General features: G+C 38.3%; 49 protein-coding genes, 2 tRNA genes, 1 pseudogene and 1 riboswitch (1 of these 53 running past the window's edge). Of the genes and pseudogenes, 29 read left to right on the top strand and 23 right to left on the bottom strand.

The window, feature by feature from the left end; genetic code table 11:
- The 5 genes from I6E70_RS15230 to mdoH form a co-directional block, all read left to right on the top strand.
- Positions 1-1,607: the 3' portion of a sensor domain-containing diguanylate cyclase gene (locus I6E70_RS15230; RefSeq protein WP_197189052.1), read on the top strand. It extends 247 nt beyond the left edge of the window; only the last 1,607 of its 1,854 coding nucleotides appear in the window; its start codon lies off the left edge, out of view; the stop codon is at positions 1,605-1,607.
- A 12-nt stretch (positions 1,608-1,619) separates the two neighbouring features.
- Positions 1,620-2,630, top strand: coding sequence for a porphobilinogen synthase (hemB, locus tag I6E70_RS15225; protein WP_024609387.1), 1,011 nt, complete (start codon positions 1,620-1,622; stop codon positions 2,628-2,630).
- 128 nt (positions 2,631-2,758) lie between these two features.
- On the top strand, positions 2,759-5,488 hold the full coding sequence (locus I6E70_RS15220) for an ExeM/NucH family extracellular endonuclease (RefSeq protein ID WP_197189051.1): 2,730 nt from the start codon (positions 2,759-2,761) through the stop codon (positions 5,486-5,488).
- 324 nt (positions 5,489-5,812) lie between these two features.
- Positions 5,813-7,432, top strand: coding sequence for a glucan biosynthesis protein G (locus I6E70_RS15215; RefSeq protein WP_197189050.1), 1,620 nt, complete (start codon positions 5,813-5,815; stop codon positions 7,430-7,432).
- Positions 7,404-9,365, top strand: coding sequence for a glucans biosynthesis glucosyltransferase MdoH (gene mdoH, locus I6E70_RS15210; protein WP_197189049.1), 1,962 nt, complete (start codon positions 7,404-7,406; stop codon positions 9,363-9,365). The genes I6E70_RS15215 and mdoH overlap by 29 nt, the downstream gene beginning before the upstream one ends.
- An 854-nt stretch (positions 9,366-10,219) precedes the next feature.
- On the opposite strand, the gene fusA is transcribed toward mdoH, so the two are convergent.
- Both fusA and I6E70_RS15200 read right to left on the bottom strand, forming a co-directional pair.
- Positions 10,220-12,304: an elongation factor G gene (fusA, locus tag I6E70_RS15205; protein WP_007579829.1), complete on the bottom strand. Its 2,085-nt coding sequence runs from the start codon at positions 12,302-12,304 to the stop codon at positions 10,220-10,222.
- A 206-nt stretch (positions 12,305-12,510) separates the two neighbouring features.
- Positions 12,511-12,714, bottom strand: a pseudogene (locus I6E70_RS15200) (HTH domain-containing protein); the annotation flags it as partial.
- Between the two features lie 245 nt (positions 12,715-12,959).
- Here I6E70_RS15200 and I6E70_RS15195 point away from each other — a divergent pair.
- Positions 12,960-15,938: a DUF3857 domain-containing transglutaminase family protein gene (locus I6E70_RS15195; RefSeq protein WP_197189048.1), complete on the top strand. Its 2,979-nt coding sequence runs from the start codon at positions 12,960-12,962 to the stop codon at positions 15,936-15,938.
- A 657-nt stretch (positions 15,939-16,595) separates the two neighbouring features.
- On the opposite strand, the gene ylqF is transcribed toward I6E70_RS15195, so the two are convergent.
- A complete protein-coding gene (gene ylqF / locus I6E70_RS15190; protein WP_197189047.1) occupies positions 16,596-17,540 on the bottom strand; it encodes a ribosome biogenesis GTPase YlqF in 945 nt (314 codons plus the stop codon).
- 91 nt (positions 17,541-17,631) lie between these two features.
- On the opposite strand from ylqF, the gene I6E70_RS15185 reads away from it, so the two are divergent.
- Positions 17,632-18,168 (top strand): YaeQ family protein, encoded by a 537-nt coding sequence (locus I6E70_RS15185; protein WP_024589486.1) that lies wholly within the window; start codon positions 17,632-17,634, stop codon positions 18,166-18,168.
- Between the two features lie 183 nt (positions 18,169-18,351).
- Positions 18,352-18,957, top strand: coding sequence for an alpha/beta fold hydrolase (locus I6E70_RS15180; RefSeq protein ID WP_197184363.1), 606 nt, complete (start codon positions 18,352-18,354; stop codon positions 18,955-18,957).
- On the opposite strand, the gene I6E70_RS15175 is transcribed toward I6E70_RS15180, so the two are convergent.
- Complete coding sequence (locus I6E70_RS15175; protein WP_007579816.1) at positions 18,954-19,163, bottom strand: hypothetical protein; 210 nt, start codon at positions 19,161-19,163, stop codon at positions 18,954-18,956. The genes I6E70_RS15180 and I6E70_RS15175 overlap by 4 nt on opposite strands.
- 335 nt (positions 19,164-19,498) lie before the next feature.
- Here I6E70_RS15175 and I6E70_RS15170 point away from each other — a divergent pair, with 335 nt between their 5' ends.
- A complete protein-coding gene (locus tag I6E70_RS15170; protein WP_165726624.1) occupies positions 19,499-19,972 on the top strand; it encodes a Dps family protein in 474 nt (157 codons plus the stop codon).
- Between the two features lie 283 nt (positions 19,973-20,255).
- Here the strand turns inward: I6E70_RS15170 and I6E70_RS15165 are convergent, their stop codons facing one another.
- Positions 20,256-23,198 carry a TonB-dependent receptor domain-containing protein gene (locus I6E70_RS15165; protein ID WP_007579812.1) on the bottom strand — a complete coding sequence of 981 codons (2,943 nt, stop codon included), beginning with the start codon at positions 23,196-23,198 and terminating at the stop codon, positions 20,256-20,258.
- 238 nt (positions 23,199-23,436) lie between these two features.
- On the opposite strand from I6E70_RS15165, the gene I6E70_RS15160 reads away from it, so the two are divergent.
- On the top strand, positions 23,437-24,189 hold the full coding sequence (locus tag I6E70_RS15160; RefSeq protein WP_010554851.1) for a LytR/AlgR family response regulator transcription factor: 753 nt from the start codon (positions 23,437-23,439) through the stop codon (positions 24,187-24,189).
- A 22-nt stretch (positions 24,190-24,211) separates the two neighbouring features.
- Here the strand turns inward: I6E70_RS15160 and I6E70_RS15155 are convergent, their stop codons facing one another.
- The 4 genes from I6E70_RS15155 to I6E70_RS15140 all read right to left on the bottom strand — a co-directional run bounded on the left by I6E70_RS15155 (position 24,212) and on the right by I6E70_RS15140 (position 28,382).
- Positions 24,212-24,610: a hypothetical protein gene (locus tag I6E70_RS15155; protein WP_197189046.1), complete on the bottom strand. Its 399-nt coding sequence runs from the start codon at positions 24,608-24,610 to the stop codon at positions 24,212-24,214.
- A 60-nt stretch (positions 24,611-24,670) separates the two neighbouring features.
- On the bottom strand, positions 24,671-26,746 hold the full coding sequence (locus tag I6E70_RS15150; RefSeq protein ID WP_197189045.1) for a S9 family peptidase: 2,076 nt from the start codon (positions 26,744-26,746) through the stop codon (positions 24,671-24,673).
- Positions 26,747-26,888: 142 nt separating this feature from the next.
- Complete coding sequence (locus I6E70_RS15145; RefSeq protein ID WP_010554848.1) at positions 26,889-27,452, bottom strand: hypothetical protein; 564 nt, start codon at positions 27,450-27,452, stop codon at positions 26,889-26,891.
- Positions 27,453-27,548: 96 nt separating this feature from the next.
- Positions 27,549-27,637, bottom strand: a riboswitch (cyclic di-GMP riboswitch).
- Positions 27,638-27,725: 88 nt separating this feature from the next.
- Positions 27,726-28,382 carry a cytochrome b/b6 domain-containing protein gene (locus tag I6E70_RS15140; RefSeq protein WP_197189044.1) on the bottom strand — a complete coding sequence of 219 codons (657 nt, stop codon included), beginning with the start codon at positions 28,380-28,382 and terminating at the stop codon, positions 27,726-27,728.
- Between the two features lie 107 nt (positions 28,383-28,489).
- On the opposite strand from I6E70_RS15140, the gene I6E70_RS15135 reads away from it, so the two are divergent.
- From I6E70_RS15135 to I6E70_RS15125, 3 genes are all read left to right on the top strand, one after another.
- Positions 28,490-29,194, top strand: a complete 705-nt coding sequence (locus I6E70_RS15135; RefSeq protein WP_165726621.1) for an AzlC family ABC transporter permease — start codon at positions 28,490-28,492, stop codon at positions 29,192-29,194.
- A complete protein-coding gene (locus I6E70_RS15130; protein ID WP_004335020.1) occupies positions 29,191-29,490 on the top strand; it encodes an AzlD domain-containing protein in 300 nt (99 codons plus the stop codon). The genes I6E70_RS15135 and I6E70_RS15130 overlap by 4 nt, the downstream gene beginning before the upstream one ends.
- Before the next feature lie 73 nt (positions 29,491-29,563).
- Complete coding sequence (locus I6E70_RS15125; protein ID WP_197119981.1) at positions 29,564-30,061, top strand: glutathione peroxidase; 498 nt, start codon at positions 29,564-29,566, stop codon at positions 30,059-30,061.
- Between the two features lie 118 nt (positions 30,062-30,179).
- On the opposite strand, the gene I6E70_RS15120 is transcribed toward I6E70_RS15125, so the two are convergent.
- Positions 30,180-30,365: a PA3496 family putative envelope integrity protein gene (locus tag I6E70_RS15120; protein WP_007579801.1), complete on the bottom strand. Its 186-nt coding sequence runs from the start codon at positions 30,363-30,365 to the stop codon at positions 30,180-30,182.
- Positions 30,366-30,753: 388 nt separating this feature from the next.
- Here I6E70_RS15120 and I6E70_RS15115 point away from each other — a divergent pair, with 388 nt between their 5' ends.
- Positions 30,754-31,548: a YggN family protein gene (locus I6E70_RS15115; protein ID WP_197189043.1), complete on the top strand. Its 795-nt coding sequence runs from the start codon at positions 30,754-30,756 to the stop codon at positions 31,546-31,548.
- Between the two features lie 238 nt (positions 31,549-31,786).
- Here I6E70_RS15115 and I6E70_RS15110 read toward each other — a convergent pair whose 3' ends face one another.
- Positions 31,787-33,229 carry an aminotransferase-like domain-containing protein gene (locus I6E70_RS15110; protein ID WP_197189042.1) on the bottom strand — a complete coding sequence of 481 codons (1,443 nt, stop codon included), beginning with the start codon at positions 33,227-33,229 and terminating at the stop codon, positions 31,787-31,789.
- A gap of 102 nt (positions 33,230-33,331) precedes the next feature.
- Here I6E70_RS15110 and I6E70_RS15105 point away from each other — a divergent pair, with 102 nt between their 5' ends.
- Positions 33,332-34,261: a DMT family transporter gene (locus tag I6E70_RS15105; protein WP_197189041.1), complete on the top strand. Its 930-nt coding sequence runs from the start codon at positions 33,332-33,334 to the stop codon at positions 34,259-34,261.
- Between the two features lie 37 nt (positions 34,262-34,298).
- Here I6E70_RS15105 and I6E70_RS15100 read toward each other — a convergent pair whose 3' ends face one another.
- Positions 34,299-35,168: a diacylglycerol/lipid kinase family protein gene (locus I6E70_RS15100; RefSeq protein ID WP_101216220.1), complete on the bottom strand. Its 870-nt coding sequence runs from the start codon at positions 35,166-35,168 to the stop codon at positions 34,299-34,301.
- Positions 35,169-35,495: 327 nt separating this feature from the next.
- On the opposite strand from I6E70_RS15100, the gene I6E70_RS15095 reads away from it, so the two are divergent.
- The 4 genes from I6E70_RS15095 to I6E70_RS15080 all read left to right on the top strand — a co-directional run bounded on the left by I6E70_RS15095 (position 35,496) and on the right by I6E70_RS15080 (position 37,071).
- A complete protein-coding gene (locus I6E70_RS15095; protein ID WP_010554841.1) occupies positions 35,496-35,636 on the top strand; it encodes a hypothetical protein in 141 nt (46 codons plus the stop codon).
- Between the two features lie 219 nt (positions 35,637-35,855).
- Positions 35,856-35,946 (top strand) — tRNA-Ser (locus I6E70_RS15090).
- A 52-nt stretch (positions 35,947-35,998) separates the two neighbouring features.
- Positions 35,999-36,091 (top strand) — tRNA-Ser (locus I6E70_RS15085).
- A 491-nt stretch (positions 36,092-36,582) separates the two neighbouring features.
- The gene (locus tag I6E70_RS15080) at positions 36,583-37,071 is read left to right on the top strand and encodes a DUF4124 domain-containing protein (protein ID WP_007579794.1); all 489 of its coding nucleotides are present in this window, start codon (positions 36,583-36,585) and stop codon (positions 37,069-37,071) included.
- Here the strand turns inward: I6E70_RS15080 and I6E70_RS15075 are convergent.
- Positions 37,055-38,179: an aminotransferase class V-fold PLP-dependent enzyme gene (locus I6E70_RS15075; RefSeq protein WP_197189040.1), complete on the bottom strand. Its 1,125-nt coding sequence runs from the start codon at positions 38,177-38,179 to the stop codon at positions 37,055-37,057. The two genes, I6E70_RS15080 and I6E70_RS15075, sit on opposite strands and share 17 nt — an antisense overlap.
- Before the next feature lies 1 nt (position 38,180).
- Positions 38,181-39,350 carry a PrnB family protein gene (locus I6E70_RS15070; protein ID WP_197189039.1) on the bottom strand — a complete coding sequence of 390 codons (1,170 nt, stop codon included), beginning with the start codon at positions 39,348-39,350 and terminating at the stop codon, positions 38,181-38,183.
- A gap of 136 nt (positions 39,351-39,486) precedes the next feature.
- Between I6E70_RS15070 and I6E70_RS15065 the strand changes: the two genes are divergently transcribed.
- From I6E70_RS15065 to I6E70_RS15050, 4 genes are all read left to right on the top strand, one after another.
- A complete protein-coding gene (locus I6E70_RS15065) occupies positions 39,487-39,942 on the top strand; it encodes an Lrp/AsnC family transcriptional regulator (RefSeq protein ID WP_007579788.1) in 456 nt (151 codons plus the stop codon).
- Positions 39,943-40,014: 72 nt separating this feature from the next.
- Entirely contained in the window at positions 40,015-42,735 is a 2,721-nt protein-coding gene (locus tag I6E70_RS15060) for an ATP-binding protein (protein ID WP_197189038.1), read from the top strand.
- Positions 42,725-44,125, top strand: a complete 1,401-nt coding sequence (locus tag I6E70_RS15055; RefSeq protein ID WP_197189037.1) for an alpha/beta hydrolase — start codon at positions 42,725-42,727, stop codon at positions 44,123-44,125. Before I6E70_RS15060 ends, I6E70_RS15055 begins: the two co-directional genes overlap by 11 nt.
- A 6-nt stretch (positions 44,126-44,131) precedes the next feature.
- Complete coding sequence (locus I6E70_RS15050; RefSeq protein WP_197174370.1) at positions 44,132-45,271, top strand: GNAT family N-acetyltransferase; 1,140 nt, start codon at positions 44,132-44,134, stop codon at positions 45,269-45,271.
- On the opposite strand, the gene I6E70_RS15045 is transcribed toward I6E70_RS15050, so the two are convergent.
- Positions 45,248-45,838, bottom strand: a complete 591-nt coding sequence (locus I6E70_RS15045) for a DUF938 domain-containing protein (protein WP_169044521.1) — start codon at positions 45,836-45,838, stop codon at positions 45,248-45,250. The genes I6E70_RS15050 and I6E70_RS15045 overlap by 24 nt on opposite strands.
- Before the next feature lie 200 nt (positions 45,839-46,038).
- Here I6E70_RS15045 and I6E70_RS15040 point away from each other — a divergent pair, with 200 nt between their 5' ends.
- From I6E70_RS15040 to I6E70_RS15020, 5 genes are all read left to right on the top strand, one after another.
- Entirely contained in the window at positions 46,039-46,224 is a 186-nt protein-coding gene (locus I6E70_RS15040) for a hypothetical protein (protein ID WP_010554833.1), read from the top strand.
- A 101-nt stretch (positions 46,225-46,325) separates the two neighbouring features.
- Positions 46,326-46,691, top strand: a complete 366-nt coding sequence (locus tag I6E70_RS15035) for a hypothetical protein (RefSeq protein WP_231609258.1) — start codon at positions 46,326-46,328, stop codon at positions 46,689-46,691.
- Positions 46,692-46,702: 11 nt separating this feature from the next.
- Positions 46,703-48,079, top strand: a complete 1,377-nt coding sequence (locus I6E70_RS15030) for a class II fumarate hydratase (RefSeq protein WP_197189036.1) — start codon at positions 46,703-46,705, stop codon at positions 48,077-48,079.
- Positions 48,080-48,189: 110 nt separating this feature from the next.
- Positions 48,190-48,723 carry a hypothetical protein gene (locus I6E70_RS15025; protein WP_197189035.1) on the top strand — a complete coding sequence of 178 codons (534 nt, stop codon included), beginning with the start codon at positions 48,190-48,192 and terminating at the stop codon, positions 48,721-48,723.
- Between the two features lie 10 nt (positions 48,724-48,733).
- Positions 48,734-49,135: a hypothetical protein gene (locus I6E70_RS15020; RefSeq protein ID WP_024589501.1), complete on the top strand. Its 402-nt coding sequence runs from the start codon at positions 48,734-48,736 to the stop codon at positions 49,133-49,135.
- A 29-nt stretch (positions 49,136-49,164) separates the two neighbouring features.
- Here I6E70_RS15020 and I6E70_RS15015 read toward each other — a convergent pair whose 3' ends face one another.
- From I6E70_RS15015 to I6E70_RS14980, 8 genes are all read right to left on the bottom strand, one after another.
- Positions 49,165-49,350 (bottom strand): hypothetical protein, encoded by a 186-nt coding sequence (locus I6E70_RS15015; protein ID WP_024592231.1) that lies wholly within the window; start codon positions 49,348-49,350, stop codon positions 49,165-49,167.
- A gap of 15 nt (positions 49,351-49,365) precedes the next feature.
- Entirely contained in the window at positions 49,366-49,692 is a 327-nt protein-coding gene (locus I6E70_RS15010; protein WP_010554828.1) for a hypothetical protein, read from the bottom strand.
- A complete protein-coding gene (locus I6E70_RS15005; protein ID WP_010554827.1) occupies positions 49,689-50,327 on the bottom strand; it encodes a DUF4178 domain-containing protein in 639 nt (212 codons plus the stop codon). Before I6E70_RS15005 ends, I6E70_RS15010 begins: the two co-directional genes overlap by 4 nt.
- A 74-nt stretch (positions 50,328-50,401) precedes the next feature.
- Positions 50,402-51,094: a PspA/IM30 family protein gene (locus tag I6E70_RS15000; RefSeq protein WP_004335088.1), complete on the bottom strand. Its 693-nt coding sequence runs from the start codon at positions 51,092-51,094 to the stop codon at positions 50,402-50,404.
- Between the two features lie 24 nt (positions 51,095-51,118).
- Entirely contained in the window at positions 51,119-51,532 is a 414-nt protein-coding gene (locus I6E70_RS14995) for a YjfI family protein (protein WP_004335098.1), read from the bottom strand.
- A gap of 79 nt (positions 51,533-51,611) precedes the next feature.
- Positions 51,612-53,333 carry a polyamine aminopropyltransferase gene (locus I6E70_RS14990; protein ID WP_197189034.1) on the bottom strand — a complete coding sequence of 574 codons (1,722 nt, stop codon included), beginning with the start codon at positions 53,331-53,333 and terminating at the stop codon, positions 51,612-51,614.
- A 3-nt stretch (positions 53,334-53,336) separates the two neighbouring features.
- Positions 53,337-54,236, bottom strand: coding sequence for a DUF350 domain-containing protein (locus tag I6E70_RS14985; protein ID WP_024609365.1), 900 nt, complete (start codon positions 54,234-54,236; stop codon positions 53,337-53,339).
- A 26-nt stretch (positions 54,237-54,262) separates the two neighbouring features.
- Positions 54,263-55,195, bottom strand: coding sequence for a hypothetical protein (locus I6E70_RS14980; RefSeq protein ID WP_007579759.1), 933 nt, complete (start codon positions 55,193-55,195; stop codon positions 54,263-54,265).
- A 362-nt stretch (positions 55,196-55,557) separates the two neighbouring features.
- Between I6E70_RS14980 and I6E70_RS14975 the strand changes: the two genes are divergently transcribed.
- A complete protein-coding gene (locus I6E70_RS14975) occupies positions 55,558-57,549 on the top strand; it encodes a putative bifunctional diguanylate cyclase/phosphodiesterase (RefSeq protein WP_007579757.1) in 1,992 nt (663 codons plus the stop codon).
- Positions 57,550-57,671: the final 122 nt, after the last annotated feature.

Below are 57,671 nucleotides of genomic sequence, written 5' to 3'. Positions count from 1 at the left end.
ACACGCTTAGTTATAATACCGAACAACTGTTGTCACTAAACAACCCTCTGCTAAACGACGTTCAAGTATATCAGTTACATAACTCGCAATTAATTTCTCACACCCAAATTGGCGATGCATACCCCCTTAATAAACGTGCGATTAAGAGTGAATCTTTATTAGTTAAACTAATTAGCCCTGCAAATAGCGAAACCATTATTATTATGAGAGTGACGAATAGCTCCGGCTTGCGAGTCCCTTTAACGCTGTGGCAACCAGAAGCTTATTTGGCACATAAAGGTAAACTTAATTTACTCTATGGCTTATTGATTGGTTTTATATTTTCTTTAGGCGTGAGTTGCTTAGTTTTATATAGTTTTTCACGTAAACGTTATTTTGTTTATGCTGGATTAATTACCCTCACATTAGGTAGCTTATTAGCCTACATTTGTGGCTTTGGCCTAAAATATATTCACCCTAATTTGCCAGCGTTACAGCAAGTTATGATCCCTATATTACTTATGCTTATTGCTTTAATGTTTTTGCCTTTACAAAAGCAAATTTGCCATCCAAAGCCCTCTTTTTTACTAACGGTTCAAAAAGTGATAGTTAATGCATTAGGTGTCTCGTTATTGTTTATTTGGCTATTTCCAACCCATATAGTGACACTATTTTGCTTAACTACTATCCCAATCGTTTTAGGCTTTTATATTGCAACTACACTTATGTGCATACGTTTATCACCTTCTAAACCTAATAAAGCGCTACTGCTCGTATTAGTTTTTTTCTTGGTGGTGATGCTTTATTTTATTGTTGCAGTAATAGGGCTATACGCCTTTGACAGAAGTACATTAGCATTTGTATTTACATGCTTTTTTAGCTGCACATTTTGTCTATGCTACAGTGTAATGAAGTTATTTATTTTGCAACGTGATGAAGAAGTAATTGCTCAGCAAACCTTGATTGCTGAAAATGCAGCTCAAGATACGCTACTTAAAGAGCGCTTAAAGTTACAAGAAAAAACACGCCAAGAACTCGAATCACAAGTCGACGAACGCACCTTTGAATTGCAAGTTACACTCAGAGAACTTGAAGAAAAAAACCGCTCACTTGAGTTACTCAATACCGAAGACGCTTTAACCGGAATAAAAAACAGACGCTTTTTTGATAAAAAGCTAATAATGGAGATTCGTCGGTCTCGTCGAGAACAAACGCCGCTTAGTATTGTTATGCTTGATATAGACCGATTCAAAAGCATTAACGATACATACGGACACATAATTGGCGATCAAGTTATTAAAGCTGTATCTGACCTTATAAAAGATCATTTAAAGCGACCACTCGATGAAGTTGCTCGTTATGGCGGTGAAGAGTTTGTGGTGCTATTACCTAATACCCCCAGCGAAGGTGCAAAAGACATAGCTGAAAAAATACGAGCAGCTATCTCAGCCAGTACAGTAACGGTTGCCAATAATGATATTCAATTTACAATTAGTGCTGGTGTATACACCAGCATTGCTGATGATGTTAGCAGCCCTCAAATTTTTACTGAGTGCGCCGACAAAGCACTTTATTACGCAAAACAACATGGCCGTAATCAAGTAATCACTTTTCCATTACCACAGTAGGAGCATATTAATATGGCCCAATCAGGATTAGACCTTTTCCCGTATACTCGCATGCGCAGAATGCGCCGCAGCGACTTTTCTCGCCGCTTAATGGCCGAAAACCAACTTAGCGTAAACGATTTAATTTACCCTGTATTTGTACTAGAAGGTAAAAATCGTCGCGAAGCAATTGAATCAATGCCTGGTATTGAACGTCTATCGATAGATTTACTATTACTTGAGGCAAAAGAACTTGTTGATCTTGGCGTACCTGCCGTTGCTATTTTTCCGGTAACCCCTGCGGACAAAAAGTCACTATTTGCCGAAGAAGCATATAATGACGATGGCTTAGTGCAACGCACTGTTCGCGCTTTAAAAGAAGCCTTTCCTGAGTTGGGTGTAATTACTGATGGTGCACTTGATCCATTCACGACGCACGGTCAAGACGGCATTATTGATGACACAGGCTATGTAATAAACGACGTAACCACCGAAATTTTAGTTAAACAAGCACTCTCGCATGCAGAAGCGGGCGCTGATGTAATTGCCCCTTCGGACATGATGGATGGCCGTATTGCTGCAATTCGTGAAGCACTTGAAGCTGATGGGTTTGTGCATACCCGTATTATGGCCTACTCAGCTAAATATGCATCTAGCTACTATGGCCCATTTAGAGACGCAATAGGTTCTGCTGGGAACTTAAAAGGTGCCGATAAAAAAACCTACCAAATGGACCCAGCAAACTCTGATGAAGCAATACGTGAAGTCGCATTAGACTTACAAGAAGGCGCTGATATGGTCATGGTTAAGCCTGGCATGCCTTATTTAGATATTGTACGTCGTGTTAAAGACGAGTTTGGCGTACCTACTTTCGCATATCAGGTAAGTGGCGAGTATGCAATGCACAAAGCAGCTATTGATAACGGTTGGTTAAGTGAGGAAGCTACTATAATGGAGTCTTTACTTGCATTTAAGCGTGCAGGCGCTGATGGAATATTGACCTATTTTGCTAAGCAAGCCGCACAATACCTAGCTAAAAAGTAAGGTTTTTATAAAAAGGCGGTTAAACCGCCTTTTATTTACATTCGTTTACATTTTTGTATTATTTTCGTCATATTTATTCTCTAAACTGGTGTCCCATTTTGGGATTAATACACGGGAATAATAAAAAAATGTTTAAAACAAAAATAACACCACTCGCACTTGTTATAGCAAGTCTCAGTGCGCCAGCCTCCGCAGATCTAATCATTTCAGAATACATAGAGGGAAGCAGTAATAATAAAGCAATTGAGCTTTATAATAACTCGTCATCTCCACTAACTCTTGATCAGTACTCACTAAGTTTGTATGTAAATGGCAAAACTACAATTCAATCAACTCTTGATTTGTCTGGTACTTTGGCAGCTAACAGTACCTTTGTTGTTGTTAATTCAAGTTCAAATGATGCACTAAAAGAAAAAGCCGATTTAGAACATGGTGTTGCTAACTTTAATGGTGATGATGCGTTAGTTCTAATGCAAGGTAGCACTGTAGTCGATAGCTTTGGCCAGCGCGGTGTAGATCCCGGTTCGTTTTGGTCTGAGGGCGCAGTACAAACACAAAATAAAACACTTCGTAGAAAAGATAGTATTACCGCAGGTAGAACAACACCTGACGCAGAGTTTAACCCAAGTGAAGAATGGGTACAGTTTGACCAAGATGACTTTGATGGCTTAGGTTCACATGCAGGTAATGGTGGAACAACACCTGAACCAATTCCAGAACCAGAACCACTTGAACCACTTGTTTGTGGCGCAGAAAAAGTACTAATTAACGCTATACAAGGCGATAGCTCTGCAAGCCCGCTTGTTGATACTTTAGTAGAGTTTGAGGGTATTGTAACCGCAGACTTCCAAGATGATGATCAATTAAAAGGCTTTTTCGTTAGCTCACTTGCTGCTGACATAGATGCAAATCCTCTCACCTCTGAAGGTGTATTTGTTTATTTTGCAGATATTGACGTAAACGTAGGCGACCATGTACGTGTACAAGGTACTGTAGAAGAATATTTTGATGCAACACAAATCGGCAGTGTTAGCCAAGTTGCCGTATGTGACACTGGTTTAGCTGCAGCAGCTACAAAAATCACTTTACCTTTAGCTGATACAACTGATTTAGAAGCTTTTGAAGGTATGTTAGTTACATTAGAACAACCATTAGTAGTAACTAATAACTTTGGCCTTGGTCGATATGGTGAAGTTGAATTAGCAACAGAACGCTTGTATCAAGGTACCCAAGTTGCATTACCTGGAGATGCAGCTAATGCAGTTGAAACTGAAAATCTACTTAAAAAGATTTTACTAGATGATGGCTCTACAGTACAAAACTTAGACCCTACAGCCTACCCAACTCCAGGCTTATCAGCAGAAAATACATTACGTACTGGCGATACAGTTAATACGGTTACGGGGGCACTTGCTTATAGCTTTAGCCTTTACAGAATCCACCCAACTGTAGCACCTTCGTTTATTGCAACAAATGCACGTGAAAATGCGCCTGAACTTAATGCTGAAGCAGATTTACGTGTAGCTAGCTTTAACGTACTTAATTACTTTAATGGTGATGGCCAAGGCGGAGGGTTCCCTACAGCCCGAGGTGCAGATTCAGAAGCTGAATTTACTCGCCAAGAAGCTAAAATTGTAAGTGCCATTAGCGCTATCCAGGCCGATGTTGTTGGTTTAATGGAAATTGAAAATGATGGTTTTGGCGAATTTAGTGCAATTGCAAGCTTAGTAGATGCATTAAATGACGCTGATAGTGCTAACAACTATGCATTTGTTGATTTTAACGTAGATCAAATTGGTACCGATGCAATTACTACCGCACTTATCTATCGTGCTAACAAAGTAGAAGAAGTAGGTACTGCTGCTATTACGACTGAGGCTCCATTTGATTTTAGTAACCGTGCTCCAATTGCACAAAGCTTTAAATCATTAGAAACTGATGAAGTATTTACTGTTGCTGTGTCACACCTTAAATCTAAAAGCTGTGGTAGTGCTTCTGGAAACAATGCAGATTCAGGTGATGGACAAGGCTGTTGGAATGAAATACGCACAGAAGGTGCTAATGCATTCGCAAATTGGCTTGATAGCAAACCAACCGGTGTTGACGACGAAGATACTATTTTAGTCGGCGATATGAATGCTTACGCAATGGAAGATCCTATACGTGCATTTGCTGATAAAGGCTACAAAAATGTAGTTGCAGAAATTGATGGTGATACGCTTGGTTATTCTTACAGTTTTTCTGGTCGCGCAGGTAGTTTAGATCATGCAGTAGCTACCCAATCACTACTTAGCAAAATTGTCGCAGCAACAGATTGGCACATCAACGCAGATGAACCTATTTCTCTTGATTACAATGTAGAGTTTAAAAGTGAAGGTCAACAATCTAGTTTGTACTCTGAAAGTGCATACCGCGCATCAGATCACGACCCTGTAATTATTGATATTAAATCTGAGGTAATTTTAACTCCTGAGGAACAAACACCAGTCATTACAGCCGCTCAAGCATTCTCAATTGATGAAAGCAGCTCCGTCGGAACAGTAATTGGTCAGCTCGTATTTAGTGATCCAAATCCGGATGTATCGCCAGTGGTTGAGTTTATAGTGTCGGGTAGTGAGACAATTTCAGTCAATGAACAAGGTCAACTTATTGTAGCCGGTGAACTTGATTTTGACGCTGAAGGTACAATTACACTATCAGTGCAAGCGAAAGATAGCGTAGACAACGTATCTGAATCGGTAACGGTTACAATTAACGTCACTGAAGCGAGCTCTGATGATGACGATTCAGGTTCATTATTATGGTTATCACTTCTTTTAGCACCACTATCAATAGTGCGTCGATTTAAAAAGAAATAACTAAGTTAAATCTAAACATTTAAAAGCCGCTCTTGCGGCTTTTTTATTTTATACAAATGTAATTCAGACAAGCTTCATTAAACCCCACGTACTATGTTCATACGATCCGTAAATCTTCTAGTCATTAATCAGTAACAACTACATACATTTGAGTGAATTTTACACAAAAAACCTCAATGAGTTACATGTGATAAGTTTACCTATTGAAAAATATAAACTTTTAAAGGGTTCACTTCTTGCTTTAGTAATCTAGAAGATACTTACAAAGAAATCAATATTTACCCTAAACGTAAAAATAAGTCGTGTTTTTATAAAGGAATGAGAATGAAACAACTAACCCAAAATCTGCCTAAATGGCAAAAGAAGTCAGCACCACTACTGGGTCTACTTATTATTTTTTCAACTTGGGGCAATAGCAACCAAGCGATTGCTGCAACCGTTGATGTAGCAATCCCACAAAGTAGCTTATTTGACGTAATTAGCGCCCGCGCTAAAAAGTTAGCAAGCGAAGAATACGTGGCGCCTAAAAACATTGAGCTTGAAGCACTTAACAATATTGATTATCAAGATTACCGTTCAATTCGATTTAAAAAAGACAAAGCAGTATGGAAAGATGAAGGCCTGTACGAGCTGCAATTATTCCATCCTGGTTTTTTATATAAAACACCTGTGACAATAAATACTGTTGATAGCGACTCTAAACGCAGTCGCTTACCTTTCAGTACTGACTTTTACCAATACGATGGCACGGCTGCACCACTACAAGAAGAAATAGCTAAAAGTGTTGCGGATACTCAACTAGGCCATGCTGGATTTCGCTTACATTACCCATTAAATACTAACGAGTATAAAGACGAAGTAATGGTATTTCAGGGAGCATCGTATTTTAGAGTTGTTGGCCCCCAGCAAGTTTATGGATTATCAGCTAGAGGCCTTGCCATTGATACTGCAGAAAATTCGGGTGAAGAATTTCCAATGTTCAAAGAGTTTTGGTTAGTTAAACCAAAGGCCGACCAAACACAAATTACCATTTTTGCATTATTAGATAGCCCATCTATATCGGGTGCATACAAGTTTAGTGTTGACCCTACAACTAATATGCTAGTTGATGTTGATGTGCAGATATTTGCGCGTAAAGATATTAAAAAGCTCGGTGTAGCTCCATTAACGAGTATGTTTTACCACGGTGAAAACAGTACCAAATTTTTTGATGACTATCGCCCTGAAGTTCATGACTCGGATGGCCTATTAACTCAATCTGCTGATGATAAATGGATATGGCGCCCTCTTAACAACCCTTCACAGCTAAGTGTAACTTCGTTTTCATACAATAATCCAAAAGGTTTTGGGTTAGCTCAACGAGACAGAGATTTTAATAACTATCTGGACACAGAAGCACATTACCACAACCGCCCTAGCCTATGGATCGAACCACAAGGTGAATGGGGAAATGGTCGTGTAGAGCTTGTAGAAATACCTACTGACACAGAAACTAACGACAATATCGTCAGTTACTGGGTACCAGAAAAACCAATGAAAGCCGGTGATTCATTAAAGCTAAGCTACAAAATGACGACCTTTAATGCAGTTTTAACTCAGCACGAAAAAGCGAGAGTACTGCGCACAAGGATCGGTAGTGCTGCTTTACCTGGTGAGGACAACCCGCCACCAAAAAGCCATCGCCAATTTACTGTTGATTTTACTGGGTCAGAAATAAATCAACTCTCTGAACAGTTAAAGCTAGATGCCGACATTCAACTTACAACAGGCGAAGTAACCGACGTGAATGTACAAAAACTGCCTGATTCACGAGGATGGCGTGTAGCCTTTAAAATTGCACCACAGGACGATCAACCCGTTGATATGCGTTTATCGTTAAAACTACGTGATAAAGAAATTAGCGAGGTATGGAGTTATGTTTGGTACCCAAATGACATCAAGTAATAAAGGTGAGGGCACTCCAATGCCATTCAAAACATTAAGAGTTTGGCTATTTGCTATTGCAGCGCTTGGCACATCTGGCTACGGCATATCTATTATGTTTGAGATTTTAAGCTCAAACGGTATGACATTACTTGAGTATGCTCTTTTAGTATTATTCTCAATCACTTTTGCCTGGATTGTAACGGCATTTTGTAGTGGAACAATCGGCTTTGTATTACAGCTGTTTCGAATTGACCCACTTACGCTAAAGCGTATTAAACCAATTGAGTTCAATAGTGAAGCAATTAACGCCCAAAAAACCGCAGTTGTAATGCCTATTTACAACGAAGACACCCACCGTGTTATCGCGGGCTTTGAAGTTAGTCTGCAATCGTTAAAAGAAACAGGTCAACTTGCAAACTTTGATTTTTACTTATTAAGCGACACGCAAGACCCAGAAATAGCTAAAAACGAGCTAAGTGCATGGCATGCATTGTGTGAACGTTTAGGTGATACAGCAAAACACGTTTTTTACCGTCGTCGCGAAGATAACAAACACCGTAAAGTAGGTAACCTAACCGACTTTTGTGAGCGCTGGGGCAGCCAGTACGACCATATGATTGTGCTTGATGCAGATAGCGTAATGACCGGGAAATGTATGTTAGAGCTTACTACAAGTATGCTCAACAACCCACAAGCAGGCCTGATCCAAACTATTCCGATCCCTGTTCGTCAAGATACCTTTTTTGGCCGCTTTTTACAGTTTGCGTCAGTGCTATATAGCCCAATGCTCGCTACTGGCTCAGCTTTTTGGCAAACTGATAAAGCCAACTACTGGGGTCATAATGCAATCATTAGAGTTGAAGCATTTATAACGTGCTGTGGCTTGCCAACACTAAAAGGTAATGCACCTTTTGGCGGCGAAATTTTAAGTCATGACTTTGTAGAAGCTTCACTACTTCACAGTGCTGGTTGGGATGTATTGTTGCTATCAGATATTGAAGGTAGCTATGAAGAAGTACCAAGTAACATTCTAGACTACGCTGTACGCGATAGACGCTGGGTGCAAGGTAATATTCAGCACTTAGGTTTACTATCGTCATCCAAATTAAAATTAATGAGTAAGCTACACTTTTTACTCGGTGCCACAGCCTATATTTCATCACTAATTTGGCTCTCAATGCTAGCGCTAAGTACTATTGACGCAGTAACGCGCGCATTAAATAGTGATGTGTACTTTAACCGTGTTTATCAATTATTCCCTACATGGCAAATAGCTAAAACCGATCTGATTGATTCACTCTTGTATTTAACTATTGTTATTTTATTAATGCCTAAACTAATGGGCATAATAGTAACCTTAATACATAGAAACAAACGCTTTGGTGGTTCAATTAAGCTCATACTAGGTTCAATCATTGAAACCGTATTTGCTATTATTGTTGCCCCATTAATGATGGTATTTCATGCTTACTTTGTACTTTGTGTGTTTTTAGGTAAAAAAGTGAAGTGGGATGCACAACCGCGCGAAGGTCGTATGGTTCCGTGGAAAGAGGCGTTTGGTTATACGTTATTCTCAACTATTGTGGCTATTGCATGGGGTTGTACGGCTTACTACTTCACGCCCGTATTCTTTTGGTGGTTATCACCTATATTGCTGGGCTTAGTATTAGGCGCTCCGATTATCCGTTATACCAGTAGCATTAAACTCGGTGTACAACTAAGAAAGTTAGGTATATTTATTTGCCCTAGTGAAGTTGATAACGACTCAACTCTAGAAGCACTTAAAATACATCTAAAAGAAATTTCGGTACCAAAGGAAGGTGCTTATCCACAAACAATACCGGCACTACCACAAGAGCAGCTGGTAACAATGCCTATCCAGTCTTTTAAGAAGCCACGCAGGCTAAAGATGAAAGCGCTAAAAGCTAAGGCTATAAAAAAGTTTAATTAGCGCGTTATAAAATACAAAAACAAAAAAGGAGCGATTAATCGCTCCTTTTTGCTATCTAAATTAAAGATCAAGCATTGCATTTATCGCTAATACTTTCAATTTTGTTAGCTAACTTATTGCAGTACATTTTAGAAATAGCTGATTGCGTTTCATCATCAAGTTGCCAGTTATAAAAATGGAACGTTTTACCATTATCTAACTCCACCTTAAAAATGGTGAAAAGAAAAAACGAACTAAATGATACGCAACTAATTTCCTCGCTATTGATATAACGCTTTGTGCATAAACGCGTATAACAAATGCCTGCTTTATAACAATGTAAAAAACGAAGATGAAGAATATTAAAAGTAGTAATAATCAGTAGAGCTGGCATTACAGTGAGAAAAACAATTTTTAGGTTCACAGAAAATATAATATGAATTAAAAATATTAAGCTGAATGCTAAAACGCATTTTGTAAATTGTAGCCACCAGTTTGGTGCTAATTTAATAGACTTCATGATTGTTACGTCTTATATAGAATTAATAGCAAACGTCTCTGCTGCGGAGACTTCCTTATCTGACTTTAGAGCTCTAGTCTAAAAGTGCTAGTATTCTACATTACGTATATAGATGCATCAATAGAAGTTCTTAAAATTCATACAGTTACATTTACTTTACAATTAACCTCTTATAAACCAACCAATTAAGTAATTGAGGTAAATAAATTGCTCTCTAGTACCTTTTTATTAATTAGTAACATAGGACTAATTAATAATAAAAAGTAGTTATAAACAACTAAAAAAATAAAACCAAATTATAGGCAATAAAAAACCCGCAACATGTGCGGGTTTTTTTAAAGAGTTAAAGCGCTAATTACTTAGCAGCTTTTTTCTCTTTTTCTGCAGCGATTACTGTATCAGCAACGTTTTGCGGACATGCAGCGTAGTGTGAGAACTCCATAGAGAACTGACCACGACCAGATGTCATTGTACGTAGTGTACCGATGTAACCGAACATTTCTGATAACGGTACGTCAGCTTTAATACGGCTGCCTGTTAAACCAGCTTCTTGGTCTTTCATCATACCACGACGACGGTTAAGGTCACCGATTACGTCACCAACGTGATCTTCTGGAGTGAACACGTCAACATTCATGATTGGTTCAAGAAGTTGTGCGCCCGCTTTAGGGATCGATTGACGGAAAGCGCCTTTAGCTGCGATTTCGAACGCGATTGCAGATGAATCCACAGCATGGAAACCACCGTCGAAAAGTTCAATTTCAACGTCAAGTACAGGGAAGCCAGCTAGAACACCAGTACCCATCATTGATTTGAAGCCTTTCTCAACTGCAGGCCAGAATTCTTTAGGTACGTTACCACCAACAACTGATGATTTAAACGTGAAACCTGAAGCAACTTCGCCTGGCTTGATGCGGTAGTCGATTTTACCGAACTGACCAGAACCACCAGATTGTTTCTTATGCGTGTAGCTATCTTCAATTTCTTTAGTGATAGTTTCACGGTAAGCAACTTGTGGTTGACCAACAATAAGGTCTACGCCGTAAGTACGCTTAAGAATATCTACTTTGATATCTAAGTGAAGCTCACCCATACCTTTAAGGATAGTCTCGCCTGAATCTTCATCAGTCTCAACTTGGAAAGATGGATCTTCTGCAACCATTTTACCGATAGCAACACCCATTTTCTCATTACCGCCTTTATCTTTAGGCTGTACAGCAATCGAGATTACTGGAGTTGGGAATACCATTGGCTCAAGTGTTACTGGGTGCTTAGGATCACATAGAGTGTGACCAGTTTGCACGTTTTTCATACCTACGATAGCAATGATGTCACCAGCTTGTGCGCTAGTTAATTCGTTACGATCATCTGCTTGCATCTCAACCATACGGCCAACACGCTCAGTTTTACCAGTAAACGAGTTAAGGATAGTGTCACCCTTGTTTAGTTTACCTGAGTAAATACGTACGAATGTTAATGCACCAAAACGGTCATCCATTATTTTGAATGCTAACGCTTTGAAAGGTTCATCTGCAGAAACGATTGCAAATTCGCCATTTTCGTTACCTTCTTCATCCATAAGAGGTTGAGGATCAACTTCTGTAGGAGCTGGTAAGTAATCAACAACAGCGTCAAGAATAAGCTGCATACCTTTGTTCTTAAACGCAGAACCACAGTATGTAGGGAAGAAAGCAAGGTCACGAGTACCTTTACGGATACAACGTTTGATGTCTTCTTCAGAAGGTGCTTCACCTTCCATGTAAGCTTCAAGTAGTTCATCGTCTTGCTCAAGGGCAGTTTCAACAAGCATTTCATAATACTCGTCAGTTTTTTCTACCATGTCTGCAGGAACGTCTGTGATTTCGTAGTTTTCAGGAAGACCAGTGTCATCCCAAACGTATGCTTTTTTAGTTAAAACATCTACAACACCAACAAATTCATCTTCAATACCAATTGGTAAAGTCATGATTAGTGGTACAGCACCAAGTACTTTACGTACTTGCTCAGTTACACGGTAAAAATCAGCACCCATACGGTCTAATTTGTTAACGAAGATAATACGTGCAACTTCTGAGTCATTAGCATAACGCCAGTTAGTTTCTGATTGTGGTTCAACACCACCAGAACCACAGAACACACCAACACCGCCATCAAGTACTTTAAGCGAACGGTAAACTTCAACTGTGAAGTCAACGTGTCCAGGAGTATCGATAACGTTAAAACGGTGATCTTTCCAGAAACAGCTTACAGCCGCAGACTGAATAGTAATACCGCGCTCAGCTTCTTGTTCCATGAAGTCAGTAGTAGATTCACCATCATGAACCTCACCTGTTTTATGGATTTGACCAGTAAGCTTTAGGATACGCTCAGTAGTCGTGGTTTTACCCGCATCAACGTGCGCGAAAATACCAATGTTTCTGTACTTCGATAAATCTGCCATTAATTTTACTCTTAATAAAGTCGATAAATTATTCGGCAGGAGTATAACATCACTTAAAGCGAACATCACCATACAAGCCGCTTAAAATGCAATCAATTCAACATATTTTTTTTATCGTCAGTATCTATTAAATATCAAACATAACAAAATAAACGCAAAGCATTGAAATATATAGAATTTAAGATTTGAGCATCAGATACACAAAGTTACTTCGCTATTTTATAGCAACGTTCAGGGCGGCCAATACTGCCATAACTTTGATCCGCTGTTAACTTACCTGATTCAAGTAAATACTCTAAGTAACGGCGTGCTGTAGAGCGACTAACACCGACCAAATCGCCTATTTGCTGAGCGGTAAATTCAGTGGTTGCGTGCTTTATAAAAGCATAGTGTATTTTGCAAAGTAAAATGTGTGCCGAGCAATAAGACAAACAGCAAAGCCATTTTTAGAGATAATTAAATACCTTTATGCTTTCATTGTATTTATAACCTATGCATATAAATAATAAGCTAAATTGAGCTGAACTTATTCATTATCATAATTATAGATATAAATATGTGGATGGATTCTATTAACATCTCATTGTCAAAAAAGCCTAAATTTGGTACATTATTCCTTCAATAGTATTTATAAAAACAACTATAAGACCCTACAATGAAATGGAACTTCCTTCGACTCAGCTCTTGGCTAATTGCACTTACCTTATTAATTTTCTCTCATAGTATTTTTGCGCAGCAATATAAAATAGATAAACCAGCTAATTGGGTTAATACACATATTATTGAGCAACCCAAGCATTCCGACATAACCAAAGTACGTGACGGCACACTTTATTTGTTACTCGATAACCAATCCTATATACCGAGCAGACAAAAACAGCAACGCTATACGCGTTTGGTTATGAAAGCTTTAAATCAAAGTGGTGTTGATTATATAAGCCAGCTTAATCTTGATTTTGATCCAAGTTACGAGTCGCTAACACTAAATAGCTTAACGATTATTAGAAATAATGAGCGCATTGATAAGCTTGGTAGCGCGAGAATGACGGTTATACAGGGTGAATCTGAATTAGCTGATCGTATTTATAATGGTAGCTTATCACTCAATATTATTATTGATGATATGCGCAGTGGCGACATACTCGATTACAGCTACACAGTGACAGGTAGCAACCCTATATATGCTAATAAATTTAGTACAAGACGCACGCTTAACTGGTCGGTACCTGTAGTGCAACAAAATATGCGTGTACTTTGGGGTAAACAAACACCTCTACATATAAATACAATAAACGGCGCAGCTGATATTCAAGAAACGCTTAACAAATATGGCAAAGATTATTCTATAACTCTTTTTGAAGAACCCTTACTCGAGCAAAATTCTCAAACCCCAACGTGGTACGACCCGTATACACAAGTTTACTTTTCTGAGTTTGACGATTGGGGTCAGGTAGTTAACTGGGCATATCCACTTTATCAATCAGCCATAGAAACCCCAAACAGCATTTTGGATGTAGCTGAAGAAATAAAAGCAAAACACACAAAAACATCAGACAAAATTGCAGCAGCACTGCGCTTTAGCCAAGACGAAGTTCGATATTTAGGGCTCGAAATGGGCACTAACTCGCATCAACCAACGTCAGCTTCAGAAACGCTTTCGCTACGATATGGCGATTGCAAAGATAAAACAGTACTGCTTATCTCGTTATTAAAAGCGATGGATATAGAGGCCTTCCCTGCGCTAGTTGATACAGAGGAAACCAAACGTTTAAAAGAACTTCCACCTTCTGCAAGTGTATTTAATCACGTAATTGTTACGCTTAAACAAAACGGAAAACGCTACTGGCTCGATCCTACGGTTAGTTACCAACGAGGTACTCTCGAATATTTAGCACAGCCTGATTATGGCTATGCACTTATTATTGATAAAGATGAAACCACTTTAACTTCAATGGCGCAAAAACCTGTACATACAAATGTATCTGTAGAAGATAACTTTTTTATTGCTGAAAAAGTATCTGAGCCATCACGTTTTGAAACCCAGTACACTTATGCTGAATTTGAAGCTATTAACCGAAGAAGCAATATAGCCAGCAGTGGTCTAAATAGCGTTGCTAAATCTTATTTCGAGTATTACCAAGGCTTTTTAAATGGTCTATCAATCAATGAAGCAATGACTATTAGTGAACAAGAACAAACGGGTAAACTAATAACCAAAGAATCGTATTTAATTAGTGAATTTTGGGAAAAAACAGACGAAGGCTACGAAGCTAGTTTTTACGCGAATGAAATACAAAATAGCGTTTACGAACCAAAGCAGGTAAATCGCACCGACCCACTCTACTTTGGCTACCCCAATATAATTAACACCACAATAAAACTACATTTTGCAGAAAAAGGTTGGGGATTTGATAGCGATCAACAAGAAATTGATAACGACTACTTCAATCTAAAAACAACTACTGAATTTAATGATAACGTTTTAACACTGAGTTATGACTATTACGCAAAACAAGATCATATTAAAGCCGCTCAAATAGATGATTATTTAGCACAGCGTAAAAAGTTAATATCAGCAACCCATTACCCTATTCTAAAATACGCGGAAACGACCGAAACACCTCAAACAACAGCTGATGTGCTAGATAGCTTTGGTTATAGCTGGCTTAAATATGTGTTGGCTGGCTATATTTTAGTACTCATATTCTTTTTCGCCGATTGGCGATTAGAGTCAGCAAAAAAAGTAAAATTTGAAGACAGTCCATTTTATGCAGTATCTGTAAGTAAGTTCATTATTTACAGTATTTTAAGTTTAGGCATATTTGTTAATTATTGGAGTTATCGTAACTTTAAAGCCATTAAAGAGCGCGATAACTCAAGTATTATGCCTATTGCTCGAGGTATATTTGCGTTTTTATGGTATTACCCTTTGTATCTCGCACTTGCAGAGCACAGCCAACAACAGTTAAACAAAAATAGAGTAATGCCTAACTGGACTGCCTTAACACTCTGGCTAATAGTACTCGCCAGCGCCTTTGCTTATCAAATGGACGAATACGCAACCATAGTGATTTGTATAATGCCATTTTTATGGTTGCCTCTAGCTAGTTACATTGAACAAACCGATATAAGTAAAGAAGCCCTACATTACAACTCGTACTGGCGAATTAGACAGTATTTAATCTCGCTTGCGTTTGCACCTCTATTATTTTTAGGCGTACTTCAAGAAGTAAATATTTTACCCAATGCCGCAATTATAAAAGGCGATAGTTTATGGTCTTACCAAGTACACTTTTTAAAACGTAATCGCCTAACACCTGAAAACGAAGAAATACTTTATTTTTATAGCGATGCAGTATTTGATTACCGAGAAGACGGCAACGGAATAACCGAGAACTATATTTTTAGTTACTACAAAAACGATGACGGCAGGCTTGAATCGGATCTTAGTCACTTTAAAGACATAGAAAAAATAGAAACCACCTACGGTAAAACCAAACTTGATAACACAAGCATTAAAGTAATAAAAACTGACGGTAGTGATTTCTTGCTCATTGTAGGGCGTCTAAACAAGCAGGATAAAGTACTAGTGGAGCAGATTAATTTACGTATAACAGCAAATAAAGTGCGTTAGTGGCTAAAAATATCCAATTAAGTACGAATATTTTTAGCCACTAATTAAAGACTATTGATCTTTGGGGGCTAAGATTTTATAAGAGACTATTTGATTTGATATCAAAGCAGTCGCTGTCTTGGAAGGCGATAAAATCATTCCTAGCTTGAATTTATTTTAACTTCGAAAGATTAATACTTTTATAATAAAAATTCATATCAAATTATTCAATAAGCATTAAACATCTATTCTTAATTGTTTAACCAAGATAAGCATTTTTATGAAATGGCAGTGCTAACTAGCCGATTTATATATGAATAAAAAACAAGCGCCACAATAATAAGAATTATTTGCATTTAGGTGTTGACAGATAGTTAGATCTAACTGATAATCAATATCAACAAGACGGATTGCATACCACTTGTTAAGGAATGAATTGATTTGTTTCTCGACCCTGAAACAACGTGTGGCGCACGTAAACAGCTATGGTTACTTGTTATGAACCGCAACGCCCCTTGATGTTGATGATGAGTAACCGCCCTACTATTTTACTTGCTACATTGCTCATATCGGTGACGGTAGATATGAAACTAAAAAAGCCCTTACGGGCTTTTTTTATGTCTGTAATTTAGTAAAACTAAATCACTTTAATTAAATAACCTGAACTCTGGTTAAATATTAACGACGGTTTTTACGAGCTCGCGCTCGGCGTTGAAGCTTTTCTTCTTCTTTAGCTGCTTTTTTAGCTTCTGCAGCGGCGCGTAAACCAGCAACCATTACTTCTTCTTCCTCACGCATTTGCGGAGTTTCCATAGTAATACGGCCAATAATACCGTCGCGTAATTCGTTGATTAGTATTTCAGACATTTTATACGTGTCTATTTGGTTACCACCACGAATACAGCCGCGTTTTTTACCCGCCATTTCAACAAATTCCCAATCACTTTCTGGTAATTCGTCTATTTTATAACGCGTTTTTAAAAGCTCAGGGTATGCACGCAATAAGTACTCAGCGGTGTAACTTGCTACTTCTTCATACTCAAGCGCCGTATCACGAATGGCACCGGTAGCGCCTAAACGATAACCTGAGTTTTCATTCTCTACTTTTGGCCACAACATACCTGGCGTATCGTAAAGCATAATACCGTCTTCAAGCTTAATGCGTTGTTGTGCTTTGGTTACCGCAGGTTCATTACCTGTTTTTGCAACTATGCGTCCAGCCAGTACATTAATTAACGTAGATTTACCCACGTTAGGAATACCCATTATCATGGCTTTAATTTGCTTATCTGCACCCACTTTATGCGGCACTAACTTTTTACAAAGCTCATTTATACGACTTACTTCAGCGGCTTTATCATGTCCAAAAGAAATCGCTTTAACACCGTTTTCTTGCTCAAAATAATCTTTCCAGATTTGAGTCATTTTAGGATCAGCTAAATCAGCTTTGTTCAAAATTTTGATGACCGGCTTACCTTCACGCAAGGTTGCCACCATCGGGTTTTCACTACTGTAGGGAATGCGCGCATCAAGCACTTCAATGATCACATCCATTTGTGGCATTATTTCTTTAATTTCATTGCGGGCTTTATTCATATGCCCAGGGAACCACTGGATAGCCATTTTTAACTCCTAACGTATAATTAACTGCTATTTTAACTGGCAATTCATTTAATTGCGCTATACTGACGCAAATTTTTTCAGATTAGTTGTTATGGCTCTTAAATCCACCATTATGAAAGTGCAGTTATCGCTTAGCGATATGGACCGCCACGTTTATCAAGATTTTAATTTAACCTTGGCTCAACACCCTTCAGAAACAGATCAGCGGTTGATGATTCGCTTACTCGCTTTTGCGCTAAATAGCTGTGATGGTTTAGAATTTACTAAAGGATTAAGCGCTGATGATGAACCTGAACTTTGGCATGTAAGCTATAGTGAAGAAATAGAACTATGGATTGAACTTGGCTTACCAGATGAAAAACGCCTTAAAAAAGCCTGTAATAAATCTAAAAAAGTGGTGCTATATACTTACGGTGAAAACAATCAAGCAATTTGGTGGCAAAAACACCAACCTAAATTGTATGAATTTAAAAATCTAAGTATTTTTAGCCTTGATTATGCAGCAACACAAGCACTTGCTGCTTTGGTTGATCGTGGAATTAAGCTCGCCATTACCATTCAAGATGGTGAAGTATGGGTAAATACCGATACAACCAATATTGAAATAAAACCGCTGCAATTAATGTAATTACGGTAGTTATACCAATTGCATTAAATTAATTATCTATTATAGCGACAAATAAATAAGTCGATAACAAGGCAAAAATTATGACATATAGTTGTTCTATATAAATAATTTTTAACGCAGGTAGCGGATTATTTAATACGCTAGAATGATCATGTTTTTAATAAAATTGGTATTAGGGAGCATATGAAAGTTAAACACGTTATTGTTTTACATGGCTTGTATATGTCTGGCTTTGTTATGCGCCCACTTTGTTCACGACTTGAAGAATCGGGTATGACGGTATTAAACATTACCTATAATACGCTCGACCCTCACCGCGACACCATATTTGCACAAATTGATGAGTGTATTTCTAACGAACCTGCAGCGCTTGTATGCCACTCAATGGGAGGGCTTATTGCACGTGCTTACCTAGAGGCAAACTCTCCTGCTAGCCAGCATGTAACTAAGGTAATTACACTGGGTACTCCACATAAAGGCAGCCATATAGCGCAAAAAATGAAACAAAAAGGGTTTGAATCTTTTTTAAAAAATAGTGTTGAATTTTTGCTTACACAGAACGGTAATTGGCCATTTAAAGCTAAGCTCTACAGCATTGCAGGTGACTTACCCATTGGTTTAATGCCCCTTATAGTTAAAGGTAGTAAATCAGATGGCACTGTATTGCTTGATGAAACCAAGCTTAAAGGTATGGCCGAACATAAAGTGTTTCATTTAAGCCATACCAGTATGATTTACTCGCGCCAAGTACTCGATTACATTTTAAAGTGCTTAAACGAGAAAGATTAATCCTCAGCATTGGCTGCTATTTTATAACTAATTAAAAATACCACTGCCAATATAAGCGGAATCGGCGCTGCAATGTAGCCAAAAAAATCTGAGTTCGCAAAGCTTGCACCCGCTAAGTGCGCTACTAACCCAAGTACAAATGCGATGACTGCAATTCCTACCACTATTAACTCTGCTTTATTTTGTTTCGCTGTTTTTGCATGCATGTTATCTCTCCTAATTATTTCGACAACATTATTATGCGCCGTTAGGGTGGATGATTTTTGACCTGCATCAATAAAAAAATAGCTAAGTTATTACCTTGAATAAAGTTTGTTTTAGATCATGATTTATATACTTTTGAGGTTTATTTACTTTTGAGGGGTAGTATTTTTATTAATCAGACCCACTTCTATTAATAGTCTAAAGTGAATATAGGTATCAAAAACAGCTAATAGGTTAAAACTATTAACTAGATACATTTAAACGATTTTACTAATTTATCGAAATTAGTAATACTTATCACAAGTTCACAAATCAACGGTTATTCAAGGAGCAAGTTATGTCACATGTAAACGCAATTGGTCTAAACAGCGCAAAAAGCGAAGACATCATAAAGTCACTCAATACATTATTGAGTAGCTACCAGATTCAATACATGAACGCGCGTGGTTTTCACTGGAATATTAAAGGCCGTAACTTTTTTGAACTACACGTTAAGTTTGAAGAAATTTATAACTTACTACTTCTTAAAGTAGATGAAGTTGCAGAACGTATTTTAACGTTAGATGGCGCACCACTACATGCATTTTCTGATTACCTTGAAGTAAGTAAAATTAAAGAAGCTAAAGGTATTAGTGATGGTGTTACAGCTGTAGAGAATCTACTTGCTGGTTACAGTACATTAATTCACATGCAGCGTGATATTTTAACCCAAGCTGGTGATGCAGACGATGAAGGTACAGCCTCACTAATGAGCGATTACATCTCAGAGCAAGAAAAATTGGTTTGGATGCTAAAGGCTTACTTAGACTAAACTAGCAAAAAAAAGCCCTCAATGAAGAGGGCCACAAATAGGGATAAATCGTTAAATAATCAAGCGATTCGGTTACTATATTAGTCTCCTCCCAATACTAAACAACGCCCCTGTTACCAGTGGCGTTGTTTTTGGTTTAAGTGGGCACAATGCTCATATATTGGGATAAACAATGTATAAGCATTACTGCTCTTATTATTTTTTCCAATAAAAAAGCCCCAGCGATACTGAGGCTTTGTGAACGTAACTAATTAAGTAACTATATTAGTGTCGTTATTGTTGGTTAGAATTTACTTCTAAAACCTATGTAGAATGATTGACCAATTGGGTCGTACGTACCAGCATCAGTTTCAGTACCAGTACTTGAACCGCTCACACCCGATAAAATGCGTGGTGGCTCTTTATCAAATAAGTTACTTGCACCAGCGTAAAGCTCTGTTGAATCGCTGATATGGTAACTTGCTTGAACATCATGATACGTTACTGAACCAATCCCTACTCCACCTGGAGCAATACCAAAACCACTTAAGAATTGATCATCAAAGTCTGCAGCGCCAATGTAAGTTAAGCTCCAGTTAAAATCAAAGTCGTTAAGTTTATAACCAAAGTTCCAGTTAGCTTTATGCTCTGATGCACCAATTTCTCCAGCAAACTCATCTTTATCAGCGCCTGGAAGTGGAATGCTATAACCATCGATTAGGTAAGTATAAGCAAGGCGAGTTCTAAACGCACCAGGACCAATATCAGCAGAGTACGTTAGTGTTAAATCAACACCTTCTGTACCTAAGCCACCACTGTTAGATACACCACTGTCGATAAATTCTAGTGAACCAGCACTATTATTACCTGATGGCGCACTACGACGAGTTACAAAGTCACAAAAGCTTGTATCGCCGCCGCCATAACATTGATCAAGAATAAACTGACGAGGTGTTGATACGATTGCATCTGTAATTTCGATATCAAAGTAATCAAGCGTAATATCTAGTCCTGATATTAGGTTTTCTGGTGTAAATACTAAACCTACTGTTACAGAGTCACCAACTTCTTCTTTTAAATCTTGGTTACCACGGTTAAAGCCACTAATGCCTTGTAAGTCAGACTGGTTAAGCGTGAACTCACCATTTGAAGCGATATTAGTTGTAACACCACCATCTGTTCTACAAGCATCGCCAGCAGCACCACCACCACTATTAGTAACACCTAAACATGGATCGTTTAAACCACTTGGGAAAGTTTGTGAAGGCGGAGAAAATAGTTCATCGATATTTGGAGCCCGTGTTGAACGAGCACGAGTAGCACGTAAACGTAAGCTATCCATTACTTCCCAATCAACACCCACATTCCAACTTTCAGTGCTACCTACAGTTGAATAATCAGATAAACGAACTGCTGCATTCATCGTTACAGAATCAAGCACTGGGATATTTGCTTCTACATAATACTCAGTTACATCAAACGAGCCTTCTGTTGCTGGGATTGCATTACCCGCATTAAGACCTGCTTGCTGTAGTGCATCAAATTCACTGCGTGAAAATTCTTCGCGGTATTCAAAACCAGCTGCAATACCTACCGTACCTGCTGGTAAATCAAATAAATCACCTGAAATATTACCACCAATGATTTCTTGCTCAACCGACGTTGAAAGCGAACTAGGTGCACTTACAAAATCAATAGCACCTTGCGATAACGAATTAAAACCATAAATGTCTACTGGTGCACAATTAAAGCCACGTGCTGTCGCATCGATACAGATAGCCTCATCAGTAATACCATCACCATCTAAATCTTGGCTATCGATCACAGCTTCTAAACCTTGACGGAAGCTTTGTACATTAACTAGACCGCCTGAAACTTGTTGCTCTTTTGTTTTACCGTATACATAGTAAGTATCGTAAAACCAACCATCGGCTATTTCACCTTGAAAACCAAGTGCTAAACGGAATGTATCACGCTCTGCTCGTGCTCCACGATTACCGATATCACTTAAACGTTTTGCAAAGAAGATATCTCGTGCGCCATCACCGTCGGTATCGGTTGCTGCGTTATATATATCGTCTGGAACAAACGCGTTACGTAGAAGCTCACCGTTTACATTAAATTCAATTGGTACCTGGCCATTTGCATAAATGTCGTCAGAGGCAAAAGGAAATGGCTCTAATTCAGAAACGGTTGTTGTTGCAGCGTAAGTGCCTTCATAAAAAAAGCTATGCTTGTCGCTTAACTCGTAGCTACCATTTGAGGCAAATAAGTAACGTTCTGTAGGTATTGCTATTGTACGTACACCGCTTCGGTTAAAACCATTTGCAGCTACGCCATCGCCGCCATTAGTACTAAATGAGTTTTGTAGGTTATTTGCATCATTAAACGTAAATGTTTCATCCCCAGCGCTAAAACGACCTTGTGGTGGAAATGAAGATAAAAACGGGCTTACTGCATCAAATACAGAACCTGGATTTGCTACTGGATCATCTTCGAAGAAAATACCTGAAAATTGGTCTACCGCTGAGCGATCACGGTCACGTGAGAAAACAGCGCCTTGATCAGAGTAACCAAGGTGAAACATTGCGTGTCCTTTACCATCTGAGCTTGATAAGCCTGAGGTAAAGTTAAATTGGCGTGACTCATCATCACCTTCACTCGATTCACCGTACTGACCATCAAACTCAACGCCTTCAAAGTCATCTTTTAGTACAAAGTTAACTACACCAGCAACAGCGTCAGAGCCATAAACAGATGAAGCACCACCTGTCATAATTTCAACACGTTCAATAAATTGGCTCGGAATAGTGTTTAAATCGACAGCAGAGCTACCTGGTACACCTGATACATAACGACGACCGTTAACTAATACCAATGTACGGTTAGAACCTAAATTACGTAAATCTACAGTCGCAACACCTGCACTCGCTGTACTAAAGTTTGAGTTAGTACGACTGATTGCCGGTGAACCAAATGCTGGATTATCTAGTAGTAAATCTTGAATATTTAATGAACCAGATGCGTCGATTGCTGTGCTATCTACAACTTGAATAGGCGCTGATGACATCGCCTCAGCTGAACGAATGCGAGAGCCTGTAACTTGTACACGTTCTATTTTAGTAATTTCGTCATCTTCTGCAGCCACACCTTGAAATGAAATGCTTGCAAGTATCGCGCTGCTTAGCGCAACTGTTAACGACGATTTTTTAAATAATCGTGCGCTACCTTTGTTAGTTAATGTCATATAATTCCCCTGAATTGTTATTTTTGTAACTAAATAGTTACTTCGCGGATTACAGTAAGGGGATTTATTTAAACACTCTACGTACGTTATTTATTAGGCGTAATCTTTGGTATGAATAGCTAGTTTTATGGGACGAATTAGTACGTCACAATTATTTTATAAATATATTGTACTTTTCATAACAGTTTTTCCGCTAAGCACGGTCTTTATTATTATATACAGCAAGAGATATAAAATAATGGTCGCTTCTTTTCATGCATTAACTTTTGTTAGTAACACTAAGTTTGCAACATTTTTAACAAAGCGCGTGCAAGAGCACCGACACTTTGAATCTCAATCTTTTATTCAGGCAAACAGATTAGATCAGATAGATACAGATCAATACAACGTACTTTTTTACGAACTAACTAATCTGGCTGACCCTATGCAAATAGTGCATTTAACAGAGCTAGCTAAAAAGCTTAAGTTAGTCATTATTGCCCAGTCGGGTCATTTTGCGAGTTTTGCTTTTGAAGTTGGCGCTGTTGATTTTTTAATTGTAGATTCAACTGCACCACGTATTGATAAATGCTTTGATAAACTGATTCACCTTTGCCCGATTGCAAGCGCGGCCGAACGTCAATATCAACAAAGCACACAAACCGAAAAACCATCATCACATATCGTAGTTAAAGATGTAGGTAAGGTAAGGCTAATTGATATAAAAGATATTATTTGGATTAATGGTGCGGGCAATTATGTAGAGCTGCATTTTACCCAAGGTAGTACACCGGTATTACACCGCGAAACCATGAAAAATATTGAACGGCAGCTAGAGCCAGAAGGGTTTATTCGTATTCATCGCTCAACGCTGGTAAGAAAACAAGCTATCTGTGAACTGATGCCTACTGACAGTGGCGATTATAAAGTAAGACTTAAAAACGATATGTGCTTAAACCTTTCAAGGCGCTATAAAGGGTGTTTAGAGAGCATTATAAGCCCTCTTCAGTAGCGGTTTATAATACTCATATTAATTACCAGTTCTGTTTTATATAACTATCACTTGGATGCACTAATGAATAGCTTTCGGTATCTTTATAAAAATTAACTTCTACATCGCTATTTTTCCATACTTTTTCAAACATGTTTTTAGCTATGATATTAATGTTTATATAGTCAACTCGTTGATAGCCACGTTCTTTTACACCCGCAAAATAGGCCTCTAACGAATCAAGACTATCTAAAGTTAACAGTTCAAACTCTTTTAAGTTAACAATCACAAACTTAATTGTATTTTCAGGGTGAGTGCTCAATTCTTGAATAACACCATTAGTTAATGATGTTATTCCTTCATTGTTAAAGCTCCCCTTCAATTTTAAATACATATGAGGGGGCTGTGAACAAATCTGAAATTCGCCATGTGCTCCAAACATAAATTACCTTATATATATCAACTTCTATATATAGAGTAATACAATTTTCCGATTTTGCAGTTAATTTAACAGCGCAATAAAAAAGGCCATTTCGAGGGCTTTTTCTTCTAAGCTTTTAAAACGACCTGATGCACCGCCATGACCTGCATCCATATCGGTTTTAAATACTAAAATATTACTGTCTGTTTTAAGTTCACGCATTTTTGCAACCCACTTCATAGGCTCCCAATACTGTACTTGTGAGTCATGAAGACCGGTAGTAACGAGTATGTTCGGGTAGTTTTGTGCGCTAATATTGTCATAAGGCGAGTAAGCTTCTATCACATCATAAAATTGAGGCTCATTTGGATTACCCCATTCATCGTATTCATTTGTTGTGAGTGGAATACTTTCATCAAGCATTGTGGTTAATACGTCTAAGAATGGTACATGACAGCCAACACCGCAATATAACTCGGGTGCCTGGTTTACAACCGCCCCCATTAATAGGCCTCCGGCACTGCCACCTGAGGCAAACACCTTATTGCTATCACAATAACCTTGATCAACAAGCGCTTTTGTCACATCAATAAAGTCACTAAAGCTATTTTGTTTATGCTCTTTTTTACCTTGCTCATACCATTCGCGACCTAGCATTTCAGAGCCTCGAACATGCGCAATAACATAAATAAAGCCACGATCGAGCAAGCTCAGTGACGAACTAGAAAAACTAGGATCAATCGTATAGCCATAGGCGCCATAGCCGTATTGAAATAACGGATTTGTGCCATCTTTTTTAAAGCTGCCTTTTCGATAAACAACAGATACAGGTACTTTAACTCCGTCGCGAGCAGTTACCATTAATCGCTCCGACTGATAGTCATCGGCATTAAAACTACCGAGTACTTTTTGCTGTTTAAGTAGTGTTTTTTCGCCAGTTGCTAAATCAACATCATATAAAGAGCCTGGTGTTGTTAAACTTGAGTAATAAATACGCGCAGTGCGTGTGTCTGGCTCTGGGTTCATTGCTATTGCAGCATAATAACAAGGATCGGCAAACTCAAGTGCCATACGATCCCCTAGCCTATTAACAACTACGAATCGAGCTTGCCCTTGCTCGCGTTCACTCAATACTAAAAAGTCATTAAATAACTCTACACCTTCAAGCAGTACATTTTCTCTGTGAGCTGTATGCTCAAACCATTGTGTTTTATCAGCAATCGTTTCGTTTGTTGCTGTCATTAATCTAAAGTTTTTAGCTTGCCAGTTAGTCACAATATAAAATGTGTCACCTAGCTTATCTACGTCAAACTCGTGGCCATCTTCACGCGGCATTAATGCTTTAAATTCGTCAGTGGGCTTATTAGCATCAAGCACCCATGTATCGTTGGTCTCTGTCGATGCTAAATCAATAATAATTAAGCCTTCGTCGCGGCTTTTACCAAGCCCCATAAAAAAGCTGCTGTCTTGCTCTTCGTAAACCATTACATCTTGGCTTTGCTCGCTGCCAAGCTCATGCCTAAATACTTGGTATCCTAGTAGCGTTTTTAAATCTTTTTTTACATAAAAAACAGTTTTATTGTCGTTAGCCCAAACAACCTGCCCTTCTGTATTTTCAAGTACATCAGGTAGCATTTCACCGGTCGTTAAGCTTTTAAAGCGAACATTATAAATACGACGACCTTCAGTATCTTCAGAGTAAGCCATAAGCTGCTCGCATGGGCTTAGTGCGACTTCTCCTAGCTCAAAAAACTCAAACCCCTCAGCTAATATATTCACATCGAGTAAAAGCTCTTTATTATCAGCCCTTATGCTCGTGCTTCTATAATGGCGAGAGTACTCATCGTCACCACGAACTTCTGAGTGATACCAGTATTTCCCGTCTTTAACGGGTACCGAGTTATCGTCTTTTACAATGCGTGCTTTTAACTCTTCAAAAAGTGTATTTTGGAGTGGCTTCATTGCAGCTAACTGTTCATCGCTATATGCATTTTCAGCATGTAAATGTGCAAGTACTTGCTCATCCTGACGATCGTCATCACGCATCCAATAGTAATTATCAGTGCGTATTTTATTATGAGTACTTAATGTATGGGCTTGCTGTTTAGCAATCGGGAAATTAGGTAATAAACTTAAAGAGTAGTCAGGACGAGACACAACAAAACCAATTAAAAAAATAATGTGATTTGCAGTTTATCATAAAAATAAAAAAGCCCATCCAATAGTTGGATGGGCTAAAACGGTAAACGCTTCATTACTAAAACCGCTATACCTTTGGGAAGATAATTCACTAACAGCCTTATATTTGCTGCCAAGCCATAGCCCAGCTTTGTCCAACACCGGGCTCGAACATAAACTTTTTATCGTCACTCGCGCGGCAAAACTCATTAAATGGCCAAGGCCTACATTGATAAACATGCCCTGTTTTTGGCTGCAATACCTTTGTACCCGCATTATAGTTTTCACAATTTTCAGGGTACACGTAATCATAAGTATCAAGGTTATTAACAACACGCTCATCGCATTTTGCAATACAATGAAAATCGACATGCGCTTTACATATCCCACTGCTTTGCAAAGCAAAAATTTCATTGTTTCTATAGGCAACAATTAAACCTTGTTCGGTCATTTTACCTGCGCTAACAAGAGGTACATGCACGTTAATATGCTCGGCAACTAAACGTGGCCATGCGTGAGGCTCACCTTGTTCAAGCGAGGTGATTTTGTAATCAAATGATAAACTAACTAGCTCTCCTTGCATGTCATAAAAGGTTACACTCACCACATCGCCAATAAACAATTGGGTATGATGATTTAAGCAACCTATTGTTGACCACTTTCCACAGGCCAACGACGTATGCATAAACACGGCAACACCTTAAGAGTTACAAAATCTTATCCATACACTATGGATACACAAAAAATACACTGAGGGCAAGTGATACATAACAACACGTTATGCAGTAGTCCCGCTACCATAGCTTTATAAAAAGCCTTAGACCGGAAACTTTGCGCCCTAATCTTTCGATTAGTTTGCCAGCAATGCGGCGATTATAATTCGGCCCCGCATAACAATCAAACAAAAGAATGTAACCAAAAACAAAAACCAACCCTTTAGGGTTGGTTTAGTGTGTTTTTAACTAAATAAATAAGTTAAAGGTTCTTTTGCCCACGTAAATATCAGCAGCACCAATAAAGATATAAATATTAGCCACGCAGGCCAAGACGCTTTTGTTACTTTAGCCTCAGAGCCATCCGCTTTTAACTCTTTTGAGCCTGTGATCATCGCCTTAACTAGCGGCTTACCTTTTATTCTATAAACAATAATAGCTAATACATGTAGACCAATAGCATAAAGTAAAATGTCAAAATTCAGCTCATGTAGCCAATTTGCAAAATCAATCGTATCGCTAGACACATATTGAGCAAGCGGGCCGTCAGTTAAAATGCCATCACTACTCATTAACCCGGTAATAAGCTGCGTAATTATAATTATAAAAAATACCATTACCATACAACTGCCAGGTGCTGAATGACCTAGCGAATCGCTTGGTGTCTTTAGTGCCTTTAAAATAGCACGAGGAGAGTGCAGCAACCCACTTAATCTCGCAGTTTTACTTCCGATAACGCCCCATATTAAACGCGTTACGATGAGTGCTAAAGTAAAGAACCCAGCAACAAAATGAAGCTCAATCATGCCCTCTTCAATACTAAAATAAAGCACCGCAATACTTACAACCAAAAACCAATGAAAGCATCTAATAAACCCATCCCACACTTTTAACGTCGTCATTGCGCCTATCCTTAAAAAAACAGTATTATCTAATTCGTTAACTACTTTAACATCATAATATTAAGGTATCCTTATGAGCCATTCTACAAGCCGTGCGAGTAAATATCATGCAACCAGTTAAAAAAGCTATTTTAAAAGGCTTTTTAGATATGCTACCACTGTGTTTAGCTGTTGTTCCTTGGGGCATTTTATGTGGTTCTTTAGCGATTCAAAATGGCTTTAGTGCACTAGAAACCCAAGCAATGTCGTTATTAGTCTTTGCAGGCTCTGCACAGCTTGTTGCGATTGAACTTATGGCGGGCAACACACCATTGCTTACAATTTTATTCACAACATTTATTATTAGCTCTCGGCACTTTTTATACGGTTTAGCTGTGCGTCATAAGGTAATTGACCAACCTATGCGTTGGCGCTTACCAGTAAGTTTTGTATTAACCGATGAGCTATTTGCATTTTCTCACCATAGAAAAGCGTACAGAACAAAAACACGTTTAATATACGCATTGAGCGCTGGTTTTAGCTTTTATATTGCATGGAATATTTGGACGTTAATTGGCATTGTAGCAGGCACAATGCTGCCCGATTTAACTAATTTAGGGCTCGACTTTGCCATTGCTGCCACGTTTATAGCTTTGGTTATTCCGGGCATTAAAAATTTGGCCTCACTCGTTACGGTAGTTGTAGCAGGCATTAGCGCAACGCTTTTAAAAAGCACAGGATTTGAGTTATGGCTTGTTTGCTCAGCGCTGCTGGCAATGGCCGCAGGTTACAGCACAGCAAGACTAGCCACTAAAAAGGAAGTAACGCCATGATGACGACTATTTTACTCATGGCGTGCATTACATTTTTTACGCGTTATTTGTTTTTACACCGTGCTTTGCCGTTTAAAGTAGGCCCTAAAATGCAGCAATTTTTAAGCTTTAGCGCACCAGCAGTGCTTACAGCAATTTGGGTGCCTATCGTGTTTTTGAATGAAGATGGCATTAACTTAAACTGGCAAAACCCTTATTTAAGCGCAGCAATAGTCGCCATTATTGTTGCCTACAAAACACATAATATTTATTACACTACGCTTGCCGGTATGGGGCTATTTCTAATTTTAAATTAGTGCGATCTTTATACTTTATGAAATACTGCACTCAGGTTAAAATGCGGCTAACAACAATAAAAAAGACGCCAATATGCACGAATTTCATCAATTAAGCGCAACAAGCTTACAGGGTCAACCTATCAACTTTAATGATTTTGAAGGTAAGGTTGTGCTTATTGTTAATACCGCAAGTAAATGTGGATTTACCTACCAGTACGAGTCACTGCAAGCTTTGCACAATAAGTATGCCAGCCAAGGTTTAGTTATTCTGGGATTTCCGTGCAATCAATTTGGTCAGCAAGAACCCGGCGACGCAACACAAATAGAGCAAGGGTGCTTAATTAATTTTGGTGTGAGCTTTTTAATGGCGGCCAAAGTAGATGTAAACGGTGAGCATGCACATCCTGTATTTCGTCACTTGAAATCGGCTTTACCTGGTTTTTTAACACGTAAAATAAAGTGGAATTTTACTAAATTTTTAATTGCCGCAGATGGTACACCAATTAAACGTTATGCACCTTTTATTAAACCCGAAAAGCTAGAACTTACAATTCAAAAAGCATTAGCACAGGCTAAAAGTACGCTTTAAAAAGTAATAAAGAGGCGCAAGGCCTCTTTATTGCCAATACTATTGAAACTTAAACATACGCATAACTGCACATTTAAACTCTCAATATTAATTGGTATTTTATTTATACTAGTGAAATTTAATCGGTGTAATCGCTTAAATCGTCTTCGCCTAGATTTTTACGCAAGCGCTTTTGCTCAAGGTAGTCTTCCAACTTCTTTTTAACCTTTTGCTTGTTCTTATCGTGTTGATTACGTCCGAGCATTTCGTACTCGTCTTCAACAAAATCGTCATCTAGCGCATCGTAACTAAATGTCTTACCCACAACCCACTCCATAAAGTGTTTGAGACCAACCAAGGATTTTATTATCGCAATAGCCGGTAAAATTAAAAATGTTTAATGCCAAAGTGCTCTGCAAATTAACATCAAAGTAAAGCCACGCGACTACTGTAAATAGTCTTCATGTCAGTAATGTGAATAAATAGCGCTAAATTTGAATTGAGGAAAGTGAGAGTTTTTTATCGTATCGATAAATAAAATTTATTAATTTTTATTAGTTAGCCAATTTGACTAAAAAATAGCTATTTATTAATTATTTTGACTTGCTAAAAAATAAAGAAAAACACTTAATCAATTGTTTTTTATGAAAAAATAAAACTGGCATCAAACTTGTTATTAATTAATCGTCATCAACAAAAAGTAGAGAATAAACATGAAAAAATTACTATTAGTTAGCGCATTAATTTGTACGCCAACCGCTATGGCTCATAACGACAACGATTCTGCAATTTCATTTAGTAACGATGAATGTAACGTCGAATTTAAAAACGATGTACGTATTAAACCAAACGAATTAGAAATTTTTACTGCCAATAATAAAACTATGCAATTTAATACCCATGGTGACTTAACCGTAAATGGCGAGCTTGTAGCGCTTAATAGCTCACAACGCGAAGCACTGAATAAGTACTCTGACAGCTTACGCACTCAATTACCTGAAGTAGCTAATATAGCGTTAGAGGGTGTTAAAATTGCCGGTGTAGCATTAGAAGAAGTAGGCAATGCATTTAATATTGACGGCCTTGATAATATGTCAGAGCTTATGGATGACATTAAAATCGAAGTAGAAAACACATTTTACCAACAAGGTACATTTGTAATGGGCCAACAAAGTTTTAATCAATTTGGCGAAAACTTTGAACAACAATTTGAGCAGCAGATAGAAACAGCGGTTGAATCAGCAGTGATGCAATCAATGGGCAGTATTTTAGTAGCTTTAGGTTCTGAGTTACTTGGTTCAGGCGGTGATATGGATGCCTTTGAACAACGTATGGAAAATATGGGTGCACAAATAGAAGAGAAAGTAGAGCTACATGCAAGCGCACTTGAAGAACGTGCTAACTCTTTATGTGGAAGCTTTGCTGATATAGCAAAACAAGAAGAGCAATTAGTAATGCAAGTGCCTGAGCTTGAAGGTTACCAGTTATTTAGCTTTAAACAAAATTAGTACAGCAAACATTATTTAACATCCCTTTGGCAGCACTTAAGTTTACTTAAATGCTGCTTTTTTGTGTTTCCCAAACTTATACCAACCTGCATAAATCTTTGATCAGTTTAACGAATTAAATTGCACTATAACTTCGTTAAAAATTTTTTATTTAGAACAACTAGATACAAAAACTTTTGCCTAGTTCTAGCGTAATTTTCTTAACGTTAAATAGACCCCATATATAAGCAGATTGGTATTACTTTTTAGCTAATAAAGTGAGCTTACCCAATGTAACTATTGCTTGCTCAATTTGCGCGCTCCATCGCACACCATAACTTAACCTTACACAGCTTTTATATTTATTCGAGGCTGAAAAAACAAGCCCAGGGGTAATACTAATACCCACCTCAAGCGCAAGTAAAAACAATGTTTGGCTATCGTACTCGCCTCCTAAATCTAGCCACATTACGCAACCTCCTTTTGGATCGCTTATACGTGTATTTTTTGGCATAGCTTGTTGTAAGCACCATCGCATACGCTCTTTGTTATCGCGCAGGCGTTGCCTAAGTACTTTTAAATTTCGGTCGTACTCGCCGCTGGCAATAAACTCAGATAACGTCCATTGGTTTATTAACGAAGCAGAGCAACTTAGTGCTCTTTTATATCGCCTTGCTTGCGTTGCAAATTTACCCGCAACTAACCAACCTACACGATAGCTCGGCGCTGCCGTTTTAGAAAAAGATGAGCAACTAATCACTAATCCTTTTTTAGAGTACGCTAAAGCAGGTGTGCCTCGTTTTGCCGTAAAATATAAATCACCGTATACGTCATCTTCAATAAGCACTACGTCATGACTTTCAAGTAGCTCCACCAGCTGCTGCCTGTTTTTATCTGGCATAAAGCTGCCTACAGGGTTGCTAATTGCTGTCGAGAATAAACACGCTTTTATATCATGCTCGTTTAAAGCACGTTCTAAATCGTTTAGCCAAATGCCGTTATCTGGACACAGTGGTATTTCGAGCGCTTTGAGGCCTAAGCTCTCTATTAGCTCTATAATCCCGTGATAACAAGGCGTCTCAATGGCAACTACATCGCCTGGCTTTGTCACGCACTTAAGCGCAATAGCCATGGCCTCTTGCGCACCATTGGTGATAACAAGCTCGTCCATATCAATACCAATGCCAAAATCTAGATAGCGATGCACTAGTTGCTTTTTCAGCGGCACAAATCCATCTGTTGGCCCATAGTTAATGGCTTTACTGCCGGCAATTGTCATTACTCGGCGCATATTTCTGGCCAGTGCTTTATCGGTAGGTGCAGCGGCTATAGGATTAGCGATACCAAAAGGGACTACGTTAGCTTGATGAATGGCGCTGTATACCTGCTCTATTAAGGCTTGTTTATTTACCACAACAGGCTCGCGACTTAATTTAACTCGCTTAGGTAAGTTATGCGCGGCGTTAACAGCTTTTAAAAAGTAACCTGATTTTTCGCGTGCCTCTACTAGCCCTTGATCCTCAAGTGCTTGATACGCTTGTTTTACAGTGGGAATACTTATATTTAAGTTATCTGCCATTTTACGTAGTGATGGTAGTTTTTCGCCGGGGAGTAAAACTTGTTGAGCACTCATATCCCTAATTAACTGAATAACTTGCTGATATAAAAACTCATGCCCTTGGCCATTTTTTTGTCTTATCATCACACACCAAATCTGTATAGGTTACATTTTTACTTTTCTGTATATGGTAAGTATACAGATAGGTCTTAAAATAGCCATTCAATCGGGCTTTGAGGACTAACCATGAAAAGTGCAGCGCTATACATTACAACCGTTTTAATTTGGGGCTCAACTTGGTTAGCCATAGAGTTTCAGTTAGGTGATATTGCGGTAGAGTTATCGTTATTTTATCGCTTTGCTATTGCAGCGCTTTTAATGTGGTTATATGTAGCGTACAAAAAACCCGACATGCGATTTAAGTTACTGGATCATGGCTTTTTTGTTTTATTAGCCATTTGTAATTTTGGATTAAATTATTTAATGCTTTACTGGGCACAAAATCACCTTACCTCAGCCATGACCTCTATTGCTTTTTCAATGCTGCTGGTTATGAACATAGTCAATACTCGGTTATTTTTTGGTAAGCCAATCTCAAAACGAATTTATACAGGTGCTGTACTCGCTGTATTAGGTATTACGTGTCTGTTTTGGCCACCGTTACAGCAGTTCGACTTGAGTAATGGTGCATTGGTCGGGTTACTACTTGCCCTTGGTGGCACCTTTGTGGCTTCATTAGGAAATATGGTAAGCGTTCGTAATTCTCGTAAACAAATTGGTGTGTTGCAAGGCAATGCATGGGGCATGTTATACAGCGCTATAGGCTTGGCTTTATATGTATTAATGAACGATGTGCAATTTAGTTTAAACGCTCCACCAAGTTACTGGCTATCACTACTTTATCTATCAATATTTGGCACTGTAATCGCTTTTGGTTGCTACTTTGCTCTACTTAGAAATATAGGCCCTGAAAAAGCCAGCTACGTTATTGTTTTATTCCCACTAGTGGCAGTAACACTGAGTAGTTTTTTTGAAGGCTTTGAATGGCACGCAAATACCTTTGCAGGATTTAGCCTAGTGCTATTAGGTAACGCCATTGTGCTTACCCTAACAAAACGAATTAACGCCTTTTTAGCTAATAGAGCAATGGCTAAAAGTGGCTCCGTCCCCAGTTAGACGCGTTATTAACGCAACTAACGTAAAAGCGCCTACCCTACTGTAGGCGCTTTTTTATTGGCATATGAAAAAGTAAAGCCTGCCCATGTACACTAATAACGGCAGGAGTTTTACCTACCAGTTCACCATCTGCTTCAATCAATAACCCTTCAGTTTTTATGGAAGCTGTATTTAAGCGACTGTAGTTAAGGTTTTTTATATGCTGATGGCGCTTAAAAAACAACTTCATAAAGCTTATTACGTTATAAAAAAGCCCACCCGATCGCATTTGATAACACTCAAGCAGCCCATCAGTTAAATCTGCTTTTGGCGCTATTTCTAGACCACCACCAAAGTACTTATGATTAGCAAATACGGTAATTAAATTTTTATACTGCCTAACATCGTTATTAAACGTACCTTGTAACTGCTGAGCTTGATAATAAAATAGCTCCTTAATGCTCGTCCAACTGTAATCAAAAGATGAAAAACTAGCTTTAGCATTAATCGCTTTAACTACATGAGCATCAAACCCTACCCCTGCAATATTAATAAAATAGCGACTATTAATTTTTCCTACATCAATTGCTGTCGGTGTATTAAATAATGCCTTTCGCCAATCATCTTCTTTGCAACTAAACCCTCTCGAGAAATCATTACCTGTACCGCAAGGCAATAATGCTAACGTACAGCTACTCCCTATTAACGCATTAACCGCCAAGCTCAATGTACCGTCTCCGCCAAGTACAACTACTTTGGTAAATTTACTCAGTAGCAACCTTATTTGAGCGCTGTCATTGTTAAAGTTTCCTGTTGTAGTAAACATACAATAAGAAAAACTGCGTTTTTTACAGATGCTTTTAAGCCACATTAGTGATTTTTCATTCTGTTTTTTTGTACTTGGTTTAATAATTATTAGTAGTGACAAGCTTTTGTTTCCAACAATGTATTTGAGAACGAATGAAAAAGAGTTTAATTGAGTTTTTTTAATCTGAATAACTAGTCAAAAAAGGTTGTGTAAAATGCATATAAATAAATAAAAACACACACAAATGCCAGTATTGGTGAGAGTAACGCCGATTTTATTTTAACTACTTATGCAAAAACCATAATAAAAAACACTGGACCGCACGTTAATAAAATAAATAAGGATTAGTTTAACTAATCCGTCAGGCTCAATTTTTATCGTTGTCTTTTTAATCAAACAACGTGCAAAATGCACGCGATTTCAACATATACAACCCGGAGCAAAATAATGAAACCAATTAACACATTAAATCAAACAGCAGCAGCTCAAGTAGCAGTTAAACCAACTAACCGTAAAGCAAGAATGTTAGCTAGACTTAACACTATTGGTAAAAGACTAGCACTTAGCGGCGCAGCTCAATATAAATAATCACCCAACCATGATTATTTTTCGGTGCAGCGAACACTCAACCACTAAATGAAGTCACTTATTTAGCTCCCCCTTGTTTGCTGCAACCTATTTATTTTATTAAAAATTGCCTTAATTTCCCCTTATTTACAAAAAAAACCTCATTTACGTACGTTTTTTAGGCAAACAGTCATTTTGCTATTTACACAGCGGTATCACCTAAGTATTATTCTGCGTCACGGAGAGATGGCAGAGTGGTCGAATGCACCGGTCTTGAAAACCGGCATGGGTTTATAGCCCATCTAGGGTTCAAATCCCTATCTCTCCACCATATTTTAATTGGTGGCTTTTTTTACTTCCATCAATACAAACGGTTATGCGTTGGAGAGGTGTCCGAGTGGCCGAAGGAGCTCCCCTGCTAAGGGAGTATAGAGTTTGTAGCTCTATCGAGGGTTCGAATCCCTCCCTCTCCACCATACTTAATTTAAACCACTTGATTGTGGTTTTTTTGTGCCTAAAATTTAACACCAGTACAAAATAGGGAGGGTGAGAACCCTCGACAGGGTTCGACAAAATGTCTGGAACATCTTGGGCCGCTGCAAGCGTCGCGCAGCGATTGATTACATGGATGTAAGCAAGTCTATCCCTCCCTCTGGACCATACTTAATTTAAACCACTTAATTGTGGTTTTTTTGTGCCTAAATTTTAACACCAGTACAAAATTGGGAGGGTGAGAACCCTCGACAGGGTTCGACAAAATGTCTGGAACATTTTAGGCCGCTGCAAGCGTCGCGTAGCGATTGATTATATGGATGTAAGCAAATCTATCCCTCCCTCTGGACCATACTTAATTTAAACCACTTAATTGTGGTTTTTTTGTACCTAAAAATTATAAAAACTAAACAAATTGTGCCTAGTAATAACTTAGGGCATTATTAACACAACTTTAGCCACTTTAGGTTTAGCTATGATCCGGTTCATATTGCTATCAGTTTGCGCGGCAGCACCATTTTTTACCTTGGCACAAAGTACAACAGTGTATAAGTGTGTAATTAAGGGCGTTCCTACCTTTAGCCAAACGCCTTGCGCTAAAGATGCACAAGTTATTACTCTTAAAGATATAAACGTAATTGAAGCATACAAAAGCTCTACGCCCGGTAAAGGTATTACCGACACCTCTGTGGATGACTACTTAGAAGTTCAACAAATAGAACGAGAAATAAAGCGCCTTGAGCTATCTATTGCACAAAGCCAAAAAGAATACGCAGCTAAAAAACAGCAGATAGATTACATGACTCAAGATAAAGCCAATCGTTTAGGCGCTTCGTCTATTGCTGATGCTATCGCAACTAAAACAAATTCGTTAAAGCAAGCTTACGACGCATCAATTAATCAAACGCAGCAAAAAATAGAGTCATTAAAACAAAGAAAGCAGCAGCTTAGCCAAAACCCTTAAGCGCTCGTTTTACTATCGAAATAAACTGCTCAACGTCTTCTTGAGTATTATAAATATGTGGCGATACTCGTATCCCAAATTTACGGGCATCTACACTGACTTTCGCTTTATTAAGCGCTGTAAGTACATGGTCTTGCTGCTTGTTAAAAAACAAAATAACAGTCCCGCTGCATTTATCACTACTCATAGGTGATGCAACATATTTGCCTAGTTGCTCATGAATAAGCGTAAGCATAGCTAAATTATGATCCCTTACCTTGTGAGCAGTTAGCTCTGCAAAGTAAGCAATGCTATTTGCGGCAATAATATAAGGTGCTACAGAGGGAGTACCACCCCAAAACTTGAGCGCACTGGCGTTATATTCAAAGTGGTTTATATTGAACTCAAATGGATTTTGATGCGAAAACCACCCCACATCTTTAGGCTCGCAATACTCTATCTGATTTTTGTTAACCCATAAATAAGCTGCACCTGGGCCACCACATAACCATTTAACGCTCGAGCCAACCATAAAGTCAGCATCGAGTATGCTTAAATCAAGCGGTATAACACCCGCTGATTGAGCAACATCAACTATTGATAAACTATTAGTTAATTTACTTATAGCTACAATATCGTATACAGGCGCCTGTACACCTGTATTTGAATACACATGACTTATAAAAACTAAATCGATGTCGGCGGTTATATAACGCTGCCAAACACTAATATCAGTTAGGTTTTCGTGCTCTGGTATAAACATAATTTGTGCGCACTCTGGTAATGCTTTTTGCATTGCAAAACCCATGCTCGGAAAATCACTTTGCGCCATAAGCACTTTACAATTTTTTTGCTGTAGCCGTGGATGCGACATAAGCAACTTTGTTAAGCCACTTGATAAATTAACCTGAGGACAAAACTGCGAACTAGGCGCATTAAATAACTTACCAAGCGCGGTAGTAAATTGCTCAACTGCGGACAGCCATTGTTGCCAAGGTTCTTTATTTGAGCTCTCCCACGGTAAAAAGTAGTGCTGAGCTAAATATTGCTGCGTATTTTTAAGAGGACGCCCTACCGAGTGGTTTAGTAAATAACAGCCATCAGCCATACAAAAATCATTTTTAAGCATGCTATTTAACCAATTTTTTAAGTGTATTTAGATCGTCAAAACGTGTTTTTATATCGTCGCGTTTGGCACTGGCCCGCCTATCTCTTAATTTTTCGAGCGAATCAAGTAACACATGAAGCGGCGGACCACTTGCTGTTACCTTGCTCATATGCTGCTGTTGCATATTTTTTGAGGGCTGAGCAATAAACTTTTCAACCAGTTGATTATGATGACCGACTGCGGTGTCACCATGTAATTTACACACTTGGATAAATAACGTTGCGTGGCTTTTAAACCAATCTGTATTTTTATATTGCTCTGCTTGTAAAAAGTCATCCATAAAGCTTTGCATACGCATGGCTTCTCGTAGGATTTGTTGATCCTCTGGCATCATATATAAAAACTTATCCACCAGCATTTGCGAGTAACTAGGCTCATTTGCGCTACAAAGCCCTAGTAACATATCAATCACGTTAATACCTGCAAAGTCACCAGCATTTGCACCTCTGTAAACCTCTTTACCTACACGGTACGGTTTATAATAAGGGCGAACGCAGTTAAAAAAGCGATCTGCATCGAGCTCAGAATAAAGTGCATTATTTGACTCAATTACATCTATAAGCGCTTGTTTTGCTACTTTTAATAACTCACCACACAGGGGGTGTGAGATACCTAACGGCAATATTTTTAATAAAGCATCACTTGCACGTTTATAGGCCAAAATACCTTGGGTGTTGTAATCAAGAAATAGCTTTTCATCAGGTAAATTGGTAAATCGTTTATAAATACCGTTAAGTGCTTTGTTATGAGTAGTTAAGTGGGCGGTAGCAAAACGAGGGGTTACGCCAATGGATGCGCCTATATGCATAGCAAGCGCTGAGGCTTCAATTAGTGGCGAAGTAGTTTCTCTGCTTGGCTCAGTAATTTCATGGCGCCTACACGCCGCCATAAACAATCCTACGTTACCGAGTAAGTCAAAAGCGCTATCAAAGCCTTGATCTGTGTTTCCCTCGGCTAATAAATTGCTAATTAATGCGTTGCCTTCTTTTTCTAATTGTTGCTTTAAGGCCTCACCTATTCCTTCTACATTTGCTTTATCGGTTTGCTGCCAGTAAAGCTGCTCTAATTCACTATTTAAAGTGACAAACTCTGTTCGTATCCAGTGATCAAAAATAGCGGTATGTGTGTTCATTGTTGTGCTCTATTATTTTTATAGTTAAATGCTAACAGAGTTCAATGAGGGTAAAACGCCAAAAAAATTAGTAAAAATTGCAATACTTAGCAATAATCACTACAAATATAAAAATAATTAATAAAAGCCGACAACTATGTTAGATAAAAAAGACCAGCAATTACTCATTGCACTGCAAAGCCAAGCTCGTATGTCTGTTTCAGATTTGGCCAGCAGTATTAACCTATCGGATACACCTTGTTTAAGGCGTATAAAAAAGTTAGAGCAAGAAAATATTATTACCGGCTACCACGCCGCCATAAATCCTAAAGCACTTAACCTTAATGTGTTGGTATATGCATTCGTACGATTAAGCCAAAACTCGGTAAGTGCTGCAGAGCAATTTGAGCAACATGTAGAAAAATTACCACATGTATTAGAGTGTTGTGTAATATCAGGAAGCTATGATTATTTATTAAAAATCATTGCACATGATCTTGAGAGCTACGAAACATTTGTAAAACATCAACTAGGTAGTTTAAGTTGTATTGCAAATATAGAATCAACAGTCGTGTTAAAGCAGTCATTTAGCAAAAAACAGTTACCATTATAAAAATAACCAAAATAACTTACTGTTAGCTATACTGATATTTCAAAACGATAATAATAATTGCTTGGACCTTATGTGAAAAATTTTAACTCTAAAAATCATTCCATTATTTTTTACATCATGTTTGCTTTAGCATATTTTTTAGTCGGCATAGCACTCACTAAACTTGCTTTTAACTCGCAAATAATTCCAATTTGGTTACCTGCCGGTATAGCTCTAGTCGGTTGTTATATTTGGTGGTGGCGCTTTATCCCGCCTTTATTCGTAGCTGCAATTGCGTTTAACCTAAATATTTTTGATAGTTCAGCTCATGAGCTAGTCCTGGTCGGCAACTCATTCAACGAGGCTATGTATATCGCCTTTGGTGTTGTTATACAGGCAATGGTCGGCGCAGCTTTTTTAAAGTATTGGCTTGGTCACCCGCTGCGTTTTAAAAAGCGCAAGAATATAATTTACTTTATTTTAGTCATAGCCATATTGGTCAGCTTAATTTCAGCTAACTTTGGCGTATTCGCACTGAGTCAATTTAACTCGATTTACAGTATTGATAATCATTGGAATAATGTTATTTACTGGTGGCTTGGCGATACATTAGGGGTATTAATTGCAACTCCATTTTTACTTTCTTTATTACCACAAAAGTCTAATCAACATACTATATCGGCATTTCCGACAATTGCAGTATGCTCAGTTTTATTTTTATCAGTCGCGGTAACAACACAATTATACGATCAGGAAAATCGTATAAGCACTATTAAAATTGCCGAACGTGAAGTCCACGTTATAGAAAACAGCCTTTATAGATATACAAATCGCAGTATTATTGCAGTGCAGAGCTTAGCAAGTCAGGTTCAATCATCTCCCATGCTGAGCCAGCAAGATTTTTATTCTTATGCTAGTCAGTTACTAACTCAATACGAGTTTATTAACGCTTTATCGTGGAATGCAAAAATACCTCAAGATCAACGAGAAGTCTTTGCTCAAGAAATATCAAATATTTACCATTTAGATATTGATATAGTTGGCGAACCTCTTGAAATTAACGATCCCCTTGTTATAGTAAAATACATAGCTCCTTTTAATGGTAATCAAAAAGCTATTGGCTTTAATGTATTTTCAAACCCTGATCGAAAAAACTCTCTGCTTAACCCCGCTATAAAGTACATGCCAGTCGGAACTAAAATAATTCAGTTGGTGCAAACCAAACAACCTAAACCAGCCTATTTATTATTTGCCCCTGTGTACTCCCAATATAACGATGAAAAAACAATTAAAGGCTATGCCACTGGTATATTTTTAGTGCGTAGTATTATTGAGCAGGCCATTTCTAAAGAACAGTCTGATATGTTTTCGATTGGTATATACGAAGATACAAACACACCGCCGTTTTATAGTAATTACTCTCAAGATGTTCAGCAAGCCAAAGGCAGCCGTTTAATGTCGTTTGACGTGGACTTTGCAGGGCAAAAATGGATTGTAAAACTAGCCCTTAAAGAAAGCTTTTTAACACAACATAATAGTCAACTAACTCTATTATTGCTCATACTTCAAGTTGCCGTATGTTCTTTAATTTTAATGGTTTTACTGCTGTTTAATCAGCAACAGATTGCACTTACACGTCAAGTTGCAGAGCGTACACACTCACTCGCACAAGCAAAGCAGCAGTCTGATTTAGCTAATCAGGCTAAAAGCCAATTTTTAGCGAATATGAGCCACGAAATACGTACACCATTAAACGCCGTTATTGGTTTTTCTTCACTTGCTCGAGAAACAGACAGTGCAAGTACACTCATTGGCTATTTAGATAAAATAAACTCATCATCTAAAAGTTTATTAAACTTAATTAACGACATTCTTGATATATCAAAAATAGAATCCCAAAAGTTAGTTATTGAATCTATTGCATTCGACCTAGGTGCCTTAATAACACGCATAGACAATATGTTTGAACAAAGCGCACTTAACAAAGGTATTAACTGGCAAGTTAACTCAAAGCTACCTTTAAATACCTGGTTTATTGGTGATCCTATGCGAATTGAGCAGGTATTACTTAATTTATGTAGTAACGCGATTAAATTTACAAGCCAAGGCAGCGTTACTTTAAACATAGAAACAGAGTTTACTGCCGCCAATAAAGTACAGCTCGTTATAAACGTTAGTGATACCGGAATAGGTATAAAACCAAGCCAGCATAAAAAATTATTTAACGCATTTACCCAAGCTGATAGTTCTACCTCAAGGCAGTTTGGCGGTACAGGACTTGGCTTAACCATAGCTAAAGAGCTAAGCCAGCTAATGGGGGGAGAAATAGCACTTAAAAGTGAAATAGATAAAGGCTCTACTTTTACATTTTCCATGCGATTAGAAACAACAGAGCCTAAAAAAGAACATGTTATTACATTTGATAATACTAATATTACTTCGCTAGACATTTTGGTCGCAGAGGATAACCCAGTAAATCAAATGGTTATTAAAGCGATGCTTGGCTCGTTAGGGATTGTGCCGTATATAGTAGAAAACGGTGAGTTGGCGGTCGATATAGTGAAAAAGCAGCATTTTGACTTAGTGCTTATGGATTGCCAAATGCCTGTAATGGATGGCTATAGAGCAACGGCACTGATCCGCCAGTTTAAAACCGAACAAGAACTCCCGATTATTGCTTTAACTGCCGACGTAATGCCAGAGGATAAAGCACATGCACAAGCAGTTGGATTTAATCAACATCTTGCAAAACCGCTTGAACTCATTAAGCTAACCGAGTGTCTTGTCCAATATGCAGAAGTTAATGAACAATAGTGGTTTAATTTTAAGAATAGTTTTAAGAGTATTTTTAAGAGTAGCTTTTGGTTTTGTTTTAAGTGTTTTTTCTCATACAGCTGTCGCTCAAAACTGTATATCGCAGGCGAGCGACTTTAAATTTATAACAAAAAGTAAGCAACAAGGCTTATTACGCTTTGAAAATGAGCACAACCACCAGCCCTTTAATTACCAAGCCATTTTACCATTTAACGATTACTTAGATTTTGCATATAAACATATAAATAAAGCCAATCCACGTGCAAATATGCCATGCCCTGTTATTACACAAACGTATCAGCAATTAGTAACACAAGGTACGCGAAAACCTGACCCTACTATTGCAGATATTATTGCTCCTTTTGAGCTTACGCATCCAAACAGCAATAAAGTTGCGCTATTAATCCACGGACTAACTGACTCCCCCTTTACGTATCACGATTTAGCACAAGTGTATTATCAGCAAGGCTATACTGTGCGTACTATTTTATTACCAGGACATGGAAGCGCCGCAAGTGCGTTACTCAATGTAGACTTTAGCCAATGGCAACAAGCAATAAAATACGGTATTGAACGCTCGGTGCAAGACTTTGATGAGGTGATACTCGCAGGTTACTCTACCGGTGCAGCGTTACTTATTGATTACGCAACCAAACATACTGTATCCTCTAAAATTAAAGCGCTTATGCTTTATTCGCCCGGCTCTGAGCCACATAATAAGTACGGCTGGATAGCAAAGTGGATTGATGCCATACCCTTTGTTAATTGGATTGATAAAGATGCCGATGTAGACTTTGCTAAGTATGAATCATTTCCTCTAAACGCAGCTGCCGCTTCGTACGATGCAATGTCACTTGCAAGTGTAAGTAGCTTAAACAAACGCCCTGCACTTAAATTACCTATTTTTAGTGTACTTAGTGATATTGATACCACGATAGACACGCGTGCCACGCTAAAGTTATTGAGTACATTACACAAAGATAATTCAGTAAAATATAAGCCACTCGATACTTTAGTACTTTATGGAAGCACCAATATTTTACCGCCAGACTTTGCTAGTGACTACACAGTAAATAATCCGCAATGCACAACACCTCAATGTAAAAAGGTTCATGGTATGTCGCATATTGCTGTTGTTAACTCACCGCAAAATCCACATTATGGAATTAACGCCACTTATCGCAATTGTGGCAGCTTTATTAACGATGAGTCCCTGTATGAAACATGTAAAACAACTAAAAAACCACAACTAGGAGAGCGTACAAGCGCCAACTTAAAACACTATCCGGCTTTACAGCGCTTAACTTATAATCCTCATTTTACCGAGCTTAAAATACAAATTAGTACGTTTATTAAAAACGTAGAACAGCTTAGAACAACTACAAGGTAAGTAGTCATGGGAACGTTTTCGCACCAATGGTTTAGCAGTATTAATGAGATTGATCAGGCGCAGTGGCAACGTTTATTTGGTGATGAACCATTTACTCAACATACTTTTTTATATGCCCTTGAACAAAGCCAATGCGTAACACAAAAAAGCGGTTGGCAGCCCCATCACCTCGCTATTTTTGAAGATGATACGCTCGTTGCACTTGCACCCGGGTATTTAAAAAGTCATTCATACGGCGAGTATGTATTTGACTGGGCCTGGGCTGAGGCATACGAAAAACACGGTTTAGAATATTATCCCAAGTGGCTATCTGGCATTCCCTTTAGCCCTATTGAAGGCAAGCGTATTGCTATCGAGCACGCTAATCCAAATGCGGTATATCAATACATTACAGAGCAACTTAGCTTACACAGTGCTCAGCAAGGATGGTCGGGATGGCATGTTAATTTTTGCGACCAAGCCCAAGCCACCTCATTAACTGAGCAACACGCCATGTTAAGAGTGGGTGTGCAATTTCAGTGGTTTAATAAAGGTTATGAATCCTTTGACGACTTTTTGCAGATGCTTAGCTCACGAAAACGTAAGTCACTTAAAAAAGAGCGAGCTAAAATAGCGCAACAGAACATTGATATTGAATGGCTGCAAGGAACGCAAATTACGCCCGAGATAATGCAATTGTTTTGTGAGTTTTATCAGCGTACCTACTTAAAGCGCTCTGGTCATTTGGGCTATTTAAATATGGAGTTTTTTACGCTTTTACATGCCTTAATGGCTAATACTCTCGTTATTATGCTGGCCAAAAGAGACGATAACGTGATTGCTGCAACACTTAGTTTAGTAGGTAAAAATACGCTTTATGGGCGCTACTGGGGAGCAAGTGAGGAAGTAGATTCGCTGCACTTTGAATTGTGTTATTACCAAGGTATTGAGTTTGCAATAAAGCATAAACTCAACTGTTTTCATTCGGGTGCACAAGGTGAGCACAAAATAGCACGCGGATTTGAACCCGTACTTACCTACTCTGCTCACCATATTGTTGATGGCGACTTTAGTAATGCAATAAGCGACTACTTAAAGCGTGAACGCGGCCATATTGATATATATAAAGAGCAATGTAGCTCATTACTGCCGTTTAAAAACGAGTAACTGATTATTTGCAGGCATGGCTGTATCGCTAATAAGCGTAAGCCCTGCTTGCTTAGCTAGTTGTTCAACTGCTTCAAAATCTCTTATTCCACTTAACGGATCGCGCTCTGTTAAAAAGGCACTAAAGTCATCATTACTTGGGCTGGTAAATTCACCTTGGTATTTGAATGGCCCATAAATACACAACATACCGTCGCTATTTAAGTGGCGTTTAACACCGTCAAAAAAACGCTCAACTAATTGCCAACTTACAATATGAAATGTGTTTGCAGTATAAATAGCGTCAACTTTATCTATTGGCCACTCATTATTTAAATCAAGCTCAAGTGGTGCATGCAAATTAGTTAAATTAGCTTCGCGGTGCCATAAGTTAATCCCTTCGTGGTTTATAGCACGATCACTTGTATGCCATTGTAAATGTGGTAATTGCTCTGCAAAAAAAACACTATGCTGACCGGTTCCTGAGCCAACTTCGAGTACTGTTTTAGTATTTTTTAATACAACTTTTAATTGCTCTAAAATAGGGGTTTTATTGTTTTCACAGGCTTGTGAAAATGGCTTTGTCATTACTGTGCACCAAAATTGTAGATTAATGCACAACAGTAAAGCAAATTTAGCTTATTTTGTCGTGATGAAAAAAAGATAATTTTTAAACACTATAACTATCATATGGTTGAGCTAATTTATTATGATTGGTACGTAATATGCTTTTATATAACTAACCCACTAAAGGGTTTAACTTATATTAAATTTCAAAGGATAAAATTATGCATATACCCCCTTATACCGCTGTAGACGCAGCTATTGCTATAACCGAAAAAACCACCGACGATCATAGTTACGCCGTTGATATGAGAGCTACAGTAATCGATTTACTTTCGCACCCTAAACATAATCAACAGGCGATGACCAAACATGAAACAGATCAGATATTTATTCTTGGCTACAATTAAAACTCAAATTAGTATCGCAAATAATTTTTATAATAACTGTTTACACTGAAACCGATTAAATGTAATGATAACTATTATCGTTAACTTAAGTCGGTTTTTTTATGTCTTCAAATTATGCCCAGCATCGTTACCATCAAGAACTCTCTTGCCATTGCTTAAGACCTGGCCTGCATGCACCCATGCTCGTTGCCGATTACATAGAAACCGCCCTTAACGTCGCTAAAAAATTTGAGCAACAACGTAATCCCTTGCTTCAAGAGTTTTATCTTAGACGCACACACCATGAAATTATGAACAAAATGTGCGACCCTCTTATACATAATGCTATTCGTAAACAATGTTTAGAGCAGTTATACAAACCTTTATTAGCACTAAAACGGTTTTATAAAGTGCATAACAATACTGCACAATTTTTAATACTTGAGCGTGAAGCTCGTATTCTTAGTCACGAATTCAACCCTTTTTAAGGAGCACACTTATGAGCAACTTTAGAACAGAATCAGACAGCATGGGCGAGCTACAAGTACCTACTGATGCGCTCTATCAAGCGCAAACACAGCGAGCGGTTAATAATTTTGCCATTAGTGGCTTACCTATGCCAAAGCAATTTATCACTGCACTGGCTTATATAAAACAAGCCGCTGCACAAAGTAACTGTGAGCTAGGCCATTTAAGCAAAGCTAAAGCCGATGCAATTGAGCAAGCTTGTCAAAGTATTATTGATGGTGAACATGTTGAGCATTTTCCCGTTGATATTTTTCAAACAGGTTCTGGCACAAGCTCAAATATGAATGCCAATGAAGTTATTGCAACGCTTGCTAGCCGGATAGGCAATGAAAGCATTCACCCTAATGATGATGTAAACATGGGGCAAAGCTCTAACGATGTAGTCCCTACTGCTATCGCACTCAGTAGCGCAATAAATGTAGTGTACGAATTACTTCCTTCGCTTGAAAATTTATCGCAAAGCCTGGAAAAGAAAAAAGCTGAAGTAGGCCATATAGTTAAAACGGGCCGTACGCATTTAATGGATGCAATGCCTGTAACGTTTAATCAAACACTAAGTGCATGGCAGTCACAAGTTAATCATGCTGCAGCAGGAATTAGACATAGCTTAGAGCGTGTATGCGAACTTGCACAAGGTGGTACAGCGGTTGGAACAGGAATAAATGCAGACCCTAAATTTGCAGCAAAATTTACAGAAAACCTAAGTGCCAATGTAGGCATTAGATTTACGCCTAGCAGTAACTTTTTTTATAACATAGGTTCACAAGACGCCATAGTTGCGCTTTCGGGGCAATTAAAAGTACTCGCTGTAGCACAAATGAAAATAGCAAACGACTTACGCTGGATGAACTCAGGACCACTAGCGGGCCTTGGTGAAATAGAGCTTGAAGCATTGCAACCAGGCTCGTCTATTATGCCTGGTAAAGTAAACCCAGTAATACCAGAAGCCGCTGCAATGGTAAGTGCACAAGTAATAGGTAACGATGCCACCATTACAGTGGCAGGCCAAGCGGGTAATTTTGAGCTGAACGTTATGCTGCCAGTCATTGCTTATAATATTTTACAAAGTATAGAATTACTTGCCAATAGCGCGCAAGCATTGGGCGATAAAGCCATTGCCAGCTTTAAGGTAAATCAGCCTAATATAGATAAAGCGCTCGCTAAAAACCCAATTTTGGTAACTGCGCTCAATCCTGTGATCGGTTATGAAAAAGCAGCAAAAATAGCAAAGCAGGCTTATAAAGAAGCTCGCCCAATTATTGATGTAGCTGAGCAGGAAACTGATTTACCACGCAGTGAACTCGAAAAACTACTTAACCCCACCAAACTAACGCAGGGTGGACTTTAACAAAACGGTATTTTTCACGGCTTTAATTACTTGATAATATAGTTTTTATTGCCGTAAAAAATGCACCGTGTATGATAGTGATGAATATTTCATCACTATCAAGGTTTGTTATGCGTACCCCATTGTTAGCCATACTTTTACCACTGTGTTTAACTGCATGCTTAGATAAAGCACCCACTGAAACGCAGCAAGTAACAATCACCTCAGAAGCTGAAGCACCAAAGCAAGAGCTACAAAAGCTAAAAGAAAACACTCAATTACAAGAAAATACTAAAAAGAACGTAGTTGCTGAAAAAATACCAAAAGCTGATTTAAAAAACGTTTCAATAGACGATATAAAAACAGCTAAAACCGAATTAAATACGCTAATTACAGATAAGCAATGTGATACCAGCACCCAATGCAGAATAAGTGCAGTAGGCAGTCGCGCATGTGGTGGGCCAAGCAGCTTTGTTGTGTACTCAACAAACGCAGCATCTGAGGAACAAGTAGCAGCCCTTAGCGACAAAATTACTAAGCTTGAAAGTAGTTATAATTCACAAAAAGGGATGATGAGCATTTGTCAGCATTTAACAACGCCAAGCACGCAGTGTGTTGAAAATAAATGTGTTAAACTTGAAGGCTCAGCGGTAAGTGCATTTTAAGGATAACGTTATGAGTTGTTTACCATCGGCAATTAAACTATCAATTTTAAGCATTGCTAGCAGCATTTTATTACTAAGTGGTTGTGCTAGTACTGTGACGTCAAATGAGCAAAGTAAAAACTTATCTGACTTAAACTATGATCTGAATAACATGGTGAGTAATAACAGCTGCACAGCAAGCTTTCAGTGCAAAGTACTTGAAGTGGGCGCCCGCGCATGCGGCGGACCGAGTAAATATGCTGTTTATTCAACGCTAAACACATCTCAAGAAGAAGCAGAACAGCTTGCTCAACAAATAACAAAACAAGAAAACATACAAAATAAAGCACAAGGCTTAACTGATTGTTCTCCTGTACTTGAAGTGCAATCGCTGTGTATTAACCACCAATGCCAGTCGTTTGATATAAAATAAAAACGGCCGCGTATAAGCTAATTTCAGCGTTAACTTAAATACGGAATTAACGCTGAAATTACTACCACCAGTACCACGCAAATACCCGCTTTAATAATGTATTTCATGGGCATTGTTTTAAGCACCCAATATGCATAAATAAAACGTACAAAATAACTCGCCGCAGTACCAAACAACGCAAAAATAATTAAGTAAGCAATTAAAACAATATTCATAAAAACCTAATTAAATTATTTCACTTTTTTATTTTTAGTGTGAGCTATTAATAAATCAGCTACTTGTTGCTTTACGGCTCGCTTATCATCGCTTTGTACATCAAAGCGACTGGCTAGTTGCGCTATTTCATCATCATTTAAGTTAAACGATAAACGTTGACGCGTTTTTTTAGACTTTACGTCTAAGCCAAGTATTTTTCGGATCATATCTGACGGCGTTAGCTCTTGATCAATTGCCTGCTTTTTTATCAGTTTTTGAACTTCGCTGCTTAGATCAAATGCCATTTGTGTGGCACGTACAGCTTGTTCCTGACGTAACCACTTGTCTTTAGCATCACTCACTTAGCGTCTCCGGGAAACAAGTCTACAATGTCTGACATTGGACGCATGAGCGTTAGCGATACTTCGGTTTCGCCGCCATCCCAAATTTCGATATTTAAACCAAAGCCTTCATTATCTGACGCTAAGCAAATCATTTCACATGGCTCGCCACCTTCTTGCTCATAACGAGGTAATGCTTGGTTGCGGTAGTCTTTATTATGGAAATAACACACATAAGGCGACTCGCTTTGTTGGTAGCTTTTAGCTAAAAACTGCATAAAGCGCTCTGGTGTATTTTGCACTGTAATGTGGGTTAACGACTCTTCATCAAAAATACGCGCAAACTCATCAAGGCTAAATATCTCTTCAACTTCGTTTCGCTGAATTTTAATAGAAAAGTTAGCCCACTCTTCGCCGTCATCTTGCTCAATTTGTAAAAATACAACTTGGCCGCTATTTGTCTCAAGTACAAATTCAGTATCACTACTGTGCTGATATTGGTAAGTCTGAATATCAGTAACACGTAACGTTTCACCCTTTAACCATGCAGGATAGGCAAATGAATCAATAACGCTAAACATGTCGCCTTTTTTAAGATCGCTCGGATGATTAAGTTGACGTTCTGGCTCTTTTTTAGATTTGAAAAAATTAAACATAGGAAGGCTGCCTTCTAAGCAAAAAAGGTAACTGAGAAAAACTCGGTTACCTTTTTAAAGTATAAACGTAATGGTTAGCTATTTTGTTTCGCTTTGATGCGAGCTAAAATATCAGCGCTTTTTGGACTTGTGTCGCCAATGCCTGCTTCAGCCATTTTTGCTTTTAAGTCATCGCCATTTACGTCTGACTCAAGTTGCTTTGCAGCACCAAGCTGGTCACTTCGATCTTGTTGGCGCTGTTTAATACGTTCAAGCGATTGACGAGCCGATGTCATAGACGAGCTGTTTGTATTAAGCGTGCTGTTAACAGCCATTGTTGCTTGCTGTACGCTTTCAGTGGTTTTAACCATTGTAAGCTGACGCTGATTCTCTTTAATCGATTTTTCAGCATCTTTAACTTGCTGCTTAAGCGCAACAATGTGATTGCTAAAGCCAGACAATACTTGCTCGTTTTCAGCTTTTTCAGCTTCAAAGTCACCAATTTTTTCTGCAATTTCTAATGCTAATGCTTCGTTGCCCTTTTCAAGAGCTTGGCCTGCATACGCTTCATGTTCAGCGATTGATGCATCTACAGCGCTAATTTTACGCTTAGTTTGCATTTCTTTGGCCATTACTTCAGTAAGGCTTTTTTTAGCTCGGTGAAGTGCATTTTGCGCGTCTGCAATTTCTTGCTCAAAAATACGGATGCCATTTTTGTCTACAATTGCTTCGCCTGCTTCACGAGCGCCGCCACGTACTGCTGTAAATAATTTTTTTAAAATACTCATAATCTTAACTCCACTAACTAGCTATTAATCGTTTAAATACAAGGTCACGGCTTCTAGTGCATCGATAGCGTTATCGGCTAATGTCACTAGTTCGTGGGTAACGTCATCTAATGATGAATTTACCGACAGTGCACCAAAAATCGCGTATTTGTTATCGATTTTAGCAAATGCACTCAGTGGAATTGGCACGTTTAAACGTAGTAATGTTTCGTTTAACTCGTTGCGTAATTCACTCTTAACTTCATCTTCGTCAAACAAGTAGCTAATACATAACAACTGCTCTTGCGTTTGTGTAACAAAAATTGGAAGTTCATCATTTCCATCAACAATGACTTGTAAAACATCTTGCTCGCCTGGGTTGGCAATCAAGAAAGACTCAAAGTTAGCGCCTTCAGTTTCAAAAGAAGCTAATTTTATTGAAAGTTCATTTAATTCCATGTCTCTGCCTTTTGTCGTTTGACATATTATGTCTGAGTTAAGATTCTCATGGCCGACATATTATGTCAACCATGTTTTATTAGTTTTTATACAATTCGCTTTCAATTTGCCATGCAGTTCGGTAGTAATCGTACAACTGACCAGACCCTAACCTATTGACCTCAATACTTTTAACTTGTTCAAAGTAGTGGTTAGGAAATACAAAACTTGCCAATAAATATTCTTTACTAATCCATCTTGATGGCACAGGCATAGCCGTCGCATCATTAATACGGCCACTGGCCGACTGCCCCATTTTAGTCGCTATAGTCCAGCCCCACTGCCCAAAAGAAGGTATGTTTTGCTGATACTGCTCAACATAGCCAAACCCAGCAGCTTTAACTGTTTTAGCAATGCTTAAAAACGCTTTTTTAGCGTGATAAGGTGAGGTTGATTGAACCGCCATTGCGCCATCGGGTGCTAATAGCTGCCGTACATGATTATAAAAGTAGTTACTGTACATTTTATTTAGATCAGGATGATTAGGGTCAGGTAAATCAATTAAAATAGTGTCGAACTGCTTAGATTGGTCAAGTAGCTTTTCTACTTCTAAAAATGCATCACCCACAATTATGTTGGCTCGCGAATCATGCATCGATTTATTGTTTAGCTGTAGTAATAGCTTATTGATGTGCTCTGGCGGCGTAAAGTCACCGTCTTTATGACCAAATAAATTGAGTAGTTGCGCGTCTAAATCTATTAGCGTTACTTCGCTTACAGGCCATTTTAAAACATCTCTAAGTGCAAGCCCGTCACCACCACCAATTATTAATACACGGTCGTGTCTGTTAGAGGCAAGCATTGCAGGGTAAACCAGCATTGAATGATATATTTGCTCATCAATACTTGAGAACTGTAAACGCCCATTTAAATATAAATCGGTAATTGGCTGAGGTTGGTTTTTGCTTAATCTTTCGGTTAAAACTACGTGTTGGTATTTAGTTGCTTGCGAATAAATTACTTTATCTTTGTATAAAACATTACTTAGATTGTTCATCCAGCTACTGCCAAATACTAAAATAAAGCCAAATAATGCCAGTAATACTATATGGCAAACTAAAAGTGCCTTAGCAAAGCGCACATGGGTATGGTAGCGCCATAAAAACGCGAGTCCTGCGATGATATTAAATAACGCCGTCCACGCTGCAGCTTGCATTATAGGCATTGAGAGCATGATACTTACCCAAATGGCTGCACCAATACCAGCACCAATATAATCGGCACCATAAATAGTCCCTGCGTTGTTTTCTAAAAAACGGCCATAAACGTGCTGACGAATGCGCGCTATAAGCGGTATTTCCATACCAATAAATAAGCCCAGTATTAAACCAAAAACATAAGGTAGAAAACGTGACCACTCTTGTAGCTTTTGAAATACGTAACCATTAAGTACAACATCAGGGGGTAAATTAAAAATGCTCGAAAATAAATGAGGAAGAGAATAACTAACTGCTATTACACCCGCTATCGCTAAAATGCAGCCCATGCCAACCAAAGCAATAATGCTTTCTAGCCAAGCAAAAGCGGTAAATGCATCTTTGAACCAGCGCGCTAAAAAAGCGCCTAAGCCCATTGCTACAATCATAGTGCCAATCATGGCGTAAATAGCGCTCTCTACTGAGCCAAGTACACGGCCCGCATAATGAGACAGTAAGTATTCATAAATAAGGCCGCACCCAGCAAGCACGGCCATAACAGTAATAAGTAGTATATCGTGCCCAAGTAAGCGAGACTTACTTGGGGGGGTGTTGGTTGATGACACTGATTATGCGCCTAGTAATGTTGCCATAGTGATACCTACAGCAAATGATACTGCTGCAGAAATAGTAGCTACACCTACATTTTTTTGACGATTAACTTCATCGGAAATATCGCAACCAGATAAAATTATTTTAATTGTCACTAAGTGCAAAATAATAAATGCAACAAGGCTCACTACTGCGCTAATAGCCCAGTATAGTAAACTCGCATTAATATTATCAGCCGCGTAAGGTGCAACACCCGTTGCTGCTGTAATAGCTAATGCACTACCTATTAAAAATCCAGCGTAACGAATACCCACAGCTAAGTTACCATCAACAATTGCTTGTTGTAGGCAGTCGCCACTTTTGTTTGTACGCTTAAATAACTGCACTCGGTATTGGCTAACAAGTAGTAATACAACACTACCTATAATAAAGGCGGCAATTACAATTGGAAGACCATGCCAGCCGTCAGTAGCCACCCATAAAAGAGCTGAGCGAATAACGATAGCAACACTGACAACATGGCCAAAATCAATTATTGAAGCTGTAACGTTACCTTTAACGATTTCGTCGTGCAGGCTTACTTTACGAAGAGCTACTTTATCTTGAAAAAAGTGACCCAACTTAATCAGTACAATTGCTAATGCGCCATAAGCTAACATTTGCAGTGCTTCTTGTTGCAGTGTTGCAGCAAAAGCTCCGCTACTTACACCCGTTAATACAATCGCCAGTGCCACTAAGCCAGCGGCAAAGCTAATACCAAAAGCAAAGTTATCACGCTCTGTTATTTCATCATTTGCATGTAAGTTTGAAACCCAGCCTTTTATATATTTAAGGCTTACAAATAATAAAACTATAATTGCAAAATCAATCGCCAGCGCTTGCAGTGACCACATAGTTATTCCATTAAATTCATACATATTATTCTAACTCCAACTTTATTCTTTTACTTACCACGGCTCACGCCACGAGAGGTTCTGCTACCGCTATCACGCACCGATCCTGAGCTATTGCTATAACTGCTCGAACGAGAATAACTACTGCGGCTTTTTGCTGGCGTATAACTACTACGGCTTAAACCTGATGCACCTGTTTTTTTACTCGCATAAGGACTGGTAAACTGCTTACCTTGGCGTTGGTATGTTTGGCGCGTGCGTGTTTCTAAAGCGCTTTGGGTTTTAATTTGTTTAGGGCTTGAATAACGCGAACGGCCATAGTCATTGTAATAGCTATACTTTCGGCGCTTACTCCAGCTTCCGTATTCAACACGATCAAATACATCACCTAAAATACGGTACATTCCGTACCATTGCCAAAAGCTAATACCGTTACTATTTGATTGCCAGTTACCATAGTTAGGGTTACCTACCATTTGGTTACCAACACCCTCACCTTCAGCTTGCTTACTAATTGCGCCTACACGCGCTAAAGTGCCTTTGGACATATCAGCTAGCATATTAATAGGATCGGTTAACGCATCAGAAAATAGCGTAGGTTTAGATGCATCACGCAACAAATCAATGCTATGTAACGTATCTTCGTAAGGAGGAATTAAGTAAGTTCCTTTAATATCTTTAAGTCGCTGTGTTAAGCCACTATAAAGTGCGCCTTGGCGCGTTGCATCAAGGGTAATTACATCAACAACTTTTGTAAGCTCTGGTTGTTGTTTTTTAAGAAGCTCGCCATATTCTTTAAGTAACACAGCATTGCGTACACTTCCATTATCGAGTGCAGTACCAAGCTGAGACAGCTCCGTATCTACCTTTTTAATAGACTCTTGAATTGTTTGTTGCAGCTGCTCTTCTTTCGATTGACAACCCATAAGCACTGCGAACAAACAAAACAGGCTTATAAGTTTCCAAGCTTTAATATTCGACATTCATGTCACCTGATTTACTAAATTAACTCAGGTAGTTTTACACAGGTCACTTATTAAACCAAGAATGAAATTGCAACAAAGTAAGTCAGTACAAAATTAAATAAACAGCTATATTTAGTATATGAATTTAAAAGCATTCTTAATGTTAGATTTTTAGTGCTAAAAAGGGCGAAGTAAGTAACTTTTTTTGTAATTATGGATTGTCTGATTACATAATAATAACTAAAGCATAATTAAATGATGGTTAAGGGTTAAATTTGATGCTTCATAGTATTCGGTATAAATTTATTATAATAACAACGGTTTTAATTATATTTAGCGCAAATTTAGTTTTTTTCCTCGCGATTAATGAGCACGAAGATTTGTATCGTCAATCTGTTAAACAAAACTTAGATGCAATGTCTTCAAACATTTCCGATAGTTTATTACGCGTTATGTCTGAGCAAGTTGACTTGTTCTCCATAACCACCGAATTGCTCGGTTTTGATCGATACGAACATATTAAGTTTGTTAATGTATTTGATGCTGACTGGCAGTTAATTCAGTCATACGTCCACCCTAACTATCTATATCTAGAGAACTTCAAACCTGAACTCGTCAGTATTCAACCAAAAGATTTACCTTACGCGGTTACAATAACCAATGAAGGACTAGTTGCCTTAAAGGCAATTGGGGAGGAACAGTTTCCTATTGGGTATTTACTCATTGTACAAGACTTTAAAAAACCATTAGATGAAAGCAAGGTTAGCCTTTTTTACAGTGCAGCACCCTTTGTAGTTTTAATTATTGCACTCACCATTATTATTTCGTTTTGGATATATCAGCGTTTATTAAGCCCACTTTTAAAGCTCTCAGAATTCACACAGAAAGTAGAAAAATCAACAAATTATAAGCTTCAATATCAAGTAACTGGACACGATGAAGTATCTCAACTTGGTAATGACATTAATACATTACTACAAACAATTGACTCCCAAGTTCAAACTAATCATAAACACACCGCACAGCTTTTAGTACAAACACATTCAATGGAGCGCCTCGCTAACTACGATATATTAACAGGCCTACCTAACCGCATGTTTTTTATGGAGCTGCTTAAACTTGAGTTAGCAAGTAGTAAAAGTAACGACCAAGACATTGCAATTATGTTTTTTGACGTTGATAGCTTTAAAGGGGTTAACGATACACTTGGCCATGAAACCGGGGATATGCTTTTACAAGCCGTCGCAAATAAAGTGAAAAGCCATCTGCGAAGTAGCGACATAATTGCGCGATTAGGCGGCGATGAGTTTTTAATTATGCTACCTAATATCACTGAGCAGTCTATCGTTATAGATATCGCCGAAAGTATCATTGAGGGTATGAAAGAGCCATTCACTATAAACGAATGGGACGTACCAGCAGGTATTAGTATTGGTATAGCGAGTGCCAAAGAAGCTAAATTTGATATAAATACGTTCATTAGTAATGCTGATATTGCAATGTACACATCAAAAGAAAAAGGCAAAGGTGCATATACCGTTTTCCATCATAAGATGCTTGAAGATAACAAAAGAAAAGCGCAAGTCGCTAACTTAATAACTCATGCAATAACGCAAAATGAATTTGAGTTATTTTACCAGCTTAAAATGTCGAGTACAGGAGAAGCCAAAGGTTTAGAAGCCTTAATAAGATGGCAAAGTGAAAAGCTAGGCTTTGTTTCTCCTGGTGAGTTTATACCTATTGCGGAACAAGCAGGTAAAATAAAAGCGATTACTCAATGGGTTATCACACAAGTATTTAAAGATATGCAAATGCTAAAACAACTTATGGGGAACAATGTACTCGTCTCCATGAACCTTTCAAGCCATGACTTAAAGGATCATAACTTCATTCATACTGTAAAAAGTAAACTACTTGAACATAGCGTAAATATTTCAAATATTCAGTTTGAAATAACAGAATCAAGCTATTTAGAAAATTTTGAGAACGCTAATGAATTTTTTAATCAAGTTAAAGCTATGGGCGGCTCGATTGCATTAGATGATTTTGGCACTGGTTACTCTTCATTGAGTTATCTTACTAAAATTGAAATTGATACATTAAAAATAGATCGAATGTTTGTAAATCAATATGCAAGCTCAGCAAAAGACACTGCGGTATTACAAGCAATACTCGATTTAGGCCAGCGCCTTGGTTTGAAAATATGTAGCGAAGGGATTGAAACAGCCGATCAAGCTAACTACCTAGTATCACATGGTAGTGATGAAATGCAGGGCTATTATTTTGCAAAGCCAGTGTGCATTGCACAACTACCACAAGCAATTGAACGAGCAGAAACATTATTTAAAGAACTAACAATAACTACAAAATAACTGAGCCTGTAACGGATTCTGTGTAACTGCCCGTTGTTAGATTTTAAATATGCTTACTGAGGCGTTCCTCAAATTCAATGATAAAACGACTCATTGCATTACGCCAGTCTCGAATTGGCATC

The organism is Pseudoalteromonas sp. NGC95 (assembly GCF_015864705.1).
GTDB lineage: Bacteria > Pseudomonadota > Gammaproteobacteria > Enterobacterales > Alteromonadaceae > Pseudoalteromonas > Pseudoalteromonas arctica.
This window is presented reverse-complemented; position numbering and strand designations above follow the sequence as displayed.

What these genes read in the sequence shown, in the direction of transcription:
- I6E70_RS15220 (WP_197189051.1), top strand. Translation starts at nt 2,759, where the DNA reads ATGTTTAAAACAAAAATAACACCACTCGCACTTGTTATAGCAAGTCTC.
- I6E70_RS15215 (WP_197189050.1), top strand. Translation starts at nt 5,813, where the DNA reads ATGAAACAACTAACCCAAAATCTGCCTAAATGGCAAAAGAAGTCAGCA.
- I6E70_RS15125 (WP_197119981.1), top strand. Translation starts at nt 29,564, where the DNA reads ATGCACGAATTTCATCAATTAAGCGCAACAAGCTTACAGGGTCAACCT.
- I6E70_RS15165 (WP_007579812.1), bottom strand. Translation starts at nt 23,198, where the DNA reads ATGACATTAACTAACAAAGGTAGCGCACGATTATTTAAAAAATCGTCG.
- ylqF (WP_197189047.1), bottom strand. Translation starts at nt 17,540, where the DNA reads ATGGCTATCCAGTGGTTCCCTGGGCATATGAATAAAGCCCGCAATGAA.
- I6E70_RS15185 (WP_024589486.1), top strand. Translation starts at nt 17,632, where the DNA reads ATGGCTCTTAAATCCACCATTATGAAAGTGCAGTTATCGCTTAGCGAT.
- I6E70_RS15155 (WP_197189046.1), bottom strand. Translation starts at nt 24,610, where the DNA reads ATGTTTGGAGCACATGGCGAATTTCAGATTTGTTCACAGCCCCCTCAT.
- I6E70_RS15110 (WP_197189042.1), bottom strand. Translation starts at nt 33,229, where the DNA reads ATGATAAGACAAAAAAATGGCCAAGGGCATGAGTTTTTATATCAGCAA.
- I6E70_RS15035 (WP_231609258.1), top strand. Translation starts at nt 46,326, where the DNA reads ATGTCTTCAAATTATGCCCAGCATCGTTACCATCAAGAACTCTCTTGC.
- I6E70_RS14995 (WP_004335098.1), bottom strand. Translation starts at nt 51,532, where the DNA reads ATGGAATTAAATGAACTTTCAATAAAATTAGCTTCTTTTGAAACTGAA.
- I6E70_RS15195 (WP_197189048.1), top strand. Translation starts at nt 12,960, where the DNA reads ATGAAATGGAACTTCCTTCGACTCAGCTCTTGGCTAATTGCACTTACC.
- I6E70_RS15105 (WP_197189041.1), top strand. Translation starts at nt 33,332, where the DNA reads ATGAAAAGTGCAGCGCTATACATTACAACCGTTTTAATTTGGGGCTCA.
- I6E70_RS15025 (WP_197189035.1), top strand. Translation starts at nt 48,190, where the DNA reads ATGCGTACCCCATTGTTAGCCATACTTTTACCACTGTGTTTAACTGCA.
- I6E70_RS15135 (WP_165726621.1), top strand. Translation starts at nt 28,490, where the DNA reads ATGCAACCAGTTAAAAAAGCTATTTTAAAAGGCTTTTTAGATATGCTA.
- I6E70_RS14980 (WP_007579759.1), bottom strand. Translation starts at nt 55,195, where the DNA reads ATGTCGAATATTAAAGCTTGGAAACTTATAAGCCTGTTTTGTTTGTTC.
- I6E70_RS15020 (WP_024589501.1), top strand. Translation starts at nt 48,734, where the DNA reads ATGAGTTGTTTACCATCGGCAATTAAACTATCAATTTTAAGCATTGCT.
- I6E70_RS15115 (WP_197189043.1), top strand. Translation starts at nt 30,754, where the DNA reads ATGAAAAAATTACTATTAGTTAGCGCATTAATTTGTACGCCAACCGCT.
- I6E70_RS14985 (WP_024609365.1), bottom strand. Translation starts at nt 54,236, where the DNA reads ATGTATGAATTTAATGGAATAACTATGTGGTCACTGCAAGCGCTGGCG.
- I6E70_RS15050 (WP_197174370.1), top strand. Translation starts at nt 44,132, where the DNA reads ATGGGAACGTTTTCGCACCAATGGTTTAGCAGTATTAATGAGATTGAT.
- I6E70_RS15040 (WP_010554833.1), top strand. Translation starts at nt 46,039, where the DNA reads ATGCATATACCCCCTTATACCGCTGTAGACGCAGCTATTGCTATAACC.
- I6E70_RS15000 (WP_004335088.1), bottom strand. Translation starts at nt 51,094, where the DNA reads ATGAGTATTTTAAAAAAATTATTTACAGCAGTACGTGGCGGCGCTCGT.
- hemB (WP_024609387.1), top strand. Translation starts at nt 1,620, where the DNA reads ATGGCCCAATCAGGATTAGACCTTTTCCCGTATACTCGCATGCGCAGA.
- I6E70_RS15005 (WP_010554827.1), bottom strand. Translation starts at nt 50,327, where the DNA reads ATGTTTAATTTTTTCAAATCTAAAAAAGAGCCAGAACGTCAACTTAAT.
- I6E70_RS15070 (WP_197189039.1), bottom strand. Translation starts at nt 39,350, where the DNA reads ATGAACACACATACCGCTATTTTTGATCACTGGATACGAACAGAGTTT.
- I6E70_RS15145 (WP_010554848.1), bottom strand. Translation starts at nt 27,452, where the DNA reads ATGCATACGTCGTTGGCCTGTGGAAAGTGGTCAACAATAGGTTGCTTA.
- I6E70_RS15030 (WP_197189036.1), top strand. Translation starts at nt 46,703, where the DNA reads ATGAGCAACTTTAGAACAGAATCAGACAGCATGGGCGAGCTACAAGTA.
- fusA (WP_007579829.1), bottom strand. Translation starts at nt 12,304, where the DNA reads ATGGCAGATTTATCGAAGTACAGAAACATTGGTATTTTCGCGCACGTT.
- I6E70_RS15180 (WP_197184363.1), top strand. Translation starts at nt 18,352, where the DNA reads ATGAAAGTTAAACACGTTATTGTTTTACATGGCTTGTATATGTCTGGC.
- I6E70_RS15140 (WP_197189044.1), bottom strand. Translation starts at nt 28,382, where the DNA reads ATGACGACGTTAAAAGTGTGGGATGGGTTTATTAGATGCTTTCATTGG.
- I6E70_RS15160 (WP_010554851.1), top strand. Translation starts at nt 23,437, where the DNA reads ATGGTCGCTTCTTTTCATGCATTAACTTTTGTTAGTAACACTAAGTTT.
- I6E70_RS15015 (WP_024592231.1), bottom strand. Translation starts at nt 49,350, where the DNA reads ATGAATATTGTTTTAATTGCTTACTTAATTATTTTTGCGTTGTTTGGT.
- I6E70_RS15075 (WP_197189040.1), bottom strand. Translation starts at nt 38,179, where the DNA reads ATGCTTAAAAATGATTTTTGTATGGCTGATGGCTGTTATTTACTAAAC.
- I6E70_RS15080 (WP_007579794.1), top strand. Translation starts at nt 36,583, where the DNA reads ATGATCCGGTTCATATTGCTATCAGTTTGCGCGGCAGCACCATTTTTT.
- I6E70_RS15130 (WP_004335020.1), top strand. Translation starts at nt 29,191, where the DNA reads ATGATGACGACTATTTTACTCATGGCGTGCATTACATTTTTTACGCGT.
- I6E70_RS15065 (WP_007579788.1), top strand. Translation starts at nt 39,487, where the DNA reads ATGTTAGATAAAAAAGACCAGCAATTACTCATTGCACTGCAAAGCCAA.
- I6E70_RS15095 (WP_010554841.1), top strand. Translation starts at nt 35,496, where the DNA reads ATGAAACCAATTAACACATTAAATCAAACAGCAGCAGCTCAAGTAGCA.
- I6E70_RS15045 (WP_169044521.1), bottom strand. Translation starts at nt 45,838, where the DNA reads ATGACAAAGCCATTTTCACAAGCCTGTGAAAACAATAAAACCCCTATT.
- I6E70_RS15055 (WP_197189037.1), top strand. Translation starts at nt 42,725, where the DNA reads ATGAACAATAGTGGTTTAATTTTAAGAATAGTTTTAAGAGTATTTTTA.
- mdoH (WP_197189049.1), top strand. Translation starts at nt 7,404, where the DNA reads ATGTTTGGTACCCAAATGACATCAAGTAATAAAGGTGAGGGCACTCCA.
- I6E70_RS15175 (WP_007579816.1), bottom strand. Translation starts at nt 19,163, where the DNA reads ATGCATGCAAAAACAGCGAAACAAAATAAAGCAGAGTTAATAGTGGTA.
- I6E70_RS15170 (WP_165726624.1), top strand. Translation starts at nt 19,499, where the DNA reads ATGTCACATGTAAACGCAATTGGTCTAAACAGCGCAAAAAGCGAAGAC.